The 53,920-nt window shown below is 67.2% G+C and carries 58 protein-coding genes (2 of these 58 cut by a window edge); 20 read left to right on the top strand and 38 right to left on the bottom strand.

What is annotated here, in order from left to right; genetic code table 11:
* From EOJ32_RS06260 to EOJ32_RS06175, 18 genes are all read right to left on the bottom strand, one after another.
* Positions 1 to 373: the 5' portion of a hypothetical protein gene (locus EOJ32_RS06260; protein WP_080620485.1), read on the bottom strand. It extends 182 nt beyond the left edge of the window; the window shows 373 of its 555 coding nt (coding positions 1-373); its start codon is at positions 371 to 373; its stop codon lies off the left edge, out of view.
* 553 nt (positions 374 to 926) lie between these two features.
* Positions 927 to 1,328 (bottom strand): single-stranded DNA-binding protein, encoded by a 402-nt coding sequence (locus tag EOJ32_RS06255; protein WP_080620484.1) that lies wholly within the window; start codon positions 1,326 to 1,328, stop codon positions 927 to 929.
* Positions 1,329 to 2,033: 705 nt separating this feature from the next.
* A complete protein-coding gene (locus EOJ32_RS06250) occupies positions 2,034 to 2,450 on the bottom strand; it encodes a hypothetical protein (RefSeq protein WP_127898012.1) in 417 nt (138 codons plus the stop codon).
* Positions 2,451 to 2,610: 160 nt separating this feature from the next.
* A complete protein-coding gene (locus tag EOJ32_RS06245) occupies positions 2,611 to 3,546 on the bottom strand; it encodes a DUF2493 domain-containing protein (RefSeq protein ID WP_080620483.1) in 936 nt (311 codons plus the stop codon).
* A gap of 337 nt (positions 3,547 to 3,883) precedes the next feature.
* Entirely contained in the window at positions 3,884 to 4,927 is a 1,044-nt protein-coding gene (locus EOJ32_RS06240) for a toprim domain-containing protein (protein ID WP_080620482.1), read from the bottom strand.
* The gene (locus EOJ32_RS06235) at positions 4,927 to 9,276 is read right to left on the bottom strand and encodes a strawberry notch family protein (protein ID WP_127898011.1); all 4,350 of its coding nucleotides are present in this window, start codon (positions 9,274 to 9,276) and stop codon (positions 4,927 to 4,929) included. The genes EOJ32_RS06240 and EOJ32_RS06235 overlap by 1 nt, the downstream gene beginning before the upstream one ends.
* A 158-nt stretch (positions 9,277 to 9,434) precedes the next feature.
* Positions 9,435 to 10,079 carry an antitoxin of toxin-antitoxin stability system gene (locus EOJ32_RS06230; protein ID WP_080620480.1) on the bottom strand — a complete coding sequence of 215 codons (645 nt, stop codon included), beginning with the start codon at positions 10,077 to 10,079 and terminating at the stop codon, positions 9,435 to 9,437.
* Positions 10,072 to 10,488 carry a hypothetical protein gene (locus EOJ32_RS06225; RefSeq protein ID WP_080620479.1) on the bottom strand — a complete coding sequence of 139 codons (417 nt, stop codon included), beginning with the start codon at positions 10,486 to 10,488 and terminating at the stop codon, positions 10,072 to 10,074. The genes EOJ32_RS06230 and EOJ32_RS06225 overlap by 8 nt, the downstream gene beginning before the upstream one ends.
* 60 nt (positions 10,489 to 10,548) lie before the next feature.
* Complete coding sequence (locus tag EOJ32_RS06220; RefSeq protein ID WP_080620478.1) at positions 10,549 to 11,106, bottom strand: hypothetical protein; 558 nt, start codon at positions 11,104 to 11,106, stop codon at positions 10,549 to 10,551.
* Between the two features lie 98 nt (positions 11,107 to 11,204).
* A complete protein-coding gene (locus tag EOJ32_RS06215; RefSeq protein WP_080620477.1) occupies positions 11,205 to 11,573 on the bottom strand; it encodes a thermonuclease family protein in 369 nt (122 codons plus the stop codon).
* Between the two features lie 175 nt (positions 11,574 to 11,748).
* Entirely contained in the window at positions 11,749 to 11,913 is a 165-nt protein-coding gene (locus EOJ32_RS06210) for a hypothetical protein (protein WP_164871400.1), read from the bottom strand.
* A 427-nt stretch (positions 11,914 to 12,340) separates the two neighbouring features.
* The gene (locus EOJ32_RS06205) at positions 12,341 to 12,640 is read right to left on the bottom strand and encodes a hypothetical protein (RefSeq protein ID WP_080620475.1); all 300 of its coding nucleotides are present in this window, start codon (positions 12,638 to 12,640) and stop codon (positions 12,341 to 12,343) included.
* Positions 12,637 to 12,966, bottom strand: coding sequence for a hypothetical protein (locus EOJ32_RS06200; RefSeq protein WP_080620474.1), 330 nt, complete (start codon positions 12,964 to 12,966; stop codon positions 12,637 to 12,639). Before EOJ32_RS06200 ends, EOJ32_RS06205 begins: the two co-directional genes overlap by 4 nt.
* 94 nt (positions 12,967 to 13,060) lie before the next feature.
* A complete protein-coding gene (locus tag EOJ32_RS06195; RefSeq protein WP_080622746.1) occupies positions 13,061 to 15,214 on the bottom strand; it encodes a chromosome partitioning protein ParB in 2,154 nt (717 codons plus the stop codon).
* A 137-nt stretch (positions 15,215 to 15,351) separates the two neighbouring features.
* Positions 15,352 to 15,738, bottom strand: a complete 387-nt coding sequence (locus tag EOJ32_RS06190; RefSeq protein WP_080620473.1) for a hypothetical protein — start codon at positions 15,736 to 15,738, stop codon at positions 15,352 to 15,354.
* A 155-nt stretch (positions 15,739 to 15,893) separates the two neighbouring features.
* Entirely contained in the window at positions 15,894 to 16,844 is a 951-nt protein-coding gene (locus tag EOJ32_RS06185; protein ID WP_230382924.1) for a hypothetical protein, read from the bottom strand.
* Entirely contained in the window at positions 16,841 to 17,794 is a 954-nt protein-coding gene (locus EOJ32_RS06180; RefSeq protein ID WP_080620472.1) for an ArdC family protein, read from the bottom strand. Before EOJ32_RS06180 ends, EOJ32_RS06185 begins: the two co-directional genes overlap by 4 nt.
* Before the next feature lie 101 nt (positions 17,795 to 17,895).
* Positions 17,896 to 18,363, bottom strand: coding sequence for an ATP-binding protein (locus EOJ32_RS06175; RefSeq protein ID WP_080622744.1), 468 nt, complete (start codon positions 18,361 to 18,363; stop codon positions 17,896 to 17,898).
* 279 nt (positions 18,364 to 18,642) lie between these two features.
* Here EOJ32_RS06175 and EOJ32_RS06170 point away from each other — a divergent pair, with 279 nt between their 5' ends.
* Together EOJ32_RS06170 and EOJ32_RS06165 are read left to right on the top strand one after the other, a co-directional pair.
* A complete protein-coding gene (locus EOJ32_RS06170; RefSeq protein WP_080622743.1) occupies positions 18,643 to 18,924 on the top strand; it encodes a metal-sensing transcriptional repressor in 282 nt (93 codons plus the stop codon).
* Positions 18,924 to 20,237 (top strand): MFS transporter, encoded by a 1,314-nt coding sequence (locus EOJ32_RS06165; RefSeq protein WP_080620471.1) that lies wholly within the window; start codon positions 18,924 to 18,926, stop codon positions 20,235 to 20,237. Before EOJ32_RS06170 ends, EOJ32_RS06165 begins: the two co-directional genes overlap by 1 nt.
* Positions 20,238 to 20,248: 11 nt before the next feature.
* Here the strand turns inward: EOJ32_RS06165 and EOJ32_RS06160 are convergent, their stop codons facing one another.
* A complete protein-coding gene (locus EOJ32_RS06160) occupies positions 20,249 to 20,524 on the bottom strand; it encodes a hypothetical protein (RefSeq protein ID WP_205963182.1) in 276 nt (91 codons plus the stop codon).
* A gap of 77 nt (positions 20,525 to 20,601) precedes the next feature.
* Between EOJ32_RS06160 and EOJ32_RS06155 the strand changes: the two genes are divergently transcribed.
* Genes EOJ32_RS06155 through EOJ32_RS06145 form a run of 3 tightly spaced genes read left to right on the top strand, consistent with a single transcriptional unit; the run spans position 20,602 to position 22,899 of the window.
* Positions 20,602 to 20,997: a transposase gene (locus EOJ32_RS06155; protein ID WP_080620470.1), complete on the top strand. Its 396-nt coding sequence runs from the start codon at positions 20,602 to 20,604 to the stop codon at positions 20,995 to 20,997.
* The gene (tnpB, locus tag EOJ32_RS06150; RefSeq protein ID WP_035746778.1) at positions 20,994 to 21,341 is read left to right on the top strand and encodes an IS66 family insertion sequence element accessory protein TnpB; all 348 of its coding nucleotides are present in this window, start codon (positions 20,994 to 20,996) and stop codon (positions 21,339 to 21,341) included. The genes EOJ32_RS06155 and tnpB overlap by 4 nt, the downstream gene beginning before the upstream one ends.
* A 58-nt stretch (positions 21,342 to 21,399) precedes the next feature.
* Positions 21,400 to 22,899: an IS66 family transposase gene (locus tag EOJ32_RS06145; RefSeq protein ID WP_035746780.1), complete on the top strand. Its 1,500-nt coding sequence runs from the start codon at positions 21,400 to 21,402 to the stop codon at positions 22,897 to 22,899.
* Here the strand turns inward: EOJ32_RS06145 and EOJ32_RS20255 are convergent.
* The 15 genes from EOJ32_RS20255 to EOJ32_RS06075 form a co-directional block, all read right to left on the bottom strand.
* Positions 22,848 to 23,054 carry a DUF5615 family PIN-like protein gene (locus EOJ32_RS20255; RefSeq protein WP_089389002.1) on the bottom strand — a complete coding sequence of 69 codons (207 nt, stop codon included), beginning with the start codon at positions 23,052 to 23,054 and terminating at the stop codon, positions 22,848 to 22,850. The genes EOJ32_RS06145 and EOJ32_RS20255 overlap by 52 nt on opposite strands.
* Entirely contained in the window at positions 23,051 to 23,701 is a 651-nt protein-coding gene (locus EOJ32_RS06135; protein ID WP_080620467.1) for a DUF433 domain-containing protein, read from the bottom strand. The genes EOJ32_RS20255 and EOJ32_RS06135 overlap by 4 nt, the downstream gene beginning before the upstream one ends.
* Before the next feature lie 101 nt (positions 23,702 to 23,802).
* The gene (locus tag EOJ32_RS06130; protein ID WP_080620466.1) at positions 23,803 to 25,161 is read right to left on the bottom strand and encodes a site-specific integrase; all 1,359 of its coding nucleotides are present in this window, start codon (positions 25,159 to 25,161) and stop codon (positions 23,803 to 23,805) included.
* Positions 25,154 to 25,300: a hypothetical protein gene (locus EOJ32_RS20065; protein ID WP_155043630.1), complete on the bottom strand. Its 147-nt coding sequence runs from the start codon at positions 25,298 to 25,300 to the stop codon at positions 25,154 to 25,156. Before EOJ32_RS20065 ends, EOJ32_RS06130 begins: the two co-directional genes overlap by 8 nt.
* Positions 25,301 to 25,393: 93 nt before the next feature.
* On the bottom strand, positions 25,394 to 26,038 hold the full coding sequence (locus EOJ32_RS06125) for a ceramidase domain-containing protein (protein WP_127898010.1): 645 nt from the start codon (positions 26,036 to 26,038) through the stop codon (positions 25,394 to 25,396).
* A gap of 1 nt (position 26,039) precedes the next feature.
* The gene (locus EOJ32_RS06120; protein ID WP_127898009.1) at positions 26,040 to 27,248 is read right to left on the bottom strand and encodes a YeeE/YedE family protein; all 1,209 of its coding nucleotides are present in this window, start codon (positions 27,246 to 27,248) and stop codon (positions 26,040 to 26,042) included.
* A gap of 76 nt (positions 27,249 to 27,324) precedes the next feature.
* Entirely contained in the window at positions 27,325 to 29,421 is a 2,097-nt protein-coding gene (locus EOJ32_RS06115; RefSeq protein ID WP_127898008.1) for a M10 family metallopeptidase C-terminal domain-containing protein, read from the bottom strand.
* Between the two features lie 15 nt (positions 29,422 to 29,436).
* Positions 29,437 to 29,805: a hypothetical protein gene (locus EOJ32_RS06110; RefSeq protein ID WP_127898007.1), complete on the bottom strand. Its 369-nt coding sequence runs from the start codon at positions 29,803 to 29,805 to the stop codon at positions 29,437 to 29,439.
* 95 nt (positions 29,806 to 29,900) lie between these two features.
* The gene (locus EOJ32_RS06105) at positions 29,901 to 30,587 is read right to left on the bottom strand and encodes an ABC transporter ATP-binding protein (protein ID WP_046000173.1); all 687 of its coding nucleotides are present in this window, start codon (positions 30,585 to 30,587) and stop codon (positions 29,901 to 29,903) included.
* Positions 30,587 to 31,327 carry an ABC transporter ATP-binding protein gene (locus EOJ32_RS06100; RefSeq protein WP_127898006.1) on the bottom strand — a complete coding sequence of 247 codons (741 nt, stop codon included), beginning with the start codon at positions 31,325 to 31,327 and terminating at the stop codon, positions 30,587 to 30,589. The genes EOJ32_RS06105 and EOJ32_RS06100 overlap by 1 nt, the downstream gene beginning before the upstream one ends.
* Positions 31,324 to 32,268 (bottom strand): branched-chain amino acid ABC transporter permease, encoded by a 945-nt coding sequence (locus tag EOJ32_RS06095; protein ID WP_127898005.1) that lies wholly within the window; start codon positions 32,266 to 32,268, stop codon positions 31,324 to 31,326. The genes EOJ32_RS06100 and EOJ32_RS06095 overlap by 4 nt, the downstream gene beginning before the upstream one ends.
* Entirely contained in the window at positions 32,265 to 33,182 is a 918-nt protein-coding gene (locus tag EOJ32_RS06090; RefSeq protein ID WP_127898004.1) for a branched-chain amino acid ABC transporter permease, read from the bottom strand. The genes EOJ32_RS06095 and EOJ32_RS06090 overlap by 4 nt, the downstream gene beginning before the upstream one ends.
* 4 nt (positions 33,183 to 33,186) lie before the next feature.
* Complete coding sequence (locus EOJ32_RS06085; protein ID WP_127898003.1) at positions 33,187 to 34,350, bottom strand: ABC transporter substrate-binding protein; 1,164 nt, start codon at positions 34,348 to 34,350, stop codon at positions 33,187 to 33,189.
* A 177-nt stretch (positions 34,351 to 34,527) separates the two neighbouring features.
* A complete protein-coding gene (locus EOJ32_RS06080) occupies positions 34,528 to 35,268 on the bottom strand; it encodes a MipA/OmpV family protein (protein ID WP_127898002.1) in 741 nt (246 codons plus the stop codon).
* 127 nt (positions 35,269 to 35,395) lie between these two features.
* The gene (locus EOJ32_RS06075) at positions 35,396 to 37,261 is read right to left on the bottom strand and encodes an ABC-F family ATP-binding cassette domain-containing protein (protein WP_127898001.1); all 1,866 of its coding nucleotides are present in this window, start codon (positions 37,259 to 37,261) and stop codon (positions 35,396 to 35,398) included.
* Between the two features lie 121 nt (positions 37,262 to 37,382).
* Between EOJ32_RS06075 and EOJ32_RS06070 the strand changes: the two genes are divergently transcribed.
* The 4 genes from EOJ32_RS06070 to EOJ32_RS06055 all read left to right on the top strand — a co-directional run bounded on the left by EOJ32_RS06070 (position 37,383) and on the right by EOJ32_RS06055 (position 40,567).
* Positions 37,383 to 38,600, top strand: coding sequence for a GTP-binding protein (locus tag EOJ32_RS06070; RefSeq protein ID WP_127898000.1), 1,218 nt, complete (start codon positions 37,383 to 37,385; stop codon positions 38,598 to 38,600).
* Positions 38,597 to 39,229 carry a DUF1826 domain-containing protein gene (locus tag EOJ32_RS06065; protein ID WP_164871399.1) on the top strand — a complete coding sequence of 211 codons (633 nt, stop codon included), beginning with the start codon at positions 38,597 to 38,599 and terminating at the stop codon, positions 39,227 to 39,229. Before EOJ32_RS06070 ends, EOJ32_RS06065 begins: the two co-directional genes overlap by 4 nt.
* The gene (locus tag EOJ32_RS06060; RefSeq protein ID WP_205963205.1) at positions 39,229 to 39,492 is read left to right on the top strand and encodes a DUF6525 family protein; all 264 of its coding nucleotides are present in this window, start codon (positions 39,229 to 39,231) and stop codon (positions 39,490 to 39,492) included. Before EOJ32_RS06065 ends, EOJ32_RS06060 begins: the two co-directional genes overlap by 1 nt.
* Before the next feature lie 97 nt (positions 39,493 to 39,589).
* Positions 39,590 to 40,567, top strand: a complete 978-nt coding sequence (locus tag EOJ32_RS06055) for a zinc-binding dehydrogenase (RefSeq protein ID WP_045981522.1) — start codon at positions 39,590 to 39,592, stop codon at positions 40,565 to 40,567.
* Positions 40,568 to 40,591: 24 nt separating this feature from the next.
* On the opposite strand, the gene EOJ32_RS06050 is transcribed toward EOJ32_RS06055, so the two are convergent.
* On the bottom strand, positions 40,592 to 40,948 hold the full coding sequence (locus EOJ32_RS06050; protein ID WP_127897997.1) for a YigZ family protein: 357 nt from the start codon (positions 40,946 to 40,948) through the stop codon (positions 40,592 to 40,594).
* Positions 40,948 to 41,364, bottom strand: coding sequence for a Fur family transcriptional regulator (locus EOJ32_RS06045; protein ID WP_127897996.1), 417 nt, complete (start codon positions 41,362 to 41,364; stop codon positions 40,948 to 40,950). Before EOJ32_RS06045 ends, EOJ32_RS06050 begins: the two co-directional genes overlap by 1 nt.
* 97 nt (positions 41,365 to 41,461) lie before the next feature.
* On the opposite strand from EOJ32_RS06045, the gene EOJ32_RS06040 reads away from it, so the two are divergent.
* The 5 genes from EOJ32_RS06040 (at position 41,462) to EOJ32_RS06020 (ending at position 46,310) form a co-directional block, all read left to right on the top strand.
* Positions 41,462 to 42,337 carry a metal ABC transporter solute-binding protein, Zn/Mn family gene (locus tag EOJ32_RS06040; RefSeq protein ID WP_127897995.1) on the top strand — a complete coding sequence of 292 codons (876 nt, stop codon included), beginning with the start codon at positions 41,462 to 41,464 and terminating at the stop codon, positions 42,335 to 42,337.
* On the top strand, positions 42,330 to 43,202 hold the full coding sequence (locus EOJ32_RS06035) for a manganese/iron ABC transporter ATP-binding protein (protein ID WP_127897994.1): 873 nt from the start codon (positions 42,330 to 42,332) through the stop codon (positions 43,200 to 43,202). Before EOJ32_RS06040 ends, EOJ32_RS06035 begins: the two co-directional genes overlap by 8 nt.
* A gap of 67 nt (positions 43,203 to 43,269) precedes the next feature.
* Entirely contained in the window at positions 43,270 to 44,130 is an 861-nt protein-coding gene (locus EOJ32_RS06030; RefSeq protein WP_127897993.1) for a metal ABC transporter permease, read from the top strand.
* On the top strand, positions 44,127 to 44,942 hold the full coding sequence (locus EOJ32_RS06025) for a metal ABC transporter permease (RefSeq protein WP_127897992.1): 816 nt from the start codon (positions 44,127 to 44,129) through the stop codon (positions 44,940 to 44,942). Before EOJ32_RS06030 ends, EOJ32_RS06025 begins: the two co-directional genes overlap by 4 nt.
* Positions 44,943 to 45,014: 72 nt before the next feature.
* A complete protein-coding gene (locus tag EOJ32_RS06020) occupies positions 45,015 to 46,310 on the top strand; it encodes a GH1 family beta-glucosidase (RefSeq protein WP_127897991.1) in 1,296 nt (431 codons plus the stop codon).
* Here EOJ32_RS06020 and EOJ32_RS06015 read toward each other — a convergent pair.
* Positions 46,307 to 47,905 (bottom strand): GMC family oxidoreductase, encoded by a 1,599-nt coding sequence (locus EOJ32_RS06015; protein ID WP_045981514.1) that lies wholly within the window; start codon positions 47,903 to 47,905, stop codon positions 46,307 to 46,309. The two genes, EOJ32_RS06020 and EOJ32_RS06015, sit on opposite strands and share 4 nt — an antisense overlap.
* A gap of 124 nt (positions 47,906 to 48,029) precedes the next feature.
* Between EOJ32_RS06015 and EOJ32_RS20060 the strand changes: the two genes are divergently transcribed.
* The 6 genes from EOJ32_RS20060 to EOJ32_RS05990 are packed head-to-tail and all read left to right on the top strand — an operon-like array spanning position 48,030 to position 53,190.
* Positions 48,030 to 48,194 (top strand): hypothetical protein, encoded by a 165-nt coding sequence (locus EOJ32_RS20060; RefSeq protein WP_164871398.1) that lies wholly within the window; start codon positions 48,030 to 48,032, stop codon positions 48,192 to 48,194.
* Positions 48,194 to 49,375, top strand: coding sequence for a VWA domain-containing protein (locus tag EOJ32_RS06010; protein ID WP_127897990.1), 1,182 nt, complete (start codon positions 48,194 to 48,196; stop codon positions 49,373 to 49,375). The genes EOJ32_RS20060 and EOJ32_RS06010 overlap by 1 nt, the downstream gene beginning before the upstream one ends.
* The gene (locus tag EOJ32_RS06005; RefSeq protein ID WP_127897989.1) at positions 49,372 to 49,953 is read left to right on the top strand and encodes a DedA family protein; all 582 of its coding nucleotides are present in this window, start codon (positions 49,372 to 49,374) and stop codon (positions 49,951 to 49,953) included. Before EOJ32_RS06010 ends, EOJ32_RS06005 begins: the two co-directional genes overlap by 4 nt.
* Positions 49,954 to 49,958: 5 nt before the next feature.
* Positions 49,959 to 50,642 carry a M48 family metallopeptidase gene (locus EOJ32_RS06000; RefSeq protein WP_045981511.1) on the top strand — a complete coding sequence of 228 codons (684 nt, stop codon included), beginning with the start codon at positions 49,959 to 49,961 and terminating at the stop codon, positions 50,640 to 50,642.
* A 59-nt stretch (positions 50,643 to 50,701) separates the two neighbouring features.
* Positions 50,702 to 51,865: a hypothetical protein gene (locus tag EOJ32_RS05995; protein ID WP_127897988.1), complete on the top strand. Its 1,164-nt coding sequence runs from the start codon at positions 50,702 to 50,704 to the stop codon at positions 51,863 to 51,865.
* Positions 51,862 to 53,190 carry a cytochrome P450 gene (locus EOJ32_RS05990; protein ID WP_240542508.1) on the top strand — a complete coding sequence of 443 codons (1,329 nt, stop codon included), beginning with the start codon at positions 51,862 to 51,864 and terminating at the stop codon, positions 53,188 to 53,190. The genes EOJ32_RS05995 and EOJ32_RS05990 overlap by 4 nt, the downstream gene beginning before the upstream one ends.
* A 21-nt stretch (positions 53,191 to 53,211) precedes the next feature.
* On the opposite strand, the gene EOJ32_RS05985 is transcribed toward EOJ32_RS05990, so the two are convergent.
* Positions 53,212 to 53,920: the 3' portion of an ABC transporter ATP-binding protein gene (locus tag EOJ32_RS05985; protein ID WP_127899308.1), read on the bottom strand. Its footprint extends 392 nt past the window's final position; only the last 709 of its 1,101 coding nucleotides appear in the window; the start codon falls outside the window, past its right edge; the stop codon is at positions 53,212 to 53,214.

Raw genomic sequence — 53,920 nt, 5'->3', positions numbered from 1 at the left:
TCCATTCCGGGATCGGGCCATTGCACCACATGGCCGCAACGGGGTGGTGGTATCCGCCGAAGTCCGGGTCACCATCGACGGCATCCAGCAGATGCCAAGGATAGAACCCCCGGCCGCCGGATTCGAGATCGCCCATGCAGTCGCCGAGGGTCTGTTCAAGGGACTCGCGCACCGTCGGATCGCTTTCGTTCCGTAGCCGCCGCTGGACCTTTGCGCCCTCGCGGCAAGTCTTGAGATGGCCGTTGAGGGCAAGAAGCAGCTTTTCATGGAGGGACTGCGAAAAGCGAGTGTCGCACCTGAAGTAGTTCTTGCGCACCCTGGTTCTGATGCGGCCAAGCTTTCTTGAGAGATTGAGGAAATCGAGATCAGACATTTGTTTCTCCTTTCGTTCTGACGGGAGGAGCCTGCACTGTTGCCGCGAGGGGTCAGGGATCGCGTAAGCCGACCGCCAGCGGCGGCGAGTGGTGGAGCCGATTTTCTGACGATGTTCTTGGGCGTCGGCTGAAAATTGGGGGACCGCGAAGTCCTTGACGCCGGAGTGGCTGGTGCATGATCCGAAGTCAGAGAGAGAGGAGCCCGCGGCCCCGACCAGGGGTCGCGACATTATTCAGCGCAACGCCAAAGGGGAGGTTTGGAGGGGTCTCCCCTCCATGGGTAGGGAGTTGGAGGGGGCGGGGCGTAGCCCTGCACCTTCATGGGGCGAGTTTGAGAGGGGCGGCTTGCCCCCTACTCATTCGGGGAGCATCGGACCAAAAAGTGGTTTCCTGTTTTTGGAAATGATCCGATTCTCCGGCAAGGAAATCGGAGCGCCGGGCGCGAAGGCGCATGGCGTTCCGGTGGGGAATCTTGCGCTGAGCCGGCGGGCGCGACCCACCGTAAACATGGAAGGCCCGGCGGCTTGCGCCGCCGGGCCTCTGGCTTCCCGCTCAGAACGGGATGTCATCGTCGTCGATGAACTTGCCGTCGTCGTTCTCGGTCTGCTTCGCCCGGCTCAGGAAATCGACGGTCTCGGCGATGATCTCGCAGCCGTAGCGGTCGTTGCCCTCCGCATCCTTCCACTTCGTGTAGTGGATGCGGCCGCGAACCAGAACCTTCATGCCCGTGTCGCAATACTGCTGGACCGTCTTGCCGAGGCCGTTGAAGCAGGTGATGCGGTGCCATTCCGTGTCCTGAACCCGATAGCCCTTCTCGTCACGGACCACGCGGCCTTCCGAGTATTTGGGGCGCGACGTGGCGAGGCTGAAGTGGGTGATCGAGGTGCCGCCCTGGGTGGTGCGGGTTTCGGGGGCCTGACCGATGTTGCCGGCGAGGATGACGATGTTCTGCATTGTAAGTCTCCGTTGCTCCTCGGAGGGACCATCCCTCCGACGAGACCCGGCCAAGGCCGTCGGGAGACTCCCGCAACTGCCGCCCTTGCGGCAGCTCGCCCCTAAGGCCCGGAGTGGGGCGGGCAGCCGCGCTCGCGCGGCAACACGGTCCGGAGCCGCCGGGGTTGCTGGTGGAAACCGAACGGACTTAGGGGATCAGTCAGTCGGAGGGATTGGTGCCTTCGAGAGCCAATCGGGGACGCGCAGCAGAACTGGCATCCCTGCCGGTAGCAGCAGCGTGCTGGCCCTTGGAACCCGTATCCATGCCACCGGGCATCCCGATCTAACCCACTTCCCCGTCATGTTCACGCCCCGCTGGAAGGCTGTGTGGCCCGTGACGAGAAGGGCTATCGGGTCTGGAGCGCGGAACCGGCATCGCATCACCTGCATCAATGGCACGAGGTCAGGTCCGGCAGTATTGCGGCAAGGGTTTGAAGGTGATTGCGGCTGTGTTCACGAAATGAAGTGGAAGGATGCGGCTGGCCATCGACTGCACGGCGTCAGCGGGATTCACGCCGATGACCGGCTTCCAGAGCCGGGCAAAGCAGGTCGAGAAAGACGGCAGCGTGACCGCGATGACATGATTTCCTATTCTGAGCAGGAAGCCCGGAGCCCGGTGGTCCAGCCGTCGGGTTTCCATGAGACTGCGGGATCGCGCGCGCCGGCTCAGCGCGAGAACACCGACTCGCCGAGCGCGTTCAGATTGATGATGGCCGAGACGCCGATGACCAGGCCGCCCACGCCGCCCAGAAGGTTGAGCGCGAGGGTCGAGTCTATGGCGTTCTTCGTGACGCCATAGACGAGCGCGTAGCCAGCTATGACGGCGGGCACCGCGAAGAGGGCAAGCGCGATGAGGCGAAGAACAGGGTTCTTGGCAAAGCCCAGGACCACGATCACCAAGACGATGGACAGCAGGGCCGCACCGAGCGCAGCGAAACCGGACATCAGGACGCCGGCTCCCGCGCCCCACGCGTATTGCGCGGCAGTAATGGCCGACATGACGGGCAAAGCGTAGATCGCGAGATTGTAGGCGATCACGCAGGCCGTGATGGTCAAAGAGATGGCGAGCAGGATCAACGTCATGGAAACCTCCAGCGAACGGTTGAGGATCACGACAGGCTGCCGGGAGATGCGCTCCGCCTGCGACTATTCTGCTTCGCCGGTTCTACAAGGATGCTCCAATAGAGGCTCGACCTCGCTTCCTGTCAAGGTTTGGCGGCTGAAAGCCGCCGAACGGCGGCGCTTACGCGCCGCCGTCGAACTTCATGACCGGGATGCCGAGCTTGCGGGCCTTGTCGGCGAGATTCTCCTGAATCCCGGTGCCGGGGAAGACGAGGATGCCGACCGGCAGCACATCCAGCATCGCGTCGTTGCGCTTGAAGGGTGCGGCCTTGCCGTGCTTCGTCCAGTCGGGCCGGAAGGCGACCTGCGGCACCTTGCGGTGGTCTGCCCAGCGGGAGGCGATCAGTTCCGCGCCTTTCGGGGTGCCGCCGTGCAGCAAGACCATCTCCGGGTGCTTGGCATGGACCTGATCGAGCCGCCCCCAGATCAGCCGGTGATCGTTGAAACCGGCGCCGCCGGTCACGGCCACCTTGGGACCGGCAGGCAGCATCACCTCGGTCTCGGCGCGGCGTTTCGCGGCAAGGAAGTCGCGGCTGTCGATCATCGCGGCGGTCAGGTTGCGATGGTTGACCATCGAGCCGCTGCGCGGCCGCCAGGCGCTGCCGGTGTGGTGTTCGAAAGCCTCGGCGGCGAGATCGCGGAAGAGTTCCATGCTGTTGCGCCGTTCGATGAGGGTCTGTCCCTCTGCCGTGAGGCGTTCGAGTTCGACCGACTTCACCTCGCTGCCGTCCTGTTCCCGCTGCATCCGGCGCTGCGCCTGCTCGTTGTCGTCGAGATCGCGTTCCACCCGGCTGGCGGCGCGGTGAAAGAGATTGACCGTCCCCCAGAGCAGCTCTTCGAGATCGGGCTCTAAGCGGGTGTCGCCGAGCGTCGCGACGAGGGCGTCGAAGATGTCGGTGACGGCACTGGCGACGGTATTGCCTTCGGGCAGCGGCCTGGGATCGGGTTCGTCCTGGAAAGGACGCCAGCCGTAGAGCTGGAGTTCGGTGAGGGCGTGATCGGTCTGGGAGGAGGTGTGGACCGGCTCGTCGCCTGCGGAATAGGTTTCGTTCGTCATCGGGAGCGTCCTTTGTCTGGAGACCGCGCCCATCGCGGCCTTCGCAGGCGTCGACGCGCACGGGCGGGACGGGTTGGCAGCCCTCGCCCACTCCGCGAGGGCCTCGATGGCCGGGTTCGGACTATTTTGACTTTCGCGATGCAAAGGCGGGGCTCGTCCCCGCCGGCGGAAAATAGTCCGAAAGCGGCCATTGCCTGCCCGGCCCGTTTGTGCGCCGATCGCCCTCTCAGAAGGCCGTGGGTGCGGGCCTCTCCGACGAAGGATGCGCCTGCCGATGGCCAGCGAACGAAACCGGCAGGCGACGAGTTGGGCCGCGCCTCCGAGAACGATTACATCCTCACCGCTCCATGAAACGGCGGATGTCCTCGGGATGAAGCTGATCCTTCAGGGCCGCCCTGAGGGCATCGGCGCCACGGCGTCGCAGATCATCGTTGAAGTCGCCCTCGACCGGCGTGAGCGTGACCGCCTCGATCCCGAAGCTCGCTGCTCTGGAGGCGAGGCTGTCTCTTGCGCCGTCCCCGGCCGGGTCGCGATCGCGCAGGACATAGAGCCGGCGCAGGGACGGCGGGAACAGGATGGCAGCGAGGTGAGCGGCTGAAAGCGCCGCCAGCATCGGCATGTGGGGCAGAACCTGACGGGGCGACAGCACGGTCTCGATGCCCTCGCCGGCTACGAGAACCTCAGCGGCAGTGTCGAAGCGGACTGCGTGGCCGAGAAGGTCGCCCATCGCCCGCCGCGGTGTTTCGACAGGTGCCTTGCCGGAACCGTCCGGGGCGAGCCAGGTGCGATGCGCGCCGGTCTGGTGGCCGGAGAGATCGGTGACGGCGGCGACGAGTGCCGGCCTGATCTCGGTGGGCGAATGCTCATCGGGCCTGTAATAGCACCGGGGATGGTAGCGCAGCGCGGCGGTGCCCGAGAGGCGGGTGATCGCCCGCCCGCGCAGGTAGATCTCCGCAAGCGTGCCGCCGATCGGCTGCGCCATGGCGAAGAGGCGGCGAGACGCTTCAGGCGAACCGGACGCCACGCTGGACGTGCTGCCGGTCGGCGTCTTCGTCTTCTCCGGTTCGGGATGCGGGAGAGCGAGGAAACGGCGCGCTTCCTCGGCCACGTCCTTGAAGTCGACGAGGCCAAGCGATTGCCGGATGATGTCGAGCAGATCGCCATGCTCCCCAGTGGCCATGTCGGTCCACTTCCCCGCCGCGCCCTTGCCGGATTCAGGCCCGGTGAGGCGGACAAACATGGATCGCCCAGGCGTGTTTTGCACATCGCCGACCAGCCAGTATCGTCCGGCGCGCTGGCCGGACGACAGATAATGGCGGCAGACCGCCTCGGCCTCCCGACCGAGACGGATCGCCAGTTCCGAGACATCGTGACGGGGCATCATGCTGCCTCCCGCTCGCCGATGCGCTCGACCGGCCAGCGGTCGAGAACCTTGCCGAGAACGGCAGGGCCAGTCCCATCGACCGGAACGAACATGCGCAGCTTCCATGAGATGATTTCGTGGAAGAGGCCATAGGCCGAGAGGCGCTGACGCATCATGTCGGTAAAGCCGGAGAGTTCGATCCGGTTCGCGCCCATGACGCGGACCCGCCGAAGCTGAAGGCCCTCGGCGAGATCGAGGATCGTCCGACCTTCCATCAGCGCCGCAAAGGCATCATCCGGCGTGACCGATGCGGTTCCGGTCTTGGTCGCGTTCGCGGCCCAGGCTGGAGAGACCTTCCGGCCGATGATGCGCTCGCCGGCGTCAGACTGGAGCCGATAGACGCGGGTGGAGTCATTGGGCAACCGCTTCCAGATCGGCAGCAACAAGCCCGTGACCATATGCAGGGTGCTGTCGGCAAACTCCGGCACTTCTGCAACCTCGGCCTCCCAAGCCGATGCGAAGACGTCCCGGTCGGCCTCGACCCAATGGGTTTCGCCCATCATTCTGACCGGGACGTTATGGGCCTCCATCGGCCGGATCAGGCGGACGCGGCGCTCGATCTCGCCATCATCCAGCATGACGCTCGTGCTGGGGATCTGCACCGCCGCGCGACCCGAGCGCTCGTTGATCAGCAGCTTCGCACGCGGATCATCGAGTTCGGCCAAGGCGGCGTCGAGCGTCACCGGCCGGTTGCGCTTGCGTTCGGTGATAGTCAGCAGGCTGGTCTCGGCCCCGGTGCGCGGATGGGTGTAGATCACCTGCCGGTCCGCCACCACGAAGCTTTCGGCGCGCAGCGTCTCCAGTCCGGCATCATAGGTGCCCGAGGCGATGGCGCCCTCAATCCGCACGGTCAGAAGCTGCTCGAAGGCGGTGAACAGCACGCCCTGAAGCTCAATGGTCAGGGCGAGCAAACGGTTGAGAAACGTGGTGATCGCCGGCAAATCATCCTTGATGCCGTTCGAGTCCATCAGCTTCAGCCCCGTTGCGGCCTCGAACCGCTCCAAGCTGCATCCCTCGACCTTGCCCCGCACCAGCAGGAGATAGAGCTGGCGCAGCGCGTCGCGGGCGTAGTGGCTCTCCAGATTGTCTTCCGGGCGGAACAGGCCCTGACCGCCGGTCTGGCGCTGGCCGCGCGTGATCGCACCCAAGGTGTCGAGGCGGCGGGCGATGGTCGAGAGAAATCGCTTCTCGGCTTTCACATTGGTCGAGATCGGCCGGAACAGCGGCGGTTGCGCCTGATTGGTGCGGTGCGTGCGGCCAAGCCCTTGGATGGCGGCATCGGCCTTCCAGCCCGCTTCGAGGAGATAGTGGACGCGCAGCCGGGTGTTCTTCGCCGAGAGTTCGGCGTGGTAGCTGCGCCCGGTGCCGCCGGCGTCGCTGAACACCAGCACACGCTTGCCATCATCCATGAACGCCTGGGTCTCGGCGAGATTGGCCGAACCGGCGCGATTCTCCACGACCAGCCGGTCGATGGTCACGCTGCGCTTGCGAACGATCCGGCGCGAGCGGCCAGTGACCTCGGCCACGGTGTCAGTGCCGAAATGCTGGATGATCTGGTCGAGCGCGCCGGGGACCGGCGGCAGGCTGGCGAGGCTTGCGATCATCTCGTCGCGCCGCGCCACGGCCTCCCGGCTTTCGACTGGCTGGCCGTCGCGATAGACCGGGCGAGACGACAGGTTGCCCTCCGAATCCGTGAACGGCTCGTAGAGCTGGACCGGGAAGGAATGGGCGAGGTAGTCGAGGACATATTCGCGCGGCGACAGGTCCATTTTCAGGTCGCCCCATTCCTCGGTGGGGATCTCGGCGAGCCTCCGTTCCATCAGCGCCTCGCCGGTCGAAACGATCTGGATGACGGAGGAATGGCCCGCCTCCAGATCGCTGGTGATCGAGCGGATCAGCGTCGGGGTTTTCATCGACGTGAGCAGGTGCCCGAAAAAGCGCTGCTTGGCGCTCTCGAAGGCCGAGCGGGCGGCGGATTTGGCCTGCCGGTTCAGCGTGCCGGAGCCGCCGTCGCCGCCGGTGATGTTGGCGGCCTGCATCGCGGCATCCAGGTTGTTGTGGATGATGGCGAAGGCATCGGCGTAGCTGTCGTAGATGCGGATCTGCTCCGGGGTCAGCTCATGGTCGAGCAGCTCGTATTCCACGCCTTTGAATGACAGCGAACGGGCGGTGTAGAGGCCGAGGGCGCGCAGGTCGCGGGCCAGCACCTCCATTGCCGCGACGCCACCGGCCTCGATCGCCTCGACGAATTCCGCCCTGGTCGAGAACGGGAAATCCTCGCCGCCCCAGAGGCCCAGGCGCTGCGCATAGGCGAGGTTGTGGACGGTGGTGGCGCCGGTGGCCGAGACATAGACGACGCGGGCCTGCGGCAGGGCATGCTGGAGGCGCAGCCCGGCGCGACCCTGCTGGCTGGCGGCGACATCACCGCGTTCTCCCTTGCCGCCGGCGGCGTTGGCCATGGCATGCGCCTCGTCGAAGATGATGACCCCATCGAAGTCGGAGCCCAACCATTCGACGATCTGTTTGACGCGCGAAACCCTTTCGCCGCGGTCGTCGGAGCGCAGCGTGGCATAGGTTAAAAATAGGACGCCTTCGCCCAGAGTGATCGGCTTGCCTTGTAGGAAGCGCGACAGCGGCGTGACCAGCAGCCGCTCCATGCCGAGGGCGCTCCAGTCCCTTTGTGCGTCCTCCAGCAGCTTGTCCGACTTCGATATCCAGACCGCCTTACGCCGCCCTTGCATCCAGTTGTCGAGGATGATGGCAGCGGATTCCCGGCCCTTGCCGACACCAGTGCCGTCGCCGACCATGAACCCTTGGCGGAAACGGATGGCACCCTCGGCCTCCTCCGGCGCGGCGGACAGGCTGTCGAGCGTGTCATCGACCGTCCAGGCCCCGGCGAGGAAGCCCGTATGGGCCTCGCCGGCATAGATCACGGTTTCCAGTTGCGCCTCGGACAGCTTGCCGAGAATGTCGGCTGGCAGCATCGGCCGGTAGCTCGGCTTCGGCGGCGCGATGCTCGCCATCGACGCCGATTGCACGAGCTGGGTCGGATGCGCCTGCGCGCCGGCGATGCGGATGGTCTGGAGACCGTATTCCTCATAGATCGCATCGGAGAGGCGGCCGTCTTCGGCCGGTGCCCAATCGACGGTCTCATAGGCGAGCGGCACCCCCTCCGGCTCGGCCAGCGGCGCGGCGGGCGCAGCCCTCGCCGTTCGGTTGACATAGCCGCGCACGGTGCGGGGGACGGCAGGCCGCGCGATCGGCACGGCAACGCCGGGATCGACCGGCAGCCGCGCGGGCAACTGATCCGCCAGCCAGCCCATCAGCGTCGCCACGTCCGGCGCGACTCCGATTGCTGTCGGAAACACCGCAGGGTCGTCGGCGGGCAGCTTGTCGATGACGGTCAGCCGGGTTGGGATCGTGGTGCCATGCTTGGCATAGACCGACCCATCGACTGCGGCGGAAAAGGTGACGCGGCCGCGCTCCTGCAGCCGGGTCCAGGAGGCGGTCCATGCCGGATTGTCGGCGGCGAAGCTCGCCCCGGTGATGGTCACAAGCCGCCCGCCGGGCGCAAGGCGCGCCAGCGCCGAGGCGACATGGCGGAAGGCGGCATCGGCCATGCGGCCCTCGACATTCACCATGACCGAGAACGGCGGGTTCATCAGCACGACGGTCGGGACCAGGCCGGGATCGAGGTGATCGTCGATCTGGGCGGCGTCGAAGCGGGTCACGGAGAGGGCCGGAAAGAGAGAGGAAAGCAGGCCGGCGCGCATCTCGGCGAGTTCGTTGAGGAGCAGCGTGCCGCCGGCGATCTCGGCCAGAATGGCGAGGAGCCCGGTGCCGGCCGAGGGCTCCAGCACCCGGTCGGCAGGAGTGATCGCCGCCGCCGTCACCGCCGCAAAGCCAAGCGGGATCGGGGTGGAGAACTGCTGGAAGGTCTGGGCTTCCTCCGACCGGCGTGTATGCGTCGGCAGGAGCCCGGCGATCTTGCCGAGCTGCGGCAGGATAGCCGCCGATGACCCGGCTCTGCGGAAAAGCGCAGCGCCGTATTTGCGCAGGAAGAGGACGGTCGCCGCCTCGCAGGCATCATAGGCGGTCTTCCAGTTCCAGGCGCCGGTGGCATCGGAAGCGCCGAAGGCCGCTTCCATGGCGCCGCGCAGGGTTGCGGCATCGACACGCTGACCGCGTTCGAGATGCGGCAGCAGGAAACCGGCAGCGGTGAAGGTGGAAGCAGCCGTCTCGGCGTCATGGTCGAGTGGAAGCGGCGCGGCGGCGGAGGCCGCCGCGGAAGCAGAGATCATGTTCATCGGAGATTCCTTGGGAGAGCGGAATAGGACCGAGCCGCACGGCGCTCTCTCTCGACCGCACCGGCTCAAATCCCTTCCGGTCGCTCTCTCCCTCTCAAGCCGTGGCGTAAGCAGGCATGAAACAAGCGCCCGGCCGAGAGGCGGAGCGCTTGTCGGGGTCAGCCAAAACGGCGTCCGGCTTTGGTGAAGGTATATTCGTTGGCGGTGATGGTCTCATCCACCGCCTCACCCGAGGAGAGGTAGTCGTATTCGCGCTCAAGCTGGCGGTAGAGCCAACGGGCCAGATCGCGCAGCGCCTCAATCACGATCTCCTCGGCATCGGCGGTCATGTCCTGATATGTCTGGCTGTCGCGTTCGACGGAAATCGCCATGCAATACTCATGGTAGTAGCGACCACGATGGCTGGCCTCGGCGCGAAGCTGGTAGAAATTGCGTCGCTGGATTGCCTGAAGGGCATCGGCGATACCGTGCAGGGCCGTATCCTGCGGTGCATGGGATCGAATCTCGGCCGAGGCGTTCTTCCCATAGGAGTAGAACCCTTCCCAACAAGCGCCATCGCCTTGTGACCAGAAGCCTGAGAAGAAGATGCGCGGCTCCCGCCGCGAGCCGCCGCCATACAGGCGCACGGTGCGGGTCTTGAAGCGGATGCCGAGGATTTCCGCGATCCGCTGGAAATCCTCATAGACCGCATCATACCAGTCGTAGTCGAACCCGCCTTCGCGATACCAGGCGCGGGCCTTGTCCTTCGCCGTGTCGGAAAGCTCGTCGAGCCGATAGACCGTGGTTTCGATGATCTCAGGCATAGGGATCACCTCCGTCCAGGACGATCTCCAGCCAGCTGCCGCTATAGATCCAGTCCACGGTCTCGCCGGTGGCGAGATCGAGGGCATGCGCGCCACCACCGAAGGCGTTGACCCTGGCTTGCGAGCAGGCGGTCGCATACTGGAAGCCCCAGAGGCCCGACAGGCCGAACGCGGCCGCGCAGCGTTTTACGAACTGGATCACATGCTCGGGATCGCCGGTCTCATCGTCGCGCATCCAGAGCTGGGTGCCGCCATGCTCAGGCTGGATCGACAGAATGAATCCTTCCGAGGGAGGGTCTTCGGCAGCGTTTTCCTCTGAAAGTGCGTTGTAGAGGTCGAGCGCGCGGGCGGCGTTTTCCGGGGTGCCTACGTCGAGCAGGCAGGAGAAATGGGTGAAATAGTTAGCCATGTCGGACTCCTGAAACGAGAAAGCCCGGCGCGCGGCCGGGCGAAGATGTGGAAGAAGGTGTCAGGCGGCCTGGGGCAGATGGAGAAGCTCCGCCGCGGTCTCGCGCCAGTAGGGATCGACCAGTCGGGCCTCGAGCAGGCTGGCGCGATAACGATGATCGCGGGCTGCGCTGTGATCGACCCGACCGGAGGCGGCGAAGGCCAGCCCGCGCAAGCGGCTGGCTTCGGTGATGATGCGGCGGGCCTCCACGTCGGAGACGACGGGCTGCTGCCAGAGGACGATTCCTGCCCGGATCTCGCCACCGAGAACCAGGCCGAGATCGCCGTCCTGAATGACGACGATACGCGGGTGAAAGCGCAGCGTGTCGTCCGCGCTGACACGAATGTCGCCGCGCGCGACGCGCTGGCTGGCAAGGATCATGGCTTCTTCGGCGGATGCGGATTGACCGATGACGACCGTGCGGTCGAATTCATCGGCCTCGTCGAGGCCCTCGTAACCGGCCGTGCCCATGCAGGAGAGGCGCAACGGCAGCTTTTGGGCGTAGCGCAGCCGGGGCAACACCTCGCGCGTGATGACGTCGCCGACCAGGGTAAAACCGGGGTGGTGGGAAAGGGTCATGGGGTTTGCTCCACGACGGGCGGCGGAAGCCTCTCTTCCACCTGCAACCCGTCACGGCCAACCGACCCACCCTCTCACTCTCCTGTTGTCGGGGTGGATCAGCACCACGGTTCGCGGCGTCCCGCCCAGGTTCGGGCCAGTCCCTCGCTGACGAGAATGTCTCCGACGTCTCGTCCCTCGACGCGGATCGCCGCCAGGGTCCGGCCATAGCGGTCGGTTCCCTGGTGCAGGATTTCGATCCGCTGGCCTTTCAGAAGCTCGGCCAGCCTGATCTTCGATTGCAGCGCGAGGTCGGTTTCATACGCGCATTGCCCCTCGATCTCGGGGGCGTCGATGTTGAAGATCCGGACGGCCTCAGATTGCCGCGTCGTGCCCAAGCGAATGGAATCGCCGTCCCAGACGCGGATTTCGGCCGGTTCGCATGACGCCGTGCAGAGCAGAATGGAAACGACAATATGGCTGAGCATGGCGAATGGCTTTCATCTTGATGGAGCGAAATCGGCGTGATCGCCGACGGTTCTTTCCGATGCGGGTCGAGATCGCAATGCCGTCCGGCACGCAAGCGGCAATCGGCGGCGATTGTCGGGAGAAGGCCCGACTGCGCTTGGGCACCGGGCCTTGGGAGTGAGGCGCTTTCGCGCCTCAGCTCCACGGATCGAGTTCCAGCTTCACCATCTCCTCGTCGCCGTCGAACTCGTCGGCCGGCATGGCGGAGTGGGTTCCATCTCCGGCCTGAAACACGACGATGGAAACCATCAGCGTGGTGGCGAGGCTGGCGGCGAAGGCGGTGGCATCTGCATAGGACATGGGTTCCGGCTCCTGTCTTGGGAGGCGGGGGACCATCCCCCGCGCGACAGGCGCCCGAAGTGTCCGACCGGATCTGCAATCACCCTCGCGCGTTCGGCTCGTCCGAATCCGCGAGGGCGGCACGCTCGCGTAAGCCGACCCCTCGTGGGTTGATTGACAAAGAGACGGTCGGACCAAGGTTCGCGAATGGAAGCGGGGGTGGTGCTTCGCCTCTGACAGGATGCCGGGAATCCCGTCATAGATGCCCCGCCGCGCCAGCCTCGTTGCCGGGCTGATCTTCAGGATGTGTTTCAGGCTGGAGATGGAATCCGCTGTCCCGCTGCGAGAAGCTGACGGCGCAATGGTGACGCTGGACCTCGATCCGTCGCTGGCTGCGCGGCGATACCCCGATGGCCCGGTCTGCGCCAGGCACAGGCGTAAGGGCTGCTCAGTCCCATAGCCCATCGGCGATCTCGCGGGCGATAATTGCCCGAGCCTCCATCATCACGTCGTCGCCGGACGTGTCGATATGACCGTAGAACCGTGTCCGGGCGCCGTGCGCGCTCCAGTCCGCATAGCGGCAATATTCGCACCTATCGAGCCGGAAGGCGCGCATGTCCTCGGCCCAATGAGGCTTCGGCTCCACGAAGACGGTGACGCCGCCGCGCGTTTCCTCCCACGGAAGCGATCGCTCCATGGGAGGGTTGCGGCGGTCGTCAGCGAAGATTTCATCAACCGTCATGATCATGCGCCACCACCATCGGCGCTTGGAACGGGGCTGTCCGGATCGGTGGAATCAGGAGGATCGCGTTTGATTTCACACGCCTTCGTCCAAAAGAACTCGTCGCGCTCCAACATGCGCTCGAAATACACGTCGCCGATCTGGTCGTCGGGCGGCAGATCGTCATCGAAGGCGTCAGTCCACCATTCTTTGGCGATCTCTGTGCGCCAGTGCATCGCCTCTTCGCTGTCGAGAAAAGCGCGCACATCGGTTCCATAGCGATGTTCATAAAGGGCGACATGAACAGTCTGAGGAATGGGCTGGCCGGGGTTGGGATGGTTGTCGGATGGCATGATCCTGTCTCCTGAAAAAAAAGGCCCGGCCGGGGCCGAGCCTATATGGGGTGGGGAGTAAGCGGGGCGACCGAGACCGCCCCGCTGGTGCGCGTCACTCGGCGGCGACCAAGGCCACCGGATCGTCGGCGGCATCGGCCGCGTTCTCATCGTCACCGGCGAGGAAATCGGGCAACGCCATGCCATTCTCGTCCTGATCGGCTGAGCCATCCACGGCCTGCGCGTCCACGGTGGGGCGCAGCGGCTCCGGCAGCCAGCCGGTATCGGCCAGAAGCCGCTCGGCCTCCTTCGCCATGTCGCCCTTCTTGAGATGCGCGATGAGATCGGCCGCGCGATCGCCGGCGCCTTCACGCACCGCTTCGAGGATGCGAGTCTTGGTCACGCGGCCGAGGTAGTTCTCGACCGTGGGTTTCCAGCCGGCTTCGACAAGATCGAGGCCGGTGGCCTGCGCCAGCCGTTCGGCCTCGGCCATGCGGCGGTCGAGACCGTGCTGCGAGATGCCATTCCCCGAATAGGGGTTCGGCCGCTCATAGAGCGCGTTGACGCCGAAGCTGACGCAATGGGCGAGCAGCGCCAGGCGGCTGGCATCGTCGAGGCCGTCGATCCAGCCCCAGAGCCTGTCGTCATCACCGGAGGGAATGTCGCCCCGCCAGGCGTCCGCGCGTTCGTCGATCATCTTCGCGGCGGCACTGTCCGCGAGCCCGGTCGCATCGGCCGGGAGATAGATGTGACGCACGGCGGCATAAAGGCTCGTTCCCGAGGTGGACGTGCGCTCGAAGGTATCGAGAACCAGCTTGTGCAGCAGGGCCGTCATGGCGACGTGCGGATTCTCGGCGAGCGCATTGCGCAGCGCCAGCGTCCGCCATGCGGTCAGGTCCGTCACCAGCCGCTCGGGCAGCGGTTTGACAGCATCGTCCTCTTCCTCGTCGGCGTCCGGGACCGGCTCGCCGCCGACAGTGATGACGGCGCGCTGCACGGCATCAGGGTCGGACGGGTCCGCGCCCTCTCCGGCATCCTCGCCATCGACCGTCTCGGGTTGCTCATCCTCGCGGCGGACGTAGCCGCTGCTGACGATCAACTCGCCCTCGCGGCCGATACTGACGAAAACACCGGCACGGGCGATGTCTTCCGGCGCGAAGGTGACGGGCCGGTTCTCGAAGGCTTCCAGCTCGGCCTCGATCTCCCCGAGACGCTGATCGGCCTCATCGGGGAGGTCGTCGGCTTCGGCATACTTGGCTTCGAGTTCGTCATACTCGTCGCGCAGCGCCTCGCGCGTGGCGCGCTCCTCTTCGGTCAGTTCCTGGGTCACACCGGCCAGCTTGCGCAGGCCGTTGGTGTGGCCGTAGGGCAGCTCGACCGCCGCGTCGATCCACTTCCAGCCTTGACCGGCGATCTCGTCGGCAATGGCGCGCAGCTTCTCGTCGACCAGGCGGTCGAGGAGCGTGACGTCCTGCAACCAGCCGCCGTTTTCCTCGGAGAAGAGGTCGCGCAGCACCGGGCCGCCCGCTGTCTCATAGGCTTCGACGCCGATAAAGCGGGCGCGCTTATCGGCGGCCGGAACCGTGGTCTCGGTCAGCATATTGCGGATCTGCCAGGGCTCCTTCTGCCACGACGTGCTGATGCGCTCCCAGACCTGATGCTGGCGCTCGTGGTCGGGGTTGACGGTGAAGGCTTCCAGCATCGCCAGCGTCATCTCGTTGCGCGCATAGGCATCGTGTAGTGTCGGCGCGACGGTGGCGAGGCGCAGACGCTGCATGATGTAGCGCGGCGTGGTCCGCCAGGCGTCGGCGATCTCCTCCTTCGACATGCCCATGTCGAACATCCGCTTGAACGCCTTGAACTGGTCGAGCGGATGCAGGGCGAGGCGCAGCAGGTTCTCGGCCAGCGAGTCGTCGACGGCCGAGGTCTTGGCGTCGGCCTTCTTGACGATGCAAGGCACAAGCCCTTCGGCCGGGAAGCGACCGGCTTCCACAAGGCGCGCGATGGACCTGTAGCGGCGGCCGCCTGCGGGTGTCTCGAAATCGCCGGTCTCATTGCCGTCCTCGTCGAATACGGCGCGGACATTGAGACCTTGCACGAGATCTTCCCGCCGGTCGATGTCATGGGTCAGGTCGTCCAGGCCGGCCTCCACGTCGATCTCGCGGACGTTGCTATCCGACAGTCGGATGCGGTTGAACGGAATATCGCGCGCCCGCGAGAACTCGATCATCTGAAGGGCGGGCTTCTTTTTCTTGGCAGCTCGGGCCATGGTGGTCATCTCCGCGACGGGCGGTCGTGAGCCTCTCTCTCGACCTCCAACCCGTCACGAAGCGAAGCGCCGCCCTCTTACTCTAAGAGGGCAGCGCTGTCGCAAGGACACGGGCTATTCAGCTTTGGAACAGCTCGTCAGTCGGCCTCGGCAACATTCGCGTTCGGGTATTCCCGCCGGTCGAAGACCGTGGCGGGGCCATGATCAGCGTGTTGAAGGGCGCCCTCTATGAAGAAGTGCTGCGGATCGAACCCTTGGTAGAAGGCATCGACCGCGGCATCCTCATCCTCTGCTTCGACCTCCTGGACGAAGCAGACCCACATCGCCCGCCGCTGGCGGACGAAGTAGCGGTTCATGGCGGGGACGCACTCGAATACCTCGTTGATGTCGCCGTCCGTCGCGGCGGCTTCAAACTGCTCGACGGCATGATTCCGGTCCGCGGCCTTGCACAGCCAGAACTCGTTCTCGGCGCCATGGCAGATGAGGAAGGTTTTCAGGGGCGTGGGTGACTGAATAGCAGGCATCTGCGTTCTCCGTGGCGGGCCGCCGGGAGCCTCTCTCCCGGCACCCAACCCGCCACGACCCAAAGCGCCGCCCTCTGTCTCCAGAAGGGCGGCGCTGCGAGCCGGAAAATCGCAAAGCCGGAAATCCGGCTATGTGCATCGGCGAGTTTCAGCAGTCACACCCCGCACATGCCCTCGCATTCGTTCGGCCAGAGGTCGAGCTGGCCATGATCGGCGGCTGTCGAAAGATCGGCCAGATCGAGCGGGACGGCGGAACGGTGAAGATAGACCTCGCCGCGAATGCCCCGGAAGCCCGTGCGGATGGCGGCATCGACCGACACGGCATCGGTCCACCCTTCGGGATCGTGGTCACGCATATGCCGCCAATAGGCATTGGAATGGAACGGGCAGCCGATGCAGGCGCTCTTGGGCGGGAGAGGATAGCCATGCCGCTCCAGCCAGCGCAGGCAGTCCTGGCGGGTCATGCCCCGTTCGATCAGGGGCCAGCGGTTGACCTGCCAGTCCTCAAACGAGGGCTTCATGCGCAACGCCTCGTCGAGAGAAATCCCGATCCATTGCTCGGCGACTGGCGATCCGGGCGAGCGGCGCCCCGCAATGCCAAGGAGTTCGCGCACCTTCCGCCGGATTGGGGTGATCTTGTAGTCCTTGGTGCATTGGCGGCGGATCATGCCAATGCTGATCCGCTCACCTGCCAGGACGCGGGAACCGACAATGACGGGTTCGCCGTTCTCGTCTTCATCATAGACGGGTAGTTCAGTCCCAGCGGGCGCGACCGTGCGTGTGAAGGCGGGGATCGAGGCCCACCGCTCGCCGCGTGCGCCGGTGAGCAGATCGGCGCGGATATCCCCGGCCGAGACGATATGGATGGGGAATGGCAGGACATTCGGCGATCCCAGCCAGGCAAGATGCTCATAGACCGCGTTCGGCTCCCAGCCGGTGTCCGCGAAGATCGCGCAATCCGGCATCGGGCCGATCTCGCCATGGGCAGCCATGAGGGCGAGCGTGGTCGACTGGACGCCGGCGCCGAGGCTGAGGACACGCAGGCGGATCTCGGCCGCCTGCGCAGGATCGGGGATCGAGCCGGGAAAGGCGAGCGCGTTCATCATGCTGCCTCCCGCTCATCGTCGGCCGCACCGAGCCCGTCCGCATCTGGCAGGAAGGACAAAATCCAGTCGGCCGCTTTGCTCGCCTGCGAGGCAGCGCGGACGACGGCCCGGTTGTCCTCGCGCAGCACTTCGAGCCAGGAGGCGATGTAATCCGCATGGCGGACGGTCGGCACAATGCCGAGGGAGGCACAGCAGAAGGCGGCCGAGATTTCCGCCACCAGCTCCTCGAAAGCGTATTTCCTGGTGCCGAAGGAACCGGAAAAATCGCGGTTCAGCCGGGACGCATGGCCTGTCGCATGACCCAGCTCATGCAGGGCCGTCCGGTGCCAGTTGATCGGCTCGAAATAGGCTTGCGGCGGCGGAACGACCACATGGTCGAGGGCCGGGACGTAGTAGGCGCGGTCGCCGCCGATGCGGAAGTCGATGCCGGTCGCCTTGATGAGCGCCTCGACCCTCGGCTCGACCAGTCCGGATGGCGGAGGCGGCATGGCCACGGCAATGTCCTCGGGCAGGCCCTCGCACTGCGCGGTGTTGAACACCGTGAACCGCTTCAGGAACGGGATCTTCCCCGGTTCCTCGCCGGTCTCTCGCGCCCGCCGCTTCTCGTCCTCGGGCGTGAAGCGATCGGCATAGACGACGGTTGTGCCGCACTCGCCCTTGCGGACATTGCCGCCGAGCGAAAGCGCCTGGCGGAAGGTGAGCCAGCCCTGTCCGGGGAAGCCGTGCTGGACGACGGCGCCCCACAGGATGAGGATATTGATGCCGCTATAGGCGCGGCCGGTGCTGGCGTTCTGCGGCAGGCCGAGCGGGGCCTGGGCCGTGGCCTTGCCCCAGGGCTGGACCCAAGGAAAGCGCCCGGCCTCAAGCTCGGCGATGATCTTGTCGGTGATCTCGTCGTAAAGGTTCGCCCGATCCGCGCCGGAACGGGGGGTATGGTCGTATCTGGACATCGCGGTTCTCCGCGACGGGCGCCGGAGACCTCTTCTCCAGCCCTCAACCCGTCACGGCAAACCCCGTCTGCACTCTCACTCTAAAGCGGCGCTGCCGCCGATCACGGCGGCGCGGTGCCGTGCCCAACCGCAAGTTCGTCCGTGGTCGGCGGTTCGAACATCTTCGACCAAGCGAGAAGATCGTTCGGATCGACAGCCGCATCGGCAGGCGCATCGCGGTTGCGGGCGATGATCCGACGCTGCAACTCCTCGACGGGGACGTCGAGATAGTGAAGCCGGGTCTCGCAGCCGAGCGACTGCGCAACCGCCCGGTAGGAATCGCGCTCCTCTCTTGACCAGAAGCCGTTCTCCAGAATGACGTCGTTTCCGGCGGCCAGAAGGCGTTGGGCCAGACGCCATTGCAACTGCTCGACACGCGCGCGGCCGCCCTCGTCGTAGAGCTGGAATCCGAGCGTGGACATCCATTCATCGGGAGAGAGGCGAAGCCCCTTTCCCTGATTCTCAAGCTGCCGTGCCAATGTGGTCTTGCCCGAGCCGGGAAGCCCACAGATGAGATGAAGTATAGGCATTGGGACAGTGTATCGCGAGGCGAGCGCGTCCACCACATCACTGAGTCCGGCTGAGACCTACCCAGGGGGCGTTGCGGGGTCTCCCCGCAGAAGGGGGTGTGCCGGCAACGCAGTGCCGGCCAGGGGGAAGGCTTTCCCCCGCAAGAACCGACAACCGCAAAAGCGTAGAAGTGCAAGTAAGCAATACCTGACTTCACCTGCCGCTATAGCCAAACGAGCAACCTGCTTTCGACGTTCGACCATCTTGGTATATCCCCTACAGGGGGATAGGATATGACGATGACCAAGCCATCCCAAACTCACCAATCCCACCCGGAGATCGTCAAGCGGCTGAAGCGCGCCGATGGTCATCTTCGCGGCGTCATCGAGATGATCGAGGGCGGGCGGCCGTGCCTCGACATCGCCCAGCAGCTCCATGCCGTCGAGAAGGCTATCGCCCAGGCCAAGAAGACACTGATTCAGGATCACCTCGACCATTGCCTCGAAGAAGTGGTCGGGCCGCTCGGGCGTGATCGGCGGCAGTCGATCGACGAGTTCAAGGAAATAGCGAAGTATCTGTGATGTTGGCGATCCTCGAAAACCGGACCTATCGCCACCTCTTTCTGGCACAGGTCATCGCACTGGTGGGAACCGGCCTTGCGACGGTGGCGCTGGGCCTGCTGGCTTTCGAACTGGCGGGGGCGGAGGCCGGCGCGGTGCTGGGGACCGCGCTCGCCATCAAGATGATCGCCTATGTCGGTGTCGCGCCGGTCGCATCGGCATTCGCCGAGCGTGTGCCGCGGCGCGCCATGCTGGTGGCGCTCGATCTCGTCCGCGCCGCCGTTGCCGTTTTCCTGCCTTTCGTCACCGAGATTTGGCAGGTCTATGTTCTGATCTTCGTGCTGCAATCGGCCTCGGCCGCCTTCACGCCGACCTTCCAGGCGACGATCCCCGACATCCTGCCGGACGAGAAGGAATACACGCGCGCGCTGTCGCTCTCCCGGCTGGCCTACGATCTGGAAAGCGTCGTCAGTCCGATGCTGGCGGCGGCACTTCTCGCCTTCATCTCGTTCCATAGCCTATTCGCCGGCACGGTGATCGGCTTCCTCGTCTCGGCGGCTCTGGTGATCTCGGTCGTCCTGCCGAGTCCGAAACCGTCGAAACCTCGTGGTATCTACGACCGCACGACGCGCGGCATCCGCATCTATCTGGCGACGCCGCGCCTGCGCGGGCTGCTGGCGATCAACCTCGCAGTCGCCTCGGCGGGCGCGCTGGTGATCGTGAATACGGTCGTTTACGTGCAGGCTGTCTATGGCCTCGACAACCAGGCGATGGCCCTGGCCCTCGCGGCGTTCGGTGGCGGCTCGATGGTCGCGGCGCTTGCGCTGCCGAAGCTGCTGGACTCGATTCCAGATCGAACGGCGATGCTCGGTGGCGCATCGCTGCTGGCGGTGGGAACACTGGCGGCGGCGGCGCTGCCGGGCTACGGCTGGCTGTTGCCGCTGTGGTTCCTGCTCGGTGTCGGCTATTCCACGGCACAGACGCCATCCGGCCGGCTGCTCCGGCGCTCGGCCAATCCCGAAGACCGGCCGGCGCTGTTCGCCGCGCAGTTCGCGCTTTCCCATGCCTGCTGGCTGATCGCCTATCCGCTTGCCGGGTGGGCCGGCGCGACGCTCGGCCTGCCGATGACGGCGATCATTCTGGCCGCGCTGGCCGCTGTCGCGATCGGCATCGGCTTCGCCGTCTGGCCTGCCGACGATCCAGAGGTGCTTGAACACGGTCATGCCGATCTGTCGGCCGACCATCCGCATCTCGCAGAAGCTGGGCATGGTCGACGCCATGCCCATGCCTATGTGATCGACGACATGCACGCGGCTTGGCCGCGTGAGCGCTGATCGCGCTCCCGTCAGGTTCTCTGGTCCGGCTCCGAGGGGAGCGCATATCGGATAACACGCAGATGGTCATCGTCCTCCAGCGTGACTTCAAGCACCTGGTTCACAAGGTCTGGATCGGCGTCAAGTTCGAGCAGGGCTTGCTCGAACAACTCCAACTGGAGGGCTCGCGTCATACCCTCGGGGCCATTGAGGCAGACCAGGCCGGCATGCAGATCGACACGGGCATATTGCCCTTTCTCGCCGGGGCGCGAGGCTGCGCCCCGGAAATCGACGGAATTGCGGGTCACGAAGGTCCAGTCGTCCTCGATGATGAGGGGTAACCGTCCGGTCTAACCGCTCTGCCGCGGTGTGAGAGTGCGGGATAGTGTCCACCATTGATAGTGGACACTGTGGTGATGACGTGGCGCGTCGGACGAAGCGGCTTTGGACGGATGAGGAGAAGCGGTCGATCTGCTTCCAGACGGCGGCGCCGGGGGTATCGGTCGCCCAGGTGGCGCGGCGCTACGCGGTGAATGCGAACTTGATCTTCAAGTGGCTGCGCGATCGCCGTTACGCGCCGGACCCCGCCTCGGCTCTTCCCCCGTCAGAGGAGGCGCGCTTTCTGCCTGTGGAGATTGTCGCGGAGACCAGGTCTGCCCGGGCAACACCTGCCGCCCACAACCACATCGAGATCGAATTGGCGGGCGGGCACCGGATGCGCATCAGCGGGAGCTATGATCCCGAGGCTCTGGCGCGGCTGATCCGGGGCGTGACGGCGTGATCCCGGTTCCGGCGAACACGCGGGTCTGGCTGGCGGCGGGCGCCACCGACATGCGCAAGGGGTTCACGGCACTGGCGGCGCAGGCCGAGGCGGTGCTGAAGCAGGACCCGTTCGCCGGGCATCTGTTCGTCTTCCGTGGCCGTCGGGGCGATCTGGTGAAGGTGATCTGGTGGGATGGCCAAGGCGCGTGCATGTTCATGAAGCGGCTGGAGAAGGGTCGGTTCGTCTGGCCCTCGGCCAAGGAGGGCAAGGTGGCTTTGTCGCCTGCGCAACTGTCGATGCTGCTGGAAGGCATCGACTGGCGGGCACCGGAACGGACGTGGCGGCCTCTGGCGGCGGGATAGTCCACGGCGCCTGCAATCAGTGATTCCCACAAGTAATACAGTGGGATAAACTTTCCGCATGCTCACCCAGGCCCTGACATTGCCGGAAGACCCCGAGGAGCTGCGCAGCTTCACCGCGCGGCTTCTGGCCGAGGTGAAGGCCCAGGCGATCCTGATCGAGAAGCTCCGGCATCAGCTGGCCGGGCACCGGGCGCACCGGTTTGGTGCGTCGTCCGAGACGGCGGAACAGTTGCAGCTGGCCCTTGAGACCAGCGAGATCGCCGCCGCCGCGATGACCGCGCGGATGAAGCTGCCGGACATCGAGGAGAAGGACAAACCCAAGCGTCGTCCGATCCCGGACCACATCCCGCGAATGGAGGTGGAGCTGACACCGAGCACAGATGCCTGTGCCGATTGCGGCGGGCGCCTGCGCCGGATCGGGGAAGATGTGACGGAAGAGCTGGAATACGTTCCCGGGCGGTTCATCGTGAACCGGCTTGTCCGCCCTCGGCTGACCTGCTCGTGCTGTGAACGCTTCGTGCAGTCCCCACTGCCCTCGCGCCCGATCGAGCGCGGTCGCCCGGGGCCGGGCCTCCTCGCCCATGTCTTGGTGAGCAAGTATGCCGACCACCTTCCGCTCTACCGCCAGAGCCAGATCTTCGAGCGCGAAGGTCTCGACCTGGACCGGTCCACCCTGGCCGACTGGGTGGGCAAGAGCACGGCCCTGTTGGAGCCGCTGGCCGACGCCATCGGGCGCCATGTCTTCTCAGCCGAGGCGATCTTCGCCGACGACACGCCGATCAGCATGCTGGCGCCCGGCACCGGCAAGACCCAGACCGCCCGGCTCTGGACCTATGCGCGCGACGAACGCCCTTGGGGCGGGCAGGCCCCACCGGCGGCATGGTATCGCTTCTCCGGTGACCGCAAGGGCCAGCATCCCAAGGACCACCTCGCCCGCTTCCGCGGCTGGATGCACGCCGACGGTTATGCCGGGTTCGAGGATCTCTACCGCTCCGGCACCATCCGCGAGGTCGCCTGCATGGCCCATGTCCGGCGAAAGTTCGTCGATATCCATCGGTCGCAGGGCTCCCCGATCGCCGGAGAGGCCATCGGCCGGATCGCACAGCTCTACGCCGTCGAGAAAGAAGCCCGAGGGTCGCCGCCAGACCGCCGCACGGAACTCCGCAAAGCTCACGCCGCCCCGGTCTTCGACGATCTGCAGCGATGGCTGGCCATGAGACTGACGGAAATCTCGGGCAAATCCCCGCTCGCGGCCGCCATCCGCTATGCCCTGACCCGAATGGACCGCCTGCGCCCCTACCTCGACCACGGCATCCTGGAGTTGGACAACAACACCGCCGAACGCGGCATGCGCGCCATCGCCCTCGGGCGGAAGAACTACCTCTTCGTCGGCTCCGAGGCGGGCGGCAACGCCGCTGCCATCGCCTACACCCTGATCGAAACGGCCAAGCTCAACGCCGTCGATCCCCACGCCTGGCTCGCTGACACTCTCGCCCGCATTCCCGACTACAAGATCACCAAGGTCGATGACCTGATGCCGTGGCGCTGGAACGGATAGCGGTCACGCCGGACGGTTACGATGAGGGGGATGAGATCCCAGTCCTTCGCGCCCGAGCGGCCCAGCCAGACGACATGGGACGATTCCCCATGCCCCCTCTGGTGAGCCAGCTCGGTCAGCTTCGGGCTGAGGCATTCGTCGATCAGGAACTTCATCCGGCTCGCCTGCGCGGCACGCGATGATCCGAGAGGATGCGCGCACCTTCGGGCAGTCTGGCGATGAGCGGCTTCGGCCGTCCGCGAAGGGGGTTGGCCTCCGCATAGAGCGCGGCCAATTCCAGCCTGTCCTCGGTCAGAGACGGATAATCCTCAAGGATCTCCTTGGCGGGGACGCCCGCCGCCAATGCGGCCGCGACGTCGTGAACCGGAACGCGCGTGCCGCTGATGACCGGGGTGCCGCCCATGATGTCATCGGAGATGGTGACCACCTCGCGCGCGGCGTCCAGCCGTTCCAGCCGTGCGACGGAACGCTCGAAGAAGGGCAGAAGGTCGATGGTCAGGAAGTCGTGGCGAACGGTCCAGTCGGCTTTCAGCATGGCCTCGGTGGCTGCGCGGTTCCAGCGCCGCAACCGTGGCTCGGCGGAGCGGATGGCGAACAGGCGTTCCTCCGAGGTCAGCCGTTTGGCGCTCTCGAAATAGAAGGCGATCAGGGTGCAGGCGGCCCCTAGCACGAAACGTCCGTTTTCGACCGAGACCAGCGTTTCGGGCAGGATGCGCTCGTCGATGACGCGATTGACATCGCGCAGGCTGACGCGGGCGACCACGGCCGCCTCCGTGGCCTTCAGCATTTCAGTCGCGGGCATGGACGCCTCCAACCAATAAATCTTCCGATGTGTCGGAATATATATTGGAGGCGCCCCAATTTCAAGGCTGACCCACGATCCGCCAGCCGTTTCCGCCATCCTCAAGCCGCCAGAGGCTGCGCCACGTCGGCGGTTCTGTCGTCGTTGCCTGCTGCCTTCTGAAGGAAGCGCGCGAGCGACGTCTTCCGGGAGTCCCGATCCAGCGCGTAGGCGGTCTGCTTGAACTCGATGCCATCGAGCAGGCCCTGAATGTAGCCAGCAATCGTGTCGGCCGCCATGATGAGGGCCGTGTCGACGGTGTGGATGTAATTGCTCGTGACAGACCCCTTGGCGTGACCGACGAGAGCGGCGATGGTGATCTCCGTGAACCCGAGATCATTCGCTATGCTCGCGAAGCTATGGCGAAGAACGTGGGGAGTGACATCGGCAAGCGGGGAGTCCGTGAAGATCTTCTTCCAGTGATTGGGGAAGCTGCCGAACGCTCTGTCCTCATCACGGCCGGGAAACACATAAGTGCCGATACGCGACTTGGCGCGCTCTTCCAGATACTCCACGACAGGCAGCCCGATGGGCCGAATGGAATAGCCTTCCTTGCTGTCTTCAAGGCGCAGGCAACTGGCTTGGGCGTCAACTTCGCTCCAGCTTAGCCCGATCATTTCCGATCGGCGGCAACCCGTCATGGTGATCTGGCGGATGATCTCGACGGTCATGGCATAATTCTCGTTCTGCGCTGCTTTGCGCAGCAAGACACCAAGTAGGCGATACTCCGCCTCGGACAGCCGACGCTTGCGGACGTTATCCTTCGGTTTCTTGATGCCATGCGCCGGGTTCCGCTCGATGATCCCAGCATCGACGGCATAGGTAAGAATACCGCCGAGAAGGCTGACGGTTCGAGCGGCAGTCCCAGGACCGCCGCGGACAATGGCCCTGCCTCTAAGCTTATCGGTCTTGACCGAAATCCGAGTTTTACCCGCCATGACGTCTTTGAGGAGCTTGTTGACGTCGGATTTGGTCAAGTCACGCACCCGCCGACTGCCCAAGAGCGGGATGATGTGCCGGTTGATCCGCCCGGTATCGGTCACAATCGTGCTGTGCTTCTTTGGACGGCCGCCTTTCCCCATGATGAGACCGGCGTTCATGTCATTCAGATAAAGAGTGCAGAGTTCCTTGACCGACATGGACTTGCGATCGAGCTGCTTTTCCTCGGCCGGGTCTTCGCCGCGCGCGATCCTGCCAAGTTGGACCTTGGCCTCCTGGCGGGCCAGTTCTGGCGTCCAGATACCATGCAGGCCGATGGTGTAGCGCCGCGACCGTCCTCCCTGGCGATACTGGATCACATAGCTGCGCTTGCCTGATGTGAAGACACGAAGCCCGAAACCGGGTAGCTCATCGTCCCAGATCACGTAATCACTGCGACGGCTTTCCGCCGCATCGACGACGCGTTTTGTAAGTTTAGCCATGGACTTCCTCCGTCACATGCCCGAAAACCCGCGTAAGCACCACGTAAGCAGCAGGGCGAAAACCGTGGCGAACAGAAGGATAGGCTTGTCGGCGAAGGAAATCAAATTCCTTTTTATTTACAGTAACATAGCGCATCATGGCGTGCCCCTTTCGGTAATCGACGGAGCTAGTCGTAATCCCTCCGAAGGCAGAGGCCAGGGGTTCGAATCCCTTCGGGTGCACCAAGATCCCCTAACCGATCCGATGCCGCCGCCAGACCTCGATCATCCATGCCAGCATGGTCGCGTTCAGGATGTGCCACATGAAATGCGTGCCGATGGGCAGCACGGCGCAGCTGGCCTGGTCCAGCGTGCGGAAGGTCAGCGACAGCGTCAGCAGCCCCGCCCCGATCGCCAGGCCCCGCGCCACGCGCGGCTGGCGGTTCCGCAGCAGGACCGCATAGGCCAGGATCAGCACCGGCACCGGGGCATAGCTGGCCGACGATCCCAGCCCCGGCACCTGCGCGAACAGCGGCACCGTGATCGCCGCATAGGGGATGAACCCAGCCGTCACCAGCGCCGCGACCCAAGGCCGGGCGCCCAGATAGTCGCGTGTGGCGGCAAACACGTAGATCAGGATGAACGTCAGGATCGGCAGGACGTCCATCAGCCCGGTCAGTCCGTTGGCATGGGTGTGAAACAGCCAGGACCCCAGCCCGATGACGAACAGCACCCCGGCCAGCACGTGCCCCGTCGCCATGCCCGGTCCCCGCAGGCGCCGCGCCATGACCAGAGCCGCCAGCAGAAAGGCCAGGTTGGTCAGCGCATTGACGGGTTCGGACCAGTATTCCGGCCCGGTGCGTTCGCAATAGGCGTCGACGGAGTCCAGCCAGTCCATCTCAGCCGTCGGCGCGGCTGGTGCGGCGTTCCATGAAGAACCACGGGCGCAGGGCCACGCCCAGCATGTTGCCCGCGAATGCCGCCACCGCCCACAGATAACCGTGCAGGCTGCCCGACGCGATCCCCGAGAAATAGGCCCCGATGTTGCAGCCATAGGCGATGCGCGCGCCGTAACCCAGCATCAGCCCGCCCACGACCGCGGCGATCACCGACCGCAGCGGGATCCGCAGCGACGGCGCGAACCGACCGGCCAGCGACGCGGCCAGCATGGCCCCCGCGATGATGCCGAAATCCATGACCGAGGTGACGTCCGAGAACACGCTTGACTGCAGCGCCTCGGCATTGGCGGGCCGCTGCCAGTAGCCCCAGGCGGTGGGGTCGATGCCGATGGCCTGCGCGATCTTGGCCCCCCACAGCGCAAAGGCCGAGGTGATGCCCCAAGGCCGCCCCGAGATCGCCAGCGTCAGGAAGTTCAGCACCACCAGCGCCACCGCGCCACCGACCAGCGGCCAGGGCCCGCGCAGCCAGCGCGCCATGCCGTGACGCTCACTTTCGGGGGGCTGCTCCAGCGTGCCGTGGCGGTTGCGTTCGACCCGCATCGTGATCAGCGCGATCGCCCCGAAGATGGCCAGAGACAGCGCGATCCCGCCCCAGGGACCAAGCGGCTGCCACAAGGCGACAGGCTCCAGCGCGGGCAGGCTGGCCCACCAGTCGAAATGGACGGTGCCCAGCACCGACCCCACGATGAAGAAGACCAGCGTGATCAGCATCCGCGCATTGCCGCCCCCGGCGGTGAACAGCGTGCCGGAGGCGCAGCCGCCGCCCAGCTGCATGCCGATGCCGAAGATGAACGCCCCCGCGATCACCCCCAGCCCGGCCGGAGAGACCAGCCCCCGCACCTCGTTCCCAAACAGCGTTCCCGATGCCAGGGCCGGAAAGAACAGCACCACCGCCATGGCCAGCAGCAGCATCTGCACCCGAAGGCCCCTGCCCCGGCGGTCCAAGATGAACACGCGCCACGCGGAGGTGAACCCGAACGCCGCATGGTACAGCGACATTCCCAAGGCGCCGCCCACCAGGAACAGCGCGCCCTGCGCCGCCCCCTGGGTCAGCGCCAGCGCGATGGTGCCAAGCGCCAGGACAACCAGTGCGCCGGTTCCGGGAAGGCCCAATCCGGGGCGGGTGGTCAGGGTCTGTGCATATGCCATGGCCGGTCCTTGTCATCGGTGTTGGCAGGCAGATGGACCCGGTCGCGGGGAATTTGCAAGCCCCGCGCGGGCCGCCTCACAGCAGGAAGCTGTCGGCGTCCAGCTGCAGCCTGCCGCTCAGGCGAATCAGCATGTCAGGCAGGCGGTCGCCGTCCACGTCGACCAGCACGCGGGTCATCCCGTTCGCGTGGTCCCACCGCACCGAGGCATCCCCCGCCAGCGGCCCGCGTCCGACATAGTCGACATCCAGCGCCCGCAGGTCGATAACATCCCGATCGGGGTCGAAATCGACGATCAGGTCCGGCGCGGCTAGGCTGCTGTCGGCGGCAGAGAAAAACCGGAACGTGTCCGCGCCCAGTCCGCCCGCCATCGAATCGGCCCCCAGCCCGCCGACCATCGTGTCGTTGCCCTGTTGGCCGAACAGGCGGTCGTTGCCCCAGCCGCCATCGACGATGTCGTTGCCCAGGCCTCCCTCGGCCCGATCATGGCCGGCACCGGCGCGGATCGTGTCGAACCCCGCCCCGCCGCGGATCAAGTCGTCGCCCGCCCCCGCCAGGATGATGTCCGCGCCGTCGTCGCCATAAAGGCTGTCGCGTCCGGCCCCCGCGGTCAGGTGATCGTCCCCTGTCCCGCCCGCCATCGCATTGTCGCCCTGCAGGTCGGTCAGCACGTCGTTCCCGGCATCGCCGAACAGCCGGTCCGCACCGACATCCCCCAGCAGCGTGTCGTTCCCCGCGCCGCCATGCAGGATGTCGTTGCCCCATCCGCCCGACAGCCGATCGTGGCCGCCCATGCCGCGCAGGACGTTGCCGGCAGCGTTGCCATGGACCGCGTCATTGCCCAATCCCGCGACATAGCCCTCGATCACGGTGTTCTGGGCGATCTGCAGATTGCCGCGCAGGCCATAGATGTCCGACATGGCCCCGGGGCGCAGATCGACCCGCTGCGCCTGATCGTCGTTGGAGAAGTTCAGAACGTCATGGCCGCCTGCGTCATAGATGGTCATCGCCACGCCGCGCGCGTTCTGGACGGTCTGGTGAGAGCCCCCGTCCTGGGCCGAGAACACGCGCCCCAGCCAGCTGCTGCCCAGCGTATGGCCCACGCCATAGACGGTGTTGCCCGCGGTCAGCGACCCCGCACCCGCGGCGCCGTACAGGCGCTGGATGGCGATGATGTCGGCGGGCATCAGCGACGCCAGATAGGCGCCGCTGGCGGCGATGTTGGGGTTTTCCTCTTGGCCGAAATAGGACATCACAGAGGCCTGCCAGCTGTCGTTCACGAACCAAGCGTCATCGGCGAAATTGCCGCTGCCATTATAGGGGCCCTGGTGCCCCAGGCCCAGCGCGTGGCCGATCTCATGCACGTAGGTCTGATAGGAATAGGTGCCGATGCGTGCGCCATCCTGCGAAATCCAGTCCGTGGAGACGTTGATCGACGACCGCAGGATGCGCCCGCCCATGATCGTCGACTGGGCAAAGGCCCCGTCCTGGTTGTCGTCGAAGGTGATGTCGGCATCGGCGCGCTGTTCGACGAAGCGCAGGTTGGCGACCGCCGACCAGGCCTGCATCGCGTCGCGCGCCAGCGCCCGGCCCTGCGGCGTCAGGCCGCTGAAGTCATAGGTGATGATGTTGTCGCGCGACATGTCGAAGGACCGCGCGGACTGTCCGGTATCGGCCCAGAAGCCGTCGGTCAGATAGGTGGCCAGCTCTGCCATCGGGGCAGGCCGGGGCACGGGCGCCTCGGTCACGACCAGCTGATAGCTGCCGGTGCCCGCGGAATAGGCGCCCGCGTTCACGTAATAGGTCCCGGTCTGCGTGGGCGCGATGGTGATCAGGCTGTCCAGCCCCGGCCCCCCGTCGTCGTTCACGGCGACCACGCGGCCATCGGGGCCGCGCAGTTCCAGCAGGGGGTCCGACAGGCTGATGCCGTTCAGGGCGATCCGATAGGTCGTGCCGGCCTCCAGACGGACGGCCACCCAGTCATTGTCGCCCGAAAATCCGACCGTGCCGTTGAACACGTCCCCCGGCGCCATGCGATAGGGGGTTCCCCGCCCCCCCGGCGCGTCGCCCTGTTCGCGCAGCGTCGCGCTGAGCAGATCGACGGTGGAACCCGCGAACTCCGACCCGGCGCAGGATTTGTCATAGGGACGAAGGTTGGCGCAGATCTGGCACATGCGTGCGGCTCTTTCCTAATCGGGCAACCCGTATCGCAGCAGGTCGCGGGCAAAGCTGATGAAATCGTCGGGCTGCAGGTCCCGGTCCGTGACGCTGAAATCCATCCGCTGGCCGGGCCGGTCGCCCTGGTCGGTCACGCGGTTCAGCTGTGCGGACAACGCCGTGAGCCCCGTGGCCAGGACACGCAGGCGAATCCCGCCCTTGGGGTCCTGGGCGCGCAGCGCGTGGCACAGGGCATCGGCCTGGACCATGTCCACACCTTGGGCCGGGGCGCATTGGACGGTTGGTGCCTCACCGCCTCCGCCGGCATCGACGCGGCAGGCGGCCAGCATCAGCGGCGCGAAAGCAAGACCAAGGGTCACGATTCGCGCGGACGGACGCATGATGAATTCCTGAAAAAAACGGGCGGCAGTCGCCGCAGACCAATGCATCTTATTATGTCGCGCAGGCCGCGCCGGTAAAGGGGGATGTGCGTCCGTCAGACGCCCAGATGCCGTTCTGCCACAGCGGAATCGTTCAAAAGCTGCGCATTGTCGCCGGACCAGACGGTGCGGCCCTTCTCGATCACCACATGATGGTCGGCAAAGCGGGTCAGGGCCGACAGGTTCTTGTCCACGATCAGGATCGCCTCGCCCTGGTCCTTCAGGCGCGTCAGGCAGGACCAGATCTCGTCCCGGATCAGGGGGGCCAGGCCCTCGGTCGCCTCGTCCAGCACGATCAGGCGGGGGTTGGTCATCAGCGCCCGGCCGATGGCCAGCATCTGCTGCTCGCCGCCAGACAGTTCGCTGCCCTTGTGGCCCATGCGTTCGGACAGGCGCGGGAACAGCTCAAGGACGCGCGACAGGGTCCAGTGTCCGGGGCGCGCGGTGGCGATCAGGTTCTCGCGCACGTCCAGCGTCGGAAACACCTGCCGCCCCTCGGGGACCAGGCCCAGGCCCGCGCGCGCGATGCGGTGCGGTGCGGCGCGGGTCACGTCGCGCCCGTCTATGCTGACGCGCCCGCCCCGTGCCGCCAGCAGGCCGAATATCGTGCTGATCGTCGTCGTCTTGCCCATGCCGTTGCGGCCCAGCAGGGTCACCACCTGCCCCTGCCCGACCGACAGGTGGATGTCGTGGAGGACCTGCGCCTCTCCGTAACCGGCCTGCAGCCCCTCGACGACCAGCATCACGCATCCCCCAGATAGGCGGCGCGCACCGCCGGGTCGGCGCGAACCTGATCGGGCGTGCCGGTCGCGATGATCCGGCCATAGACAAGCACGCTGACCCGGTCGGCCAGCGCAAAGACCGCGTCCATGTCATGTTCGATCAGCACCAGCGTCACCTGCCTCTTCAGGCCCGCCATGACCTGGACCAGGCGTTCCGCCTCGGCCCCGCTGGTCCCGGCCAAGGGCTCGTCCAGCAGCAGCAGGCGCGGCCGCGTGGCCAGCGCGATGGCCAGTTCCAGCGCGCGCTTCTCTCCATGCGACAGGCTGCCGGCGCGGGTGTCGGCGCGGTCGGCCAGACCCACGCGAGACAGCGCGTCCCGCGCCTGTGCGTTCAGGCCGGTGTCCCGTGCGACCGGGGCGAAGAAGCGGAAGCTGCTGCCCGCATGGGCCTGCACCGCGGTGGCCACGTTCTCCAGCACGGTGAAGCCCGGCAGGATCGAGGTGATCTGGAAGCTGCGCGACATGCCCGCCCGGACCCGCGCGGGCATGGGACGACCCATCATCTCGGCCCCCGCAAAGCGGACCGAGCCCGCATCCGACCCCGCCTGCCCCGAGAGCTGCGCGATCAGCGTGGATTTCCCCGCGCCGTTCGGGCCGATGATGGCGTGGAGTTCCCCTTCGGTGACCTCCAGGCCCAGATCGTCGGTGACCTTCAGCGCGCCATAGGATTTGCGCAACCCGCGCACCGAGAGAAGGCTCATTTTGCGCGCCCCCTGAAAAGCCCCGTCAGCCCGTCGCGCGAGAACAGCACGACCAGGATCAGGAGCGCGCCGAAGATCAGCCGCCAATGTTCGGTGAAGAGCGCCAGCCATTCCTCCAGCAGCAGCGCCAGCGTGGCCCCGGCGATGGCGCCCAGCAGGTTGCCGATGCCGCCCAGGACAACCATCACCACCAGTTCCCCCGAGCGGTGCCAGTTCATGTAGGAGGGCGAGACGAAGCTGGCCTGATTGGCCAGGATCACCCCGGCGATGGCCGTCATCGCACCCGAGATGACGAAGGCCGTCAGCTGGAACCGGAAGGGGGTGAAGCCCACCGCCTGCATCCGCAGCGGGTTTTCCCGCGCCCCCGTCAGCACGCGGCCGAACCGCGACCCGGTGATCGCGACACACAGCAGATAGAGCCCCGCCAGCATCGCCAGCGCCGCATAGTACAGCACCCGGTCGTCGGCCAGCCAGTCCTGCCCCAGCACGGTCGAGCGCGCCGTCAGCGTCACCCCGTCATCGCCGCCATAGGCCGAGAGCGAGACGAAGAAGAAATAGGCCATCTGCGCGAAGGCCAGCGTGATCATGATGAAATAGATGCCCCGCGTGCGCAGGCTGATCGCCCCGGTGACCAGCGCGAAACCCGCCCCCGCGACCACCGCCACGCCCAGATGCGCGCCCAGATCGGTGATGCCCGCGCGCGACAGGATCGCCACCGCATAGGCGCCGATGCCCAGATAGGCCGCGTGGCCAAAGCTGACCATGCCGCCATAGCCCAGGATCAGGTCCAGCGCCAAGGCCGCCATGGCAAAGGCCAGGATGCGCGTCGCCACGACGACCAGATAGGGGTCCCCCGTCATCGCCGCGATCAGCGGCAACAGGGCGAAACCGCCGAAGATCGCCCAGGCCGCCACCCGGCGGCGCATCAGCCAGCGGGTCATGGGCGCGCTCCGAACAGGCCCTGCGGCCGGGCGGCCAGGATCGCGGCCATCAGCACATAGACCAGCATCGGCGCCAGCACGCGCCCGGTCTGGGCGGCGGCGGAGGGCTCCATCACCGCGCGCAGGATGATCGGGCCGAAGCTGCGGCCCAACGTGTCGACGATCCCCACCAGCAGCGCGCCCGCGAAGGCGCCCTTGACCGAGCCGATACCGCCAATGACGATCACCACGAAGGCCAGGATCAGCACGCTTTCCCCCATGCCCGGATCGACCGACAGGATGGGTGCCACCATCGCCCCCGCGAACCCCGCCAGCATCGCGCCAAAGGCGAAGATGACGGTGAACAGCCGCCCGATATCGACGCCAAGCGCGCCCACCATCGCGCGGTTGGTGGCGCCCGCCCGCAGGCGCATGCCGATGCGGGTCCGCGTGATGACCAGCCACAGCCCCACGGCGACCGCCAGCCCCGCCGCGATCACCACCAGCCGGAACACCGGATAGCGCAGCGCGCCCACCAGCGGCACCGACCCCGACAGCGCGTCGGGCGGCAGGATCGACAGCGGCGACTGGCCCCAGATGATCTTGACCAGTTCCGTCACCACCATGACCAGCCCGAAGGTCGCCAGCACCTGATCCAGATGCGGGCGGTCATAGAGCCTGCGAAAGATCAACGCCTCCAGCACCAGCCCGATGACCAGCGTCGCGGGCAGGGTCAGCAGGAGGCCCAGCCCATAGCTGCCGGTCAGGCCCGCGAACATCACCACCAGATAGGCGCCGACCATGTAGATCACGCCATGGGCCAGGTTCACGAAATCCATGATCCCGAAGACCAGGGTCAGCCCGGCGGCGATCAGGAACAGCAGGACCCCCAGCTGCACCCCGTTCAGCAGCTGCAGCAGGAACAGGCTGGTCATCGGTTCAGTTCACCTGGCAGTTGGCGGCATAGTTGTCCTGATAGTCGTCGAAGATCTTCTCGACGACCGAGGTGGCGAACTTGCCGTCCTCGCGCTGCACGACCGTGGTCAGGTAGAAGTCCTGGATCGGGAAGTGGTTGGGACCAAAGCTGAAATCGCCGCGGACCGAGGTGAAGGGCGCCCCCTCCAGCGCCGCGATCAGCGCGTCGCGGTCGGTGCCGCCCGCCTCGCGCAGCGCGCCGTCGATCAGGCGGGCCGCGTCATAGCCCTGCATCGCATAGACGCCGGGCACATGGCCGTATTTCGCCTCATAGGCCGCCACGAAGGCGGCGTTTTCGGGCGTGTCCAGATCGGGCGCCCAGTTCGACCCGGCAAAGAAGCCCAGGGCCGCCTCGGCCTGCGCGGGCAGCGTCGCCTCGTCCACGGTGAAGGCCGACAGGAACGGGATGCCCTCCAGCCCCGCCTGGCGATACTGGCGCACGAGGTTCACACCCATGCCGCCCGGCATGAAGGCAAAGACCGCATCGGGCTGCATCGCGGCGATCTGGGCCAGTTCGGCGGAATAGTCCAGCTGACCCATCTGGGTGAAGATTTCGCCCGCGACGCCGCCGGTATAGCTTTTCTTGAAGCCCGCCAGCGCGTCCTGCCCGGCCTGATAGTTCGGGGCCAGCAGGAAGACGTTCTGGAACCCCTGCGCCTGTGCATGGGCGCCCATCACCTCGTGCATCTGGTCGTTCTGATAGGACGTCGCGAAGAAGGCCTTGTTGCATTCCGCCCCGGCCAGGTTCGACGGGCCGGCATTCGGGCTGATCAGGATGCCGCCCCCCTGCGTCACCGGCTGCACGATGGCGCCCGCGACGTTGGAGAAGATCGGCCCGACCACGATGTCCGCGCCGTTCCGCTCGACCAGTTCGCGGGCCTTGTTGGCGGCGACGTCGGGTTTTTGTTCGTCGTCGACCACGATGATCTCGGTGGGGATGCCGCCCAGATCGCCGATCTCCTCGGCGGCCAGCAGGAAGCCGTCGCGCGCCATCTCTCCCAGCACGGCGCCGGGGCCGGACAGGGTCAGCAGCACGCCCACGGTCAGCGTGTCGTCCTGCGCCATGGCCGGGGCGGCCAGGGCGGTCGTTGCGGCAAGCGCCGCGATCAGCGAACGGGTCTGGGTCATGGTGCGGTCTTTCCCTGTTGGCGGGGACCGCGTTGGTCGCGGCCCGGTTCGGATGCCTTGGCACCAGAACGCAACAGGCGGGCGCGACCTGTCAAGAAATTATTTCAGGCTTAAAACATTTGGCCAAGAAAAAGGGGCCGCGCCACGCGTGACCCCGATCCCCTGACCCTGCGGCGATCAGAAGCCGAAGGAGAACCGACGCGTCACGCCAAGGCGCAGCGAGGGCTGGTATTCTTCCTGGACGACCGGCGAATCGCCGGCGTCGCCGATCAGCTTGCCGTAACGCACCTCGCCCAAGACGGCGGTGGTGTCGTTGATGGCATAGCGCGCCTCGAAGGTGATCGCGGCCTCGTTCAGACCGCCGCCGGGGGCGCTGGCGGGCAGGCCGCTGGTCACGCTTTCGGCGGGCGTCACGCCGAAATAGGTGTTGTTGAATTCGTCATTGCCATAGACGACCTCGGCCCCGGACCACAGGGTCACGCGGTCGCTCAGCTCGGTGCGGTACTTCGCGCCGACCTCTCCGGTGATGCCCTCATGGCCCTCGAACCCGCGGCGCACGCTGCCATAGGCCGTCACCGGCCCCGCGCCATAGCTGACCCGCAGGCCCAGCTCATAGGCGCGGTCGATGTCGTCCAGCCCCGTCAGGGCCGCGTCGTCGCTGCTTTCACGCTTGCCCACGGTGCCAAAGGACGGCGCGATCGAGAATCCCTGCGCAGGGGCCGTACCGACCGGACCGAAGCCCGCGTCGCGCCAGATGATCCACGGCGCGACCTCGGCATCCTCGGCACCGGGATAGGCCGGGCGCAGCGCCGCACCGACGCCCAGATCGACCGAGAACGTGCGCCCCCCGGTTGCCCCGAAATCCTGCGCATGGGCGGGAACGGCGAACAGGACGGCAAGGGCCAAGGCATATTTCATGGGGGCGATTCCGCGCAAAAAGGGCTTTCCGGGTATCTATGGCCGTACCCCGCAACGCACAACCTGTCCGCGTCTCATCCTGGGCCATGCGCCGCATTTTCGCAACAGCGCGATGATCACCCCGCCGTCAGCCCTTTTCGGCCGCGTCCAGCTTTTCCAGCGCGGCCATCCACAGCTCCTCGGCAAAGGCCAGGGCGCGCACGGCCTCGGCCCGCTTCTTGCCCCATTTCTCGGCCTCGTAGGGATCGTTATAGAGGCCCGGATCAGCCAGCTTGACGTCCAGCTTGCCCATCATCTCGGTCAGCTTCTGGACCCGCTCCTCGGACTTGCGCACGTCCGACCGCAGGGCCAGCACCGCATCGCGGTTCGGCTTTTTCGGGGCGGCGGGCTTTGGCGCCTCGGGGGTCTTCTCGCCGGACTTCTCGGCGGGCGCGTCGCCCGACAGCAGGAACTTGCGGTAATCATCCAGATCGCCCTCGTAGGGGGCGACAGCGCCGTCCTTGACCAGCCACAGCCGGTCCGCGACCAGTCCCAGCAGGTGCATGTCGTGACTGACCAGCACGACCGCGCCGGTGTAATCGTTCAGCGCCTCGGACAGGGCCTCGCGGCTTTCGATGTCCAGGTGGTTGGTCGGTTCGTCCAGGATCAGCAGATGCGGCGCGTCGATCGTGGCCAGCAGCAACGACAGGCGCGCCTTCTGGCCGCCGGACAGGGCGCGGACCTTTGTCTCGACCTGCGCCTCCATCAGGCCGAAACCGGCCAAGCGGGCGCGCTGGCGCGCCTGCGCCTCGTTCGGGCGCACGGCGCGGATGTGGTCAAGCGGCGTGTCGTCCAGCGACAGCTCGTCGACCTGGTGCTGGGCGAAATAGCCGACGCGCAGCTTGTTCGACTGCACCACCTTGCCAGCCATCGGCGTCAGGCGCCCGGCCAGCAGCTTGGACAGCGTCGACTTGCCCTGGCCGTTGCGGCCCAGCAGCGCGATGCGGTCGTCCTGATCGATGCGCAGCCCCAGGCGCGACAGCACGGTGCGGTCGCCATAGCCGACATTGACCCCCTCCATCGCGACGATGGGGGGCGACAGCTCCTCGGGCTGAGGAAAGCTGAAGCGGAAGAACTTGGCCTCTTCGGGCGCGGTGATCGGCTCCATCTTGGCCAGCGCCTTGACGCGGGCCTGGGCCTGGCGGGCCTTGCTGGCCTTGGCACCAAAGCGGTCGACGAAGCTTTGCAGATGCGCGCGGCGTTCGGTCTGCTTCTTGGCCTCGGCGGCCTGCAATGCGCGCTTTTCGGCGCGGATGCGGGTAAAGCTGTCATAGCCGCCGGTATACAGCGTCAGCTTCTTGTCCTCGACATGCAGGATATGGCCGACGGCGCGGTTCAACAGCCCGCGGTCGTGGCTGATGATGATGACCGTGTGCGGATAGCGGGCCAGGTAGGTCTCCAGCCACAGCGCGCCTTCCAGGTCCAGATAGTTGGTCGGTTCGTCCAGAAGCAGCAGGTCGGGCTGCGCGAACAGCACCCCCGCCAGCGCCACGCGCATCCGCCAGCCGCCGCTGAAGTCGCTGGTCGGGCGCTGCTGGTCTGCGGTGTCGAAGCCCAGCCCGTCCAGGATCGTCGCGGCGCGGGCCTCGGCCGACCAGGCGTCGATGTCGGTGAGGCGGGTCTGGATGTCCGCGATGCGATGCGCGTCCGTCGCGGTCAGCGATTCCGCCATCAGGGCGGTGCGTTCCTGGTCTGCCTCCAGGACGGTCTCCAGCACGGACAGCGCGGTCGCGGCCGATTCCTGGGCCACGCCGCCGATGCGGGCGCGCGTCGGCAGGCTGATGGCGCCGCCGTCCAGGCCCAGTTCGCCACGGATCAGCTTGAACAGCGTCGTCTTGCCCGCGCCGTTCGGACCCACAAGGCCGACCTTGTGCCCTTCGGGCACGGATGCCGAGGCGCCGGCGAACAGCGGGCGGCCCTGGATGGAATAGGAGATGTCATCGATGTGCAGCATCCGCGCGGCATGGCCCATCGGGGGCGGGTCGTCAATGGGGCGGGCAAGGCAGGCTGCAGGATTGTCATCAGTAATGTTATACTATAACTAACCTGACCAGCCACAGCACCGAGGACCTGCCATGACCCACGATCCCCGCCTGCCCGTCACCGTCCTGTCCGGCTTTCTGGGCGCCGGCAAGACGACCCTGCTGAACGCCGTCCTGAACAATCGCGACGGGCTGCGCGTCGCCGTCATCGTCAACGACATGTCCGAGGTGAACATCGACGCCGACCTGGTCCGCGCCGAGGGCGGCATGTCGCAGACCCAGGAGACCCTGGTCGAGATGTCGAACGGCTGCATCTGCTGCACGCTGCGCGAGGACCTGCTGCTGGAGGTGCGCCGCCTGGCCCAGGCGGGGCGGTTCGACTATCTGCTGATCGAATCGACCGGGATCAGCGAGCCGCTGCCCGTCGCCACCACCTTCGAGTTCGCGGATGACAGCGGCGCCAGCCTGTCCGACGTGGCGCGGCTGGACACGATGGTGACGGTGGTCGATGCGGTGAACCTGACGGCCGACTTCTCCAGCCACGATTTCCTGTCCGACCGCGGAGAGGTGATGGGCGACGCCGATGCGCGCACGCTGGTCGATCTGCTGACCGACCAGATGGAATTCGCCGACGTGATCGTGCTGAACAAATGCAGCGATGCCGGACCCGCCCGCGTGGACGCCGCGCGCAAGATCATCCGCGCGCTGAACGCCGACGCGCGCATCATCGAGACGGATCACAGCCGCGTCGCGCCCCGCGACATACTGAACACCGGCCTGTTTGATTTCGACCGCGCCCATACCCATCCGATGTGGGCCAAGGAGCTGTACGGCCATGCCGACCACACCCCCGAGACCGAGGAATACGGCGTCGCCCGCTTCGTCTATCGCGCCCGCCAGCCGTTCGAGCCGCGCAAGATCCACGAGCTGCTGAACGGCCCCCTGCCCGGCGTGATCCGCGCCAAGGGGCATTTCTGGGTCGCCACGCGGCCCGACTGGGTGGCCGAGTTCTCGCTGGCGGGGGCGCTGTCCTCGGTCCGGCCCCTGGGGCAGTGGTGGGCCTCGGTCCCGCGCGACCGCTGGCCGACCCACCCCGAGGGGCGCGCCTATCTGGACGCGCATTGGTCCGACCCCTTCGGCGACCGGCGGCAGGAGCTGGTCTTCATCGGCACCGGCATGGACGAGGATCGCATCCGCGCCCGCCTGAACGCCTGCCTTCTGGGCGAGGAATGGGGCGACAACCCGGCCGGCTGGACCGCCCTGCCCGACCCCTTCCCCGCCTGGCGCCGCGCGGCGGAGGTCGCGGCATGAACCAGCGCGTCGCCCTGCGCCCGACCCCCGCCCCCGCGACGGCGATGAACAGCGGCCACGATCCGCGCGTGCTGGGGACGATCGCGCTGCCCGGCGTCGCGATCGCGCTGTGGCAGCGGACCACCGATCCTGCATGGCAGGCCTGGCTGGACGCGTTGCCGCCGGACCGGTTGCCGCGTCTGCGCCAGACCCTGCGCCCGCAGGACGCCGCGACGGCCCTGCGCCATGCCTGCGACGCGGCCGCGCTGGCGGATTGCGATCACCGCAGGGCGCTGATCGACCAGATCGCCGCGCTGGCGCAGCACGCGGCGCGTTCCCTGGGCGCGTTGATGGTCACCCTGCGGGTCGAGGTCACGGACGGCCAGTCCTGTCCGAAATGGCATCTGGATGCAGTGCGCGCACGGCTGCTTTGCACGCTGCGCGGGGCGGGCACGCAGTTCGGTCCCGTCAGTGGTCCGGCCCAGGTCGACCGCATCCAGCAGATGCCCACGGGCACCGCCGCCCTGTTCCGCGGCCGGACCTGGGGGGTCCAGCCGACGGGCATCCTGCACCGGTCGCCGCCCGCCATCCCCGGCCAGACGCGGCTGCTGGTGGTGGTCGATCCGGTGGAGGAGGCCGCCTCGTGCTGATGCGCCGCTGTGCCAATCTGGGCCGGACCGCGCAGCGCCAGCGGCGGCGCACGCGCGACCCCATGGCGGCCTTCGACGCGCTGCCTCCGCCGCTGCGCGCCTGGCTGAGCCGCGCCGCACTGCCCTGGTCGCCCGTATCCTGCCTGCGCATCTGGCAGCGGCAGCGGGCGCGGGGGGCCACGATCGACCAGATCCTGGCCGCCCTGGACCGGGCCGAGGCGCGGGCGCTGGCCCGCGAGGTTCCCGCCGAACGGGCCGCTTGACGCGGAGTCATCCTGTCGCCGCCTGCGCGCCGGCACTGGCAACGGCGGGGGGCAATGCCTAGGTCAGCTGCAACGAACAGGACCGAAAGGATATCTTATGCGCAGCGTCACCCATGACCGCTTCGGCGAACCCGCCGACGTGCTGCAGTCGACCGACACCGACCGTCCCGCCCCGCAGGATGGCGAGCTGCTGGTCCGCGTGCTTCTGTCGCCCATCCACAATCACGACCTGTGGACCATCCGCGGCAATTACGGCGTGCGTCCCGACCTGCCCGCCACCGCCGGCAGCGAGGCCGTGGGCATCGTCGAGGAGACCGGCCCGGGCGTCGACCCCGCCCTGAAGGGCCGCCGCGTCGCCGTCGCGGGCCTCAAGGGGTCCTGGGCCGAATACGCCGTGGCCCAGGCCGCCGGCGCAATCCCTGTCCCCGACGAGATGCCAGACGCGGCCGCGGCCCAGCTGATCGCCATGCCCTTCAGCGCCATCACGCTGCTGGAATTCCTGCACGTATCGCGCGGTGACTGGGTGATCCAGACCGCCGCCAACGGCGCGGTGGGCAAGATCATGGCCGTGTTGGCGCAGTCGCGCGGCGTGCGCCTGCTGAACCTGGTCCGCCGCCCCGAAGCGGTCGAGGAACTGACCGCGATGGGCATGACCGACGTCATCTCGACCAGCGACCCGGACTGGGTGGCCAAGGCCCGCGCGATCATCGGCAAGGACGGCGCCCGCGCGGCGGTCGATTCCGTGGGCGGCGCGGTCGCGGCCGGGCTGGTCGACCTGCTGGGCACCGAGGGGCTGCTGGTCACCTTCGGTTCGACCACCGGAGAGGACCTGCAGCTGCCTGCTGGGCCGATCATCTTCAAGCACCTGTCCGTCAAGGGCTTCTGGGGTGCCAAGGTGATGCCCGCCACCCCGGCAGAGGATCGCCAGCGCATGTTCGGCGAACTGATCGGGCTGGTCATGGACGGCAAGCTGGACCTGACCGCGGGCGGCACCTTCGGACTGGACGAACCGACCCAGGCCGTCACCGCCGCCCTGACGCCGGGCCGCACCGGCAAGGTGATGTTCCGGCCCTGACCGAGGGGGTGACCCGTCGCCGGGTCAGCCCGCCCCCATCTCCCGCAGGTAATGGCGCACCGCATCGGCGACATGCCGGAACCGGTCCCCGCCCAGATGCTTGCCGCCGTACCAGCGCGTGACGATGACCACATGATCCTGCAGGCCGGCGCGGTCCAGCATCTGCAGGATCAGCTGCCCTGCGCCGCTTTCCCCATCATCATCCTTGACGCCCTCTCCGCCCAGGATGGCGGCCCAGCTGTGATGGGTGGCCTTTTGGAACCGCTTGACCCGCGTCAGTTCGGCCAGCATCGCGGCCACCGCCGCCCGGTCGGCGGCAGGCCCGCCCGACACCGCATAGCGCGACCCCCGGTCGCTGATGATCTTGTCGAACACCTGCATCAGCGCCGTCGCACATACAGCTCCAGCCGGTGATGGATGATGTCATATCCCATCTCGGCGGCGATCTCGGCCTGAAGGCGCTCGATCCGTTCGTTAGTGAACTCCATGACCTCGCCGCTGTCCACGTCGATCATGTGGTCGTGGTGGCGCTGGTCGGCGGCCTCCCAGCGGGCGGGCTCTCCCTGGAATTCCAGCTTCTCGATCACGCCCTGCGCCTGCAGCGTCGTCAGCGTGCGATAGACCGTGGCCAGCGACACCCCCGCCCCGGCGGTGACCGCGCGGGCATGCAGCTCGGCCGCGTCGGGGTGGTCGTCGGCCGCGGCGATCACCTGCAGCAGCGCCGCGCGCTGGCGCGTGACGCGGACCCCCGCATCCCGCAACGCCTGCTCCAACCTGTCCGCTCGTCGTCTGGTCATCCGCGCATTCTGCCGCAGCCGGGGTCCAGTTGCAACTGGTTCTCAACTGTTGACAGTTGCGAACCGTTCGCAGATAACAGGGGCATTGGAGGATGCGATGTATCGATTCCTGACGCCATTCCTGTTCCTGATCCCGACCCATGCGACCGCCGACCAGCTGCAGGTCGCCACCAGCTTCACCATCATCGCCGACATGGCCCGCAACGTGGGCGGCCACTTGGCCGAGGTGCGATCCATCACCCCGCCGGGGGCGGAGATCCACGACTATCAACCCAGCCCGCGCGACATCATCGGCATCGCCGATGCGGATCTGATCCTGGTCAACGGGCTGAATCTGGACGGATGGGCGCAGCAATACCTGGACCGTGCGGGCGACGTGCCCATCGTCACGGTGACGCAGGGCATCGACCCCCTGCCGATCCGCAGCGGCGATTACGAAGGCAAGCCCAACCCCCATGCGTGGATGGCGCTGGATTCGGCGCGGATCTATGTCGACAACATCGCCGCCGCGATGGCCCAGGCCGACCCCGACAATGCCGCCGCCTATGCCGCGAATGCGGACGACTACAAGCAGCAGATCGCCGATGTCGTGGGCCCGCTGCGCGACGCCGCCCGGGCCCTGCCCAAGGATCGTCGCTATCTGGTCACCTCCGAAGGCGCCTTCAGCTATCTGGCCCGCGATTTCGGCCTGACCGAGATGTATCTCTGGCCCATCAACGCCGAAGGCCAGGGCACGCCCCAGCAGGTCCGTGGCCTGATCGACGCCATGCGTGACACCGGCGCGCCGGTGATCTTCTCGGAAAGCACCATCTCGGACCGTCCGGCGCGCAGCATCGCAGCGGAAACCGGGGCGGACTATGGCGGCGTCCTCTATGTGGACAGCCTGTCGGACACGGACGGGCCGGTGCCCACCTATCTGGACCTGCTGCGGGTCACGTCGCAGACCATCGTGGACGCGCTGGCCGATGGCTGACCCTCAGACCCAGCGCGACCCCCTGGGCATCGAGGTCGGCGACCTGACGGTTGCCTATCGCAACGGCCACCGCGCCCTGGCGCAAGCCAGCTTCACCGTGCCACAGGGCTCGGTCACCGCGCTGGTCGGCGTGAACGGCGCGGGAAAATCGACGCTGTTCAAGGCGCTGATGGACCTGCTGCCCCATGCCACGGGTCAGGTGCGCATCCTGGGCCTGACCGTGCGCCAGGCCCTGTCGCGCAACCTGGTCGCCTATGTCCCACAGGCGGAGGAGGTCGACTGGACCTTCCCCGTGCTGGTGCGCGACGTGGTGATGATGGGCCGCTACGGCCATATGGGCTTCCTGCGCCGCGCCCGCCCTGCAGACCGACAGGCGGTGACCGATGCGCTGGCCCGCGTCGGACTGACCGATTACGCCACCCGCCAGATCGGCGAACTGTCCGGTGGCCAGAGAAAGCGCGTCTTCCTGGCCCGCGCGCTGGCGCAGGAGGCGCGGGTGATCCTGCTGGACGAACCCTTCACCGGCGTCGACGTGCAGACCGAACAGACGATCATCACGCTTCTGCGCCAGATGCGCGACGAAGGCCGGGTGATGCTGGTCTCGACCCATGATCTGGGCTCGGTCCCTGAATATTGCGACCGCGTTGTGCTGGTCAAAGGCACGGTGCTGGCCTTCGGCCCGACCGAGACGACCTTCACACCCACCAACCTGCGCCAGGCCTTTGGTGGCACGCTGCGCCATTTCATGCTGGGCGGCACCGACCTGCATGCCGACGCGGACGCGCGCAACGTGGACGTCTTCACCGACGACGAACGCCCGCTGATCTTCTACGACGACCGTCACCGGACGGGGGGCGGCGCATGAGCATTTCTCCTTTGCCCCAATACCCTGCGGGGGTGCGGGGGTGCAAAACCCCCGCGCGCGACGCCCGATGATCGATCTGGCCCTGACGCCCTTTACCTATGGCTACATGGCGACCGCGATCTGGGTCTCCGCCCTGGTCGGGGGCGTCTGTGCGTTCCTGTCGGCCTACCTGATGCTCAAGGGGTGGAGCCTGATCGGCGACGCGCTGTCCCATTCCATCGTGCCGGGCGTGGCGGGGGCCTACATGCTGGGCCTGCCCTTCGCGCTTGGGGCGTTCCTGTCGGGTGGACTTGCGGCGCTGACCATGCTGTTCCTGAACACCCGCACGGGGCTCAAACAGGACGCGATCATCGGCCTGATCTTCACAGGCTTCTTCGGCATCGGGCTGTTCATGGTGTCACTGAACCCGGTCGCGGTGGACCTGCAGGCGATCACCATGGGCAACATCCTGGCCATCGCGCCGGGCGACGTGATCCAGCTGGTGCTGATCTCGGGCGTCTCGCTGGCGATCCTGCTGATGAAATGGCGCGACCTGATGGTGGTCTTCTTCGACGAAACGCATGCCCGCACCATCGGCCTGCACCCGAACCGCATGAAGGCGCTGTTCTTCACCCTGCTGGCCGCCTCGACGGTGGCGGCGATGCAGACCGTCGGCGCCTTCCTGGTCATCGCCCTGGTGGTGACGCCGGGGGCCACGGCCTATCTGCTGACCGACCGCTTTCCGCGGCTGATCGTGATCTCGGTCGTGATCGGCACGACGACCTCGGCCATCGGCGCCTATGCCAGCTTCTTCCTGGACGGGGCCACGGGCGGCATCATCGTGACGCTGCAGACGCTGATCTTCCTGGCAGCCTTCACCTTCGCCCCCACCCACGGGCTGCGCGCCACGCGCCGCCGCGCCCGCGATGCCGTGCGGACGCAGCCATGAATGCGCTGATCCTGCCCTTCACCTTTCCCGTCATGGCGGACGCGGCGCTGATCGCGGTGATCGTGGCCATCCCGGCGGCGCTGCTGTCCTGCTTTCTGGTCCTCAAGGGCTGGGCGCTGATGGGCGACGGGATCAGCCACGCGGTCCTGCCGGGCATCGTGCTGGCCTATGCCCTGGGCCTGCCGCTGCTGGTCGGAGCCTTCGCGGCGGGCATGGTCTGCGCGCTGTCCTCGGGCTGGCTGGACGCCAACAGCCGCATCAAGTCCGACACCGCGCTTGGCGTGGTCATGGCAGGCATGTTCGCCGTCGGCCTGATCCTGTTCACGGTCTTTCCGCCCGGGGTGCATCTGGACCATCTCCTGTTCGGCAACATTCTCGGCATCGGGCCGGGCGATTTTGCCCAAGCCCTGCCCATCGCCGCCGTGGTGACGCTGGCGCTGCTGCTCAAATGGCGGGATTTCGCGCTGCTGGCCTTCGATCCGGTGCAGGCGCGGGTGTCGGGCCTGCAGGTAGGCTGGCTGCACTACGGGATGCTGGCGATGATCGCCGCGTCGGTCGTGGCGATGCTGTCGGCGGTGGGGATCATCCTGGCCGTGGGCCTGCTGATCGCGCCCGGCGCCATCGCCTTCCTGCTGACCCGCCGGCTGGCGGTGATGATGGCGCTGGCGACCGCCATCGCGGTGGCCAGCGCGCTGGCAGGCATCTGGGCCAGCTTCTGGCTGGACAGCGCGCCCGCCCCCACGATCATCGTGATCCTGACCGCGGTCTTCGTTCTGGCCTTTGCCTGGCGGCAGATGGCGCCCCGCGTGTGAACGGCGGCGCCTGACCCCTTTCCCGCCCCGCGCGGACATGCCAGCATGGTTGCGCCATCAGGAGGATCACCCATGCTGCCGCCCCGCACCGACTTTCCCGCAGGTTTCACCTTCGGCGCCGCCACCTCGGCCTATCAGATCGAGGGCACGGCCGGCGCGGGCCCGTCGCATTGGGACACCTTTGCCGCCACGCCCGGCAACATCATGGATGACAGCGACGGCAGCCGCGCCTGCGATCACCTGCGGCTGTGGCCGCAGGACCTGGACCTGATCCGCGACGCAGGCTTTGACGGCTATCGCTTTTCGACCTCCTGGGCGCGGGTGATGCCGGACGGGGTGACGGTGAACCCCGATGGTCTGGATTTCTACGACAAGCTGGTCGACGGCATGCTGGAACGCGGCCTGAAGCCCTTTCTGACCTATCACCACTGGGATCTGCCCGCGGCGCTGTCGTCGCAGGGCGGCTGGCAGAACCGCGACATCGCGCAGCGTTTCGCGGACCTGTGCACCACGATCAACGCCCGCATCGGCGACCGCGTGGCATCGGCCGCCACCCTGAACGAGCCGTGGTGCATCGCCTGGCTGTCGCATTTCCTCGGCCACCACGCCCCCGGCCTGCGTGACATCCGCGCCGCCAGCCGCGCCATGCACCACGTCCTGCTGGCCCATGGCACCGCGATGCAGGCGCTGCGCGCCGATGGCGCCACGAACCTGGGCATCGTGCTGAACTTCGAGACCAGCCACCCCGCCGACAACTCCGCCGAGGCGGAACAGGCGGCAGAGACGCAGGACGCGATCTATAACCAGTGGTTCATCCGCGCGCTGATGGGCCAGGGATACCCGGACGCCGCGCTGGCCGGGATCGGTCCGCATCTGCCCGACCGCTGGCAGGATGACATGGACCTGATCGCGCAGCCGCTGGACTGGCTGGGGGTCAACTACTACACCCGGCGCCTGTACACCCGGAACGACGGGCTGTGGCCCCACGCCTCCGAGGTGCCGGGCCCCCTGCCCAAGACCCAGATGGACTGGGAGATCCGCCCCGAGGGCCTGACCGAATTCCTGACCCGCCTGGCGCGCGACCACACCGGCAACCTGCCGCTGTATGTCACCGAGAACGGCATGGCCTCCGAGGTGCCGACCGACGATCAGGCCCGCATCCGGTTCATCGGCGATCACCTGCGCGCGACCAAGGCGGCGATGGATCAGGGCGTGGACGTGCGCGGGTTCTTCTACTGGTCGCTGCTGGACAATTACGAATGGGGCTGGGGATACGGCCCGCGCTTCGGCCTGGTCCATGTGGACTATGACACGATGGTGCGGACCCCCAAGGCCAGCTGGCACGCGTTCCGCGAAATGCTAACCTAACGCGCCAGGATCATCCCCGCCGCCTTGTCCGCGATCATCGTGACCGGTGCATGGGTGTTGCCCGACACGATCGCGGGCATCACCCCGGCATCGGCGATGCGCAGGCCCGACAGCCCGTGCACGCGCAGCTGCGCATCGACCACGGCCATCGGGTCCGACCCCATGCGCGTCGTGCCGACCGGGTGGAAGATGGTCGTGCCGACCTCTCCCGCCGCCTGCGCCAGATCGGCGTCGCTTTGTAGATGCGCGCCCGGCTTGTGCTCCTCGGGCGCGAATTCGGCCATGCGGGCGGTCGCCATCAGGCGGCGCGCATGGCGCAGGCTGTCGATGGCCACCTGTCGGTCGCCCTCGGTCGTCAGATAGCGCGGCGCGATGGCGGGGGCCGTCCGGGGATCGGGCGCGGTGATGTGCACGGACCCCGTGCTTTCGGGCCGCAGATTGCAGACCGACACCGTCAGCCCCGAAAAATCGTCCAGCGGGTCGCCGAACTTGCCCAGGGACAACGGCTGCACGTGATATTCGATGTTGGGCGTGTCGAACGCATCGGACGATTTCGCGAATATCCCCAGCTGGCTGGGCGCCATCGCCATCGGCCCCGTCCGACGCAACGCGTATTCCAGCGCGATGCCGGCCTTGCCCCAGATCGTTCGCGCCCGGTCGTTCAGCGTCCGCGCGCCGCGGATGCGGAACACGGTGCGCAGCTGCAGGTGATCCTGCAGGTTCTCGCCCACCCCCGGCAGGGCATGGACTGGCGCGATGCCCAGGGCCGCCAGGCGATCCGGCTGTCCGATGCCCGACAGTTCCAGCAGCGCGGGCGAATTGATCGCGCCCGCGGCCAGGATCACCTCGCCCCGCGCGCGCGCCAGCCGGCGCTGGCCGTGCTGGTCGAACAGGACGCCCGTGACGCGACGGCCGTCCATCTGCAGGCGCAGGACCTGGGCATCCGTCTCGATCCGCAGGTTGGGGCGGCCGCGGGCGGGGTTCAGGAAGGCCTTCCTTGCGTTCCAGCGGATGCCCTTGCGCTGCGTGACCGGAAAATAGCCGACGCCCAGGTTGTCGCCCCGGTTGAAGTCGGGGTTGGCGGGCAGGCCCAGCTCCTGCGCGGCCTGGGCCACCGCGTCCAGGATCGGCCAGCGCAGCCGCTGCTGTTCGACCCGCAATTCGCCCTGATCGCCGTGGATGTCGCAGGCCGGTTCGTAATGGCGCTCCGTCGCGCGGAAATGCGGCAGCACGTCGGACCAGGACCAGCCCGCATTGCCCATCTGCCGCCAGCGGTCGTAATCGGCCGCCTGCCCGCGCATGTAGATCATGCCGTTGATTGACGAACACCCGCCCAGAACGCGCCCGCGCGGATAGTTCAGGCGCCGCCCGTTCAGACCGGGTTCCGGTTCTGTCTGATAGCACCAGTCCAGCGTCGGGTTGCCCATCGCATAGAGATAGCCCACCGGCACATGCACCCAGAAGCGGTTGTCATGCCCCCCCGCCTCCAGCAGCAGGACCCGGTTCGCGGGATCGGCCGACAGCCGGTTCGCCAGCACGCACCCGCCCGAGCCCGCGCCCACGATGATATAGTCGTAATCCCCGAAATCCTGCATGCCGATCCTCCGTCCCGGTGGCGACGCTAGTGGCACGGCCGCGCGGGGACAAGCGGTCGCGGTTGCGGGCGGGGGCCGGGCACGGTATCTGCTGGGGGCCTTGGGTGCCACGGGAAGGACCGTCATGATCGTCATTGCAGCCGTCATCATCGGTGCCATCCTGGGCTGGCGCCGCGCCGGCCAGCTGGGCGGCACCCGCGCCGACCGCATCCAGTATGCGGTGGCATTCGCGCTTGGCCTGGCCATGATCGGCGTTGTCGCCACGATCATCGTTCATCGGATGAGCTGATGTTCCTGCCCTTTCTGGACAATCTGCGCAGGCACGGGGTTCCCGTCTCGCTGCGGGAATGGCTGGATCTGATGGAGGGCATGGGCGCCGGCCTGGACGGCATGACGGTCGAGGGGTTCCACGGCTTGGCCCGGCTGGTGCTGGTCAAGGACGAACGCCATATCGACCGCTTCGACCGCGCGTTCTCGGACACGTTCTCGGGGCTTGAGCAGGTCGATGTCGGCGACCTGCTGGACCCCCGCGCCCTGCCCGAAGGGTGGCTGGAGAAGCTGGCCGAAAAGCTGCTGTCGGACGACGAAAAGGCGCAGGTCCAGGGCCTGGGCAGCCTGCAGGCGCTGATGGATACGCTGCGCAAGCGGCTGGCCGAACAGCAGGGGCGCCATCAGGGCGGCAACAAGTGGGTCGGCACCGCGGGCACCTCGCCCTTCGGTGCCTATGGCTACAACCCCGAAGGCGTGCGCATCGGCCAGGACGGCAGCCGCCACCGCCGCGCCGTCAAGGTCTGGGACAAGCGCGAGTACCGCGACTTCGACGACACCGCCGAACTGGGCACCCGCAACATCAAGGTCGCGCTGAAGCGGTTGCGCCAATGGGCCCGCCACGGCGCCGCGGACGAGCTGGACGTGCCCGGCACGATCCGCGCCACCGCCGACCACGGCTATATCGACGTGCAGACGCGGCCCGAACGGCGCAACGCGGTCAAGGTGCTGCTGTTCCTGGACGTGGGCGGCAGCATGGACGACCATATCCGCGTCGTGGACGAGCTGTTCAGCGCCGCCCGCGCTGAATTCAAGCATATGCAGCATTTCTATTTCCACAACTGCCTGTACGAAGGCGTCTGGACCGACAACCGCCGCCGGTGGGACGCGCAGACGCCCACCTGGGACGTGCTGCACCGCTATGGCCGCGACTACAAATGCATCGTGGTGGGCGACGCATCGATGTCGCCCTACGAGATCGCGGTGCCGGGCGGGGCCAACGAACACTGGAATCCCGAATCCGGGCAGGTCTGGCTGCAGCGCCTTGCCGGGGCCTGGCCCGACCATGTCTGGCTGAACCCCGTCCCCGAGGCGCATTGGGGATACACCCAATCCATCGGCATGGTGCAGCAGGTCTTTCCCGACCGGATGCTGCCCCTGACGCTGGACGGGCTGACGCGCGCCATGCGGGTGCTGGGATGATCGCCCAGCTGACGGCCCTGCTGCCGGTCTGGGGGCCGTCGCTGGTGGGGGCGATGGCGTTCCTGTCCTGCATGATGGTCCCGGTGCCGACCTCGGCGGTGCTGGTGGCGGCGGGCGCGCTGACGGGGACCGGGCACCTGAACCTGGGGCTGATCGGCGCAGGCGCGGTGCTGGGGGCCAGCGCGGGCGACGCGGCGGCATTCCTGCTGGCGCGCCGGATGCGGCCGTGGCTGATGCGCGGCAGGCGGGGGGCGATCCTGGCGCGGGCGCAGGCGCTGATCGCCCGGCGCGGCGCGGGAGCGGTGTTCCTGTCGCGCTGGCTGGTCACGCCGCTTGGTCCGGCCACCAATTACGTCGCCGGGGCCGCGGGGGTGTCGCTGGCGCGGTTCATGGCCGCCTCGGTCCCCGGAGAGGCGATCTGGGCCACGCTGCATCTGGGCGCGGGGCATCTGGCCGGGCGCGGCTTTCGCGGGGACGAGGCCGCGGCGCTCAAGGCACTTGCGGCGGCCGCGGTGCTGGCTGCGGCAATCTGGGCGGGGCGCAGGCTCTGGCATCGGCGGTCGGGCGCCGCCATATAAGGGCCATGATGCGTTACCTGCCCTTCATCCTGCTGGCGCTGTACCTGGTCGCGATGTGGTTCTTTTCCGCATGGCGTCTGCGCCAGGAGCTGAACCAGAAGGCCACGCCCCTGACCCATCCGCGCCTGACGCCCATGCTGGACCGGCTTGGCCGCGCGATGGACCTGCCTCCGATCCGCGCCCATGTCTATGAGATCGAGCCGGTGAACGGCCTTGCCGCCCCCGACGGGCGCATCTTCCTGACCCGCGGCTTCCTGCGCAAGCTGGACGCCGAAGAGGTCACGCCCGAGGAACTGGCCAGCGTCATCGCGCACGAACTGGGCCATGTCAGCCTGGGCCATTCGCGCCGCCGGATGATCGATTTCGCAGGCCAGAACGCGATCCGCATGGCGCTGGCCGGGGTTCTGGGGCGCATCCTGCCGGGCATCGGCGCCTGGATCGCCAACCTGATCGCGACCGCCGTCGCCGCCCGCCTGTCGCGCCAGGACGAGTTCGAGGCCGACCGTTTCGCCAGCGCCCTGATGATCAAGGCGGGCCTTGGCACCGCCCCGCAGAAATCGCTGTTCCGCAAGCTGGACCGCCTGACCGGCAGCGGCGGCGCAGGCGCCCCCGCATGGTTCCTGTCCCACCCCCCCGCCGCCCGCCGCATCGCCGCGATCGAGGCGCACGAGGCGCGCTGGCGCGGCTGACCGGGTCTTGCCGCGGCGGCATTTCCACCTAAGGTGGTGCCGGACAGTCAAGGGCCCCCATGACCGCACCGTTCCGCCGCCACGTCCTGTACCTGCCGGGTTTCGACCCCATCCCGCCGCGCCGCTATCGCGAGCTGTATCGGCGCGAGGCCGCGGATCAGGCGCGGATTTCGGGCCACCGGCTGCGCATCACCAAGGCGCAGGCGCAGGGCTTTGCCTGGACCGTCCACGGCCGGGTCGAGGGTCGCGACACCATCACCGTGATCGAGGTCGCGCTGTGGTCCGACATCGTGCAGGCCTCGATGCGGCAAGGCATCGCGGGGACGTTCGCACAGCTGGCGCGGACGTCCTGGACCTATATCGCGACGGGCACCCTGTCGCGGCTGATGTGTCTGCGGCGCGGGCCGGTCATCGCGGCGCTTTATCCCATCGCGGTGCTGCTGGCACAGCTGGCGCTGGCTTTGCTGGCTGGGGGGCTGGCGGCGTCGGCCGTCGGCGGTTGGCAGGGCCTGCCCGTGGGGCTGGCGGTGGCCTGGGGCGTGCTGGTTCTGGGGCGGCGGCTGGATCACCGGCTGTTCGCCTATTACCTGATGCACGATTACGCCTTCACCGCGCGGCATCGCGGCGCCTATCCCCCCGCGCTGGAGGACCGGCTGGCCCAGTTCCGCGCCCGCCTGATGGCGATCCTGGACGACGGACCGGACGAGGTGCTGGTCGTCGGCCATTCGTCGGGCGCCTATCTGGCCGTGTCGCTGATGGCCGATCTGCTGCGCGAACGTGCCGACCCCGGCCCGGCCCTGTCGCTGCTGACGCTTGGGCACGTCGTGCCGATGGCGGCGTTCCTGCCCGATGCCGGGCGGCTGCGCGACGACCTGGGCTGGCTTGCGCGCAGCGACGGGTTGTTCTGGCTGGACGTGACGGCACCGGGCGACGCCTGCTGTTTCGCGCTGTGCGATCCGGTTGCGGTCTGCGGACAGGGCGGCCCGGACCAGCGCTGGCCGCTGGTGATTTCGGCGGCGTTCACGCACACGCTGTCGCCGGACCGGCAGGCCGCGTTGAAGAACCGATGGTTCAAGCTGCATTTCCAGTATCTGTGCGCCTTTGATCGGCCGGGCGATTACGACTATTTCGCGATCACCGCCGGGCCGCGGACGCTGGCGCAGCGGTTCGCCGGGCGCAAGCCGTCCCCGGGGCGGATCACCCGGCCCGTGGGCGCGCGGTGACGCCCCGCCCCCAAGGCGCACAGGGGGGCGGGACGCTGCGCGGGCTGATCCGCGGGTTCAGGCGCGACCTGCTGGGTGCGCTGCCGGAACGCCTGTACGGCGCGTGGATGGCGGAATTCCGCAGTCCGGTGATCCACAGCTTCTTCTGCAACGACCCGGCGCTGATCCGGCTGATCCTGCAGGATCGGCCGGGCGATTTCCCGAAATCGAACCGCATGCGCGAGGGTCTGGCGCCGCTGTTGGGCAACGGCGTCTTCATCGCGAACGGCGCGGACTGGGCGCGCCAGCGGCGCATCATCGACCCGGCGTTTGACGGCGGCCGCCTGCGCGACAGCTTTCCCGCCGTGCTGGCCGCCGCGCGCGCGGCCAGCCAGCGGCTGACCGCGGGAGTACAGGACATCGAGCCGCAGGCCGCCCATGCCGCCGCCGACGTGATCTTTCGCACGCTGTTCTCGATGCCCGTCGAACACCGCATTGCGTCCGACGTGTTCGAGGCGTTCCGCGACCATCAGGCCGCTCAACCCTTGGTGAACCTGGCCGCCCTGCTGCCCCTGCCCGCCTGGATGCCGCGGCCCCATTCGCGCCGCACCCGCGCCACCGCCGCGCGCATTCGCGGGCTGATCGGCGATCTGGTGCGCGAACGTCGCCGGGCCATCGCGGCGGGAACCGCGCCCGACGATCTGGCCACGCGGATCATGACCACCCCAGACCCCGAGACCGGCACGCCGTTTTCGGAGGCCGAGATGATCGACCAGGTCGCGGTCATGTTCCTCGCCGGGCATGAGACCAGCGCCTCGGTCCTGGCTTGGGCCCTGTGGCTGCTGGCGGCTCATCCTGATTGGCAGGACCGCGTGGCCGCAGAGGCCGCGACCCTGGACGACTTCGCCAGCGTCGGCGGGTTGCGCGCCACGCGTGCCGTGTTCCGCGAGGCGCTGCGCCTGTATCCTGCCGTCGCGATGTTCGTGCGCGAGGCCACCGCCCCCGAGATGTTCCGCGAGCGGCCCGTGCCGCGCGGGGCGCAGCTGGTCATCTCTCCGTGGCATCTGCACCGGCACAACCGGCTGTGGGACCGGCCGGATGATTTCGACCCCGCCCGTTGGGACACGCCGGAGGGCAAGTCCAGCGCCCGCGCGGCGTTCCTGCCGTTCTCGGCCGGGCCGCGCGCCTGCCCCGGCGCGGGGCTGGCGATGATCGAGGGGGTGGTGATGCTGGCCGCAATCACCGCGCGGTGGCGGCTGGAGGTGACCGACCGCCAGCCGATGCCCATCGCCCGGCTGACGATCCGGGCGCGCGACGGCATCTGGGTCAGGCTGACGCCGCGCTAGCGGAGCAGGCCCCCCTTCGCGTCAGCGGAACAGCACCAACGATCCGGGCGACCAAGCCAACCGGGTCCGCGTCCCGACCTCCTGCACGTCGCGGCCAAAGACGTTGCGCATCGAGATGCGGACCGTGCGCGACTTGCCGTCGCCCCGCGCCACGCCGTCCAGGCGCAGGTCGTAATAGGTCATGTCGCCGTAATAGACGACCTCGTCGATGGTGGCGTTGGTCTCGCGTGGCTGCGTGTGGGTCGCGCCCGGACCGACCAGGGTCATCGTCTCGGGGCGGAAACCGATCACGGCGCCGGCATCGTCGGGATTGGCGCGGCTGACCTGGCGTTCGGGCAGCTCGACCGTACCCAGGCCCGCGACATCGACGGTGACCGTGCCGCCCGCCTCGGACAGGATCGTCGCGGGCAGAAAGTTCATCACCCCGATGAAATCCGCGACCCGCCGCGTGGCCGGGCGGGCATAGAGGGCCTCGGGGCCGTCCAGCTGCGCGATCTCGCCCTCGAACATCACGGCGATGCGGTCGGACATGACCAGCGCCTCCTCCTGGTCATGGGTGACCAGGACGAAGGTGATGCCGACCTGACGCTGCAGCTTGATCAGCTCGACCTGCATCTGCTCGCGCATCTTGCGGTCCAGGGCCGACAGGGGCTCGTCCAGAAGCAGCACCTTGGGCTTGAGGATCAGCGCGCGGGCCAGTGCCACCCGCTGCCGCTGGCCGCCCGACAGG

Origin of the sequence: Paracoccus sp. Arc7-R13, from assembly GCF_004010775.1 — a bacterium.
GTDB classification, from domain to species: domain Bacteria; phylum Pseudomonadota; class Alphaproteobacteria; order Rhodobacterales; family Rhodobacteraceae; genus Paracoccus; species Paracoccus marcusii.
Note: the sequence above shows the minus strand (reverse complement) of the source record. Positions and strands in the feature narration are given on the sequence as shown.

Bases quoted from the DNA above. Each gene is read 5' to 3' on its own strand.
- EOJ32_RS06255 (WP_080620484.1), bottom strand. From the start codon at position 1,328: ATGCAGAACATCGTCATCCTCGCCGGCAACATCGGTCAGGCCCCCGAA.
- EOJ32_RS06250 (WP_127898012.1), bottom strand. From the start codon at position 2,450: ATGACGTTGATCCTGCTCGCCATCTCTTTGACCATCACGGCCTGCGTG.
- EOJ32_RS06245 (WP_080620483.1), bottom strand. From the start codon at position 3,546: ATGACGAACGAAACCTATTCCGCAGGCGACGAGCCGGTCCACACCTCC.
- EOJ32_RS06240 (WP_080620482.1), bottom strand. From the start codon at position 4,927: ATGCCCCGTCACGATGTCTCGGAACTGGCGATCCGTCTCGGTCGGGAG.
- EOJ32_RS06235 (WP_127898011.1), bottom strand. From the start codon at position 9,276: ATGAACATGATCTCTGCTTCCGCGGCGGCCTCCGCCGCCGCGCCGCTT.
- EOJ32_RS06230 (WP_080620480.1), bottom strand. From the start codon at position 10,079: ATGCCTGAGATCATCGAAACCACGGTCTATCGGCTCGACGAGCTTTCC.
- EOJ32_RS06225 (WP_080620479.1), bottom strand. From the start codon at position 10,488: ATGGCTAACTATTTCACCCATTTCTCCTGCCTGCTCGACGTAGGCACC.
- EOJ32_RS06220 (WP_080620478.1), bottom strand. From the start codon at position 11,106: ATGACCCTTTCCCACCACCCCGGTTTTACCCTGGTCGGCGACGTCATC.
- EOJ32_RS06215 (WP_080620477.1), bottom strand. From the start codon at position 11,573: ATGCTCAGCCATATTGTCGTTTCCATTCTGCTCTGCACGGCGTCATGC.
- EOJ32_RS06210 (WP_164871400.1), bottom strand. From the start codon at position 11,913: ATGTCCTATGCAGATGCCACCGCCTTCGCCGCCAGCCTCGCCACCACG.
- EOJ32_RS06205 (WP_080620475.1), bottom strand. From the start codon at position 12,640: ATGATCATGACGGTTGATGAAATCTTCGCTGACGACCGCCGCAACCCT.
- EOJ32_RS06200 (WP_080620474.1), bottom strand. From the start codon at position 12,966: ATGCCATCCGACAACCATCCCAACCCCGGCCAGCCCATTCCTCAGACT.
- EOJ32_RS06195 (WP_080622746.1), bottom strand. From the start codon at position 15,214: ATGGCCCGAGCTGCCAAGAAAAAGAAGCCCGCCCTTCAGATGATCGAG.
- EOJ32_RS06190 (WP_080620473.1), bottom strand. From the start codon at position 15,738: ATGCCTGCTATTCAGTCACCCACGCCCCTGAAAACCTTCCTCATCTGC.
- EOJ32_RS06185 (WP_230382924.1), bottom strand. From the start codon at position 16,844: ATGATGAACGCGCTCGCCTTTCCCGGCTCGATCCCCGATCCTGCGCAG.
- EOJ32_RS06180 (WP_080620472.1), bottom strand. From the start codon at position 17,794: ATGTCCAGATACGACCATACCCCCCGTTCCGGCGCGGATCGGGCGAAC.
- EOJ32_RS06175 (WP_080622744.1), bottom strand. From the start codon at position 18,363: ATGCCTATACTTCATCTCATCTGTGGGCTTCCCGGCTCGGGCAAGACC.
- EOJ32_RS06170 (WP_080622743.1), top strand. From the start codon at position 18,643: ATGACCAAGCCATCCCAAACTCACCAATCCCACCCGGAGATCGTCAAG.
- EOJ32_RS06165 (WP_080620471.1), top strand. From the start codon at position 18,924: ATGTTGGCGATCCTCGAAAACCGGACCTATCGCCACCTCTTTCTGGCA.
- EOJ32_RS06145 (WP_035746780.1), top strand. From the start codon at position 21,400: ATGCTCACCCAGGCCCTGACATTGCCGGAAGACCCCGAGGAGCTGCGC.
- EOJ32_RS20255 (WP_089389002.1), bottom strand. From the start codon at position 23,054: ATGAAGTTCCTGATCGACGAATGCCTCAGCCCGAAGCTGACCGAGCTG.
- EOJ32_RS06135 (WP_080620467.1), bottom strand. From the start codon at position 23,701: ATGCCCGCGACTGAAATGCTGAAGGCCACGGAGGCGGCCGTGGTCGCC.
- EOJ32_RS06130 (WP_080620466.1), bottom strand. From the start codon at position 25,161: ATGGCTAAACTTACAAAACGCGTCGTCGATGCGGCGGAAAGCCGTCGC.
- EOJ32_RS20065 (WP_155043630.1), bottom strand. From the start codon at position 25,300: ATGATGCGCTATGTTACTGTAAATAAAAAGGAATTTGATTTCCTTCGC.
- EOJ32_RS06125 (WP_127898010.1), bottom strand. From the start codon at position 26,038: ATGGACTGGCTGGACTCCGTCGACGCCTATTGCGAACGCACCGGGCCG.
- EOJ32_RS06120 (WP_127898009.1), bottom strand. From the start codon at position 27,248: ATGGCATATGCACAGACCCTGACCACCCGCCCCGGATTGGGCCTTCCC.
- EOJ32_RS06115 (WP_127898008.1), bottom strand. From the start codon at position 29,421: ATGTGCCAGATCTGCGCCAACCTTCGTCCCTATGACAAATCCTGCGCC.
- EOJ32_RS06110 (WP_127898007.1), bottom strand. From the start codon at position 29,805: ATGCGTCCGTCCGCGCGAATCGTGACCCTTGGTCTTGCTTTCGCGCCG.
- EOJ32_RS06105 (WP_046000173.1), bottom strand. From the start codon at position 30,587: ATGCTGGTCGTCGAGGGGCTGCAGGCCGGTTACGGAGAGGCGCAGGTC.
- EOJ32_RS06100 (WP_127898006.1), bottom strand. From the start codon at position 31,327: ATGAGCCTTCTCTCGGTGCGCGGGTTGCGCAAATCCTATGGCGCGCTG.
- EOJ32_RS06095 (WP_127898005.1), bottom strand. From the start codon at position 32,268: ATGACCCGCTGGCTGATGCGCCGCCGGGTGGCGGCCTGGGCGATCTTC.
- EOJ32_RS06090 (WP_127898004.1), bottom strand. From the start codon at position 33,182: ATGACCAGCCTGTTCCTGCTGCAGCTGCTGAACGGGGTGCAGCTGGGG.
- EOJ32_RS06085 (WP_127898003.1), bottom strand. From the start codon at position 34,350: ATGACCCAGACCCGTTCGCTGATCGCGGCGCTTGCCGCAACGACCGCC.
- EOJ32_RS06080 (WP_127898002.1), bottom strand. From the start codon at position 35,268: ATGAAATATGCCTTGGCCCTTGCCGTCCTGTTCGCCGTTCCCGCCCAT.
- EOJ32_RS06075 (WP_127898001.1), bottom strand. From the start codon at position 37,261: ATGCTGCACATCGATGACATCTCCTATTCCATCCAGGGCCGCCCGCTG.
- EOJ32_RS06070 (WP_127898000.1), top strand. From the start codon at position 37,383: ATGACCCACGATCCCCGCCTGCCCGTCACCGTCCTGTCCGGCTTTCTG.
- EOJ32_RS06065 (WP_164871399.1), top strand. From the start codon at position 38,597: ATGAACCAGCGCGTCGCCCTGCGCCCGACCCCCGCCCCCGCGACGGCG.
- EOJ32_RS06060 (WP_205963205.1), top strand. From the start codon at position 39,229: ATGCGCCGCTGTGCCAATCTGGGCCGGACCGCGCAGCGCCAGCGGCGG.
- EOJ32_RS06055 (WP_045981522.1), top strand. From the start codon at position 39,590: ATGCGCAGCGTCACCCATGACCGCTTCGGCGAACCCGCCGACGTGCTG.
- EOJ32_RS06050 (WP_127897997.1), bottom strand. From the start codon at position 40,948: ATGCAGGTGTTCGACAAGATCATCAGCGACCGGGGGTCGCGCTATGCG.
- EOJ32_RS06045 (WP_127897996.1), bottom strand. From the start codon at position 41,364: ATGACCAGACGACGAGCGGACAGGTTGGAGCAGGCGTTGCGGGATGCG.
- EOJ32_RS06040 (WP_127897995.1), top strand. From the start codon at position 41,462: ATGTATCGATTCCTGACGCCATTCCTGTTCCTGATCCCGACCCATGCG.
- EOJ32_RS06035 (WP_127897994.1), top strand. From the start codon at position 42,330: ATGGCTGACCCTCAGACCCAGCGCGACCCCCTGGGCATCGAGGTCGGC.
- EOJ32_RS06030 (WP_127897993.1), top strand. From the start codon at position 43,270: ATGATCGATCTGGCCCTGACGCCCTTTACCTATGGCTACATGGCGACC.
- EOJ32_RS06025 (WP_127897992.1), top strand. From the start codon at position 44,127: ATGAATGCGCTGATCCTGCCCTTCACCTTTCCCGTCATGGCGGACGCG.
- EOJ32_RS06020 (WP_127897991.1), top strand. From the start codon at position 45,015: ATGCTGCCGCCCCGCACCGACTTTCCCGCAGGTTTCACCTTCGGCGCC.
- EOJ32_RS06015 (WP_045981514.1), bottom strand. From the start codon at position 47,905: ATGCAGGATTTCGGGGATTACGACTATATCATCGTGGGCGCGGGCTCG.
- EOJ32_RS20060 (WP_164871398.1), top strand. From the start codon at position 48,030: ATGATCGTCATTGCAGCCGTCATCATCGGTGCCATCCTGGGCTGGCGC.
- EOJ32_RS06010 (WP_127897990.1), top strand. From the start codon at position 48,194: ATGTTCCTGCCCTTTCTGGACAATCTGCGCAGGCACGGGGTTCCCGTC.
- EOJ32_RS06005 (WP_127897989.1), top strand. From the start codon at position 49,372: ATGATCGCCCAGCTGACGGCCCTGCTGCCGGTCTGGGGGCCGTCGCTG.
- EOJ32_RS06000 (WP_045981511.1), top strand. From the start codon at position 49,959: ATGATGCGTTACCTGCCCTTCATCCTGCTGGCGCTGTACCTGGTCGCG.
- EOJ32_RS05995 (WP_127897988.1), top strand. From the start codon at position 50,702: ATGACCGCACCGTTCCGCCGCCACGTCCTGTACCTGCCGGGTTTCGAC.